The sequence below is a fragment of the Haladaptatus pallidirubidus genome (genome assembly GCF_020700235.1).
Taxonomy (GTDB): Archaea; Halobacteriota; Halobacteria; order Halobacteriales; family Haladaptataceae; genus Haladaptatus; species Haladaptatus pallidirubidus.
On record NZ_CP085301.1, the window covers coordinates 1,104,311 to 1,160,388 of the forward strand.

Below are 56,078 nucleotides of genomic sequence, written 5' to 3' on the forward strand. Positions count from 1 at the left end.
GCTCCGGGTTCGATGTAGCCGTATCCGGTTGCGGAGCGGGTTGGTTCAATACCGACAGTCACGACCCCCTCGGTTTCCACTGCAACCAACGCGGCGCGACGGGCGGTGGTTTCGAAGTCGCCCGCGATGTGGTGGTCGCTCGGCAGGCACAGCAAAACGCAGTCGCCGACCTGCTCGCGTATTCGGTGGGTGGCGTAGGCGAGGGCCGGACCGGTATCCTTCGGTTCGGGTTCGACCAATACACCGACTTCGGGAACGTGTTTACGCACGAGGTCTGCGTGTTCTTTTCCGGTGCAAACGAATATTTCGTCGGCGAAACCGGCGCGTTCGACGGTTTCGCATAGCAGAGAATCGTCTCCGAGAAGTGAAAGGAACTGCTTCGGACGGTCGCTTCTGCTCGCGGGATACAGTCGCGTTCCGGTTCCCCCGGCCATGATGAGGGCGACGAGCGGGCGAGTCATGTAGAAAAGCGACGATTGGTAGTCTCAAAAATCGGTCTATCTGGCTCTCACCTAATCGGCGGACAAAAACGGATGTGGCTCAGGCACCGCGTGCTTCCGTTTCGGAGGGAGCAGTTTCCTCGCGGGCCGCGGTTCGAGTTCCCTGTGCCATGAACATCATCGACACGCCGCTGACGAGCAGGTTCACTCCGAAGAGCAGTCCGACAGCCCACAGCGCGCTGGACGGGAATCCAGCCCAGATGATTCCAGCGATCACGAGCGCGAGAACGCCGCTCACGACGATCGCACTCCACCCTTTTTCACCACGAGCTTGGAATCCCATGACTATTTCGAGGACGCCTTCCGCGAGCAGGAACGCCACCACGAGGATGGTCAGCGTCGTCAATCCGAGAACTGGATTCGACAGCAGTGCGACACCGGCGATTGCGTAGACGACCGCGAGTAGGGCTTGAACGACGAATCGCTTCCATCCACCCGAGAAGGCGTGTGCCACGTGAACGAGCGCCCCGACGATCAGTAACGCTCCGAGCAGAATCGACAACGACACTCCCGCCACAAACGGCGAAAGGATGGCGAGGACGCCAATTACGGCGATGATTCCGCCGGCTATCATTGCAGTTCGCCAGGATTTCTTCGCGGTACTTGATACCATTTCAGCACCGCTCTCTACTTTTGTGCTCATTGTTATTTTCCCCGACTATTGGATATGCTAGCCAACGATATAAATAATGTTAGCCATTTGAAGAAAGTTCCCGAGATCGAACCGTTCTCGGGAGTTTTTTCCCCTGAGAGCAGCTCCATCTCTCGAAATACGAAACGCCCTTTATAGTAAATTATTTTATATGAATTATTACATAGATGTGTATTTTATAACAAATTGTTCGATCAAGTTTCCAGAATGCACTGTCGTCGCTCGATTTGCATCACGGTAGTAAAAATCATATTTCTGTTATTAGTTCCACGGTTACCACGTCTCGATTGTTCGCTCTCGTATATCCTCCACACACCCTTCACAGGCGGGATGTTCGGCATCGAAACATGCCGGACGACCTTCCTTGTCAAGTCGCGCCGCCCGACGTTCGGCGTATCGCCGACAGACGATTTTCGCCCGTCCGTGTTCGTCCTGTGGCAAGTCCGCGAGCGTAGTATCTCGGGCATTCCGGTAGGCTTCCCTCGCCTCCTCCATCTGCTGGTCTGCCGACTCCCGCGTTTCGGCATACTTCTTGCCCACTTCCCTGAGTTTGATACGAAGGAAGCGTTCGAGACGGTCGTCCATACCGCACGTTGGTGGTGAAGGAATGAAAGGTTTCCCCGACGCAGTTCGCACGGAATCATCAGCGTAAACCGGGAGAATCATATCAGAAGTGAGGTTCAGCGATCCGAATTCTGTTATGGCGATAACAGCCAGCCAACGGGCTTCAGCCTCGTTTTTCACTTCCGCTCTGCCCCCGCGTAACCTTTTATACTATCGCGAACCAACCACCGTATGTCTCCCATAGAAAACGAAGTGGAGACGGAACAACCATGACCGATGTGCGACAGCATGCGGAAGAAATACACGAACAGTTCTCCGACCATCTCGACGTGACCGTAGACGACGTAGCGTCGCGTCTCGACAGCCTCGTCAACGAGTACAAAGTGCCCATGGAAGAGGCACGACGAAGCGTTACCAGCCACTATTTGGACGAGGCCGGACTCGAACGCGACGACATCCGAACCGGCGGTACCAGCGATGTGCAAGTCGAAGACATCGAAACCGACGAGCAATGGGTGAACCTCACGGCCAAGGTCGTTGACCTCTGGGAACCGCGTAGCGATTCGGTCGGCCAAGTCGGTCTCCTCGGCGACGAGACGGGCACCATCAAGTTCACGAAGTGGGCCAAATCCGACCTGCCCGAACTCGAAGAGGGTACCGTCTACCGACTCGGCAACGTCGTCACGGACGAGTACCAGGGCCGATACTCGGTGAAACTCAACCGTACTACGACTGTCGAGGAACTCGACACCGACATCGAAGTCGGCGACAACGCGACCGAAATCCAAGGCGCGCTGGTGGACATCCAATCCGGCAGCGGCCTCATCAAGCGATGTCCGAAAGAGGACTGCACCCGCGTTCTCCAGAACGGGCGCTGTTCCGAACACGGCGAACAGGAAGGCGAGTTCGACCTCAGAATCAAGGGCGTCGTGGACGACGGAATGGACGTTCACGAGGTCATCTTCAACGAGGAAGCGACCGAGAACCTGACCGGTATCGAACTGGAAGAAGCCAAACAGATGGCGATGGACGCACTCGACACGACCGTCGTAGCCGACGAAATGCGAGAAAAAACGCTCGGTTACTACTACCGCGTATCTGGCCCGACCATGGGCCGATACGTGCTGGCGAACGATGTCGAGCAACTATCCGGGCCGGTGGATGCGGAAGCGGCGCTAATCAAAGCGAGGTCGATGTAACATGAGTGGAGCACCTACCAGAGAAGTCGCACGCAGGGCGTTCGCGGCGGAGTTCAACGACGCGAGTTACACGTTCAAAGAATCGGACGACGAGCGCGCGCCGGTCTACTTGCTCCTCCCCACGGGCGAACGAGCGAACCGCGTTTTCGTCGTCGGAACGCTGACCGAGAAAGAAGACGTCGGCGAAGACAGCGAATACTGGCGCGGCCGGGTCGTTGACCCGAACGGCGACACGTTCTTCGTCTACGCTGGACAGTACCAACCCGACGCCGCGGCAATGCTCCGCGAACTCGAAGCCCCGGAGTACGTCGCCATCGCCGGAAAACCGCGAACGTACGAGATGGACGACGGAACCGTAAACGTCTCGCTCCGACCGGAATCCATCACCGTGGTTGACGACGCGACGCGCGACCGTTGGGTGGTCGAAACCGCCGAGCGAACCCTCGAGCGTATTTCGACGTTCGACGACGAAGCGAATCGCTACGCTGCCATGGCGCGAGAGGAGTACGACCGACCGGTCGAATCATACCGAGAAAACGCCATTCGGGCGCTCGAAAGTCTCGATACGGGTGGAGGATCGAGCGATAGGGAAACCGAGATGAGCGACGGCGGAACGAGCGAGGAAGCGGACGGAGAAAGCGAAACGCCGGTTCAGTAGCAAGACGCCGTCTATCTTTCGAAAGTAGTCGGGCGAAGATTTTGTCGAACAGGGAACCGTCTACCGAGCAGTTTAGTGCTCGAAACCGCCAACCGCAGAACCTTACAGGAAAATATGCCAGACGAGCGGACATCACCGAGCAGTGGGTGGAAGGAGGTGTACGACGCGATGGAGACGGATACGTCCGCCGAAAGTCCGGCCAATCCATGTCCTACCTGTGGAAGCGAATCAAATCGCGTTTTTCAACGCGTGTTCGAGTGCGAGGAACACGGTGTGTGGGCACTCGACAGGGGAGGAAATCCTCACCCGGGACGGAGCACGATAGGGAGGAAACGATTCGAAGCCGATTAGTTGGTGATTGAGAGTGTGACACACTTCGTCTCGAAATACCTTTTACTGACTAACCAGTCAGTCAATGCACGGTGAATATCGGAAGTGAACAGTGAAACAGAAGACGAACTGATGCAGGCCACCTACAGCGCCCTCTGTAAGAACGGCTACGCATCGCTCCGAATGCAGGATATTGCGGACGAATCCTCGAAAAGTAAGGCGACGCTCCACTACTACTACGACAGTAAACACGAGTTACTAAGCGAATTTCTCGACTATCTGTACGAGTCCTTCGCCGAGCGTATCGAGGCGGACGAAGACGAGGCACCCGATGAACAGTTGTTCGAACTCATCGAACTACTATTCGAACGGGACGATTCGGACAGTCAGCGTGAGTTTCGAACGGCCATCCTCGAAGTCAAGGCGCAGGGGCCGTACGACGACACGTACCGCGAAAAGCTCGAAAAATTCGACCGACTGCTCCACGACAGCATTCAAGCAATCGTGGAGTCGGGACAGAAAGAGGGTGTCTTTCTGACGACAGCCAGCGCAGACGACATCGCGGATTTCGTCGTCACCGTCATCAACGGAGCACAAACCCGACACGTTTCGGTGAATCACGATGTCGGTCGAACCAAACGAATGCTCGTCCAGTACATCACCGAGCAACTGCTCGCCGATGGTGCGACGGAGGGGATCCCGGGATGAGTCTCCGCAATCGGTTGAGCGCGTTGTTCAAGTCGTCGGACGAACTCGACCTCACGTCGGGAGAAATAGGAAAGCCCCTGCTCTATCTTTCCTTTCCAATCGTCATCACGAATCTCTTCCAGACGGCGTACAATCTCGCGGACACCTTCTGGCTCGGTCAGTACAGCACGAGCGCACTCGCGGCGATTTCCTTCGCGTTTCCGATGGTGTTCTTGCTCATCGCGCTCGCGCTCGGGCTGTCGGTTGCCGGGAGCGTGTTGGTCGCGCAGAACGTCGGTGCAGGACAGGAGCGGAAGGCCGAATACGCGGCATCGCAGACGGTCACGTTTTCGATAGTAGCCTCGCTCGGCCTCGGGGCCATCGGATACGTATTCGTAGATGAGTTCCTCGATTTACTCGGAGCGAGCGAAGCGGTCGCTCCGCTTGCGACGTCGTACATGCAGGTGTTCTCGGCGGGATTAGTCGCCGTGTTCGGATTTGCGGTGTTCATCGCGCTGATGCGCGGTTACGGCGACACCGTGACGCCGATGCTCGTCATGTTCGGTTCCGTCGTGTTGAATATCGTCCTCGACCCGTTCCTCATCTTCGGCTTCGAAAGCAACCCGCTGTTCGGCTATCTCGGTCTTCGCGGCCTCGAAACGACGATGCTCGAACTCACGGCGTACACCGGTTCCGGTATCGAAGGAGCCGCGATAGCGACCGTCTTCTCGCGGTTTCTGGCACTCGCCGTCGGACTCGTCATCATGTTCCGCGGCAACCGAGGCGTTCGAATTCGACTCAGCCAGATGACGCCCGATTTCGGATACGCGAAGCGAATCGTGGACATTGGCATTCCGGCTTCCATCGAAGGAACCGGCCGCGCGCTGTCCGTCAACCTACTCCTGTTCATCATCGCGGCGTTTCCGGAGACGGTCGTCGCGGCGTACGGAATCGGGACGCGGGTGTTCTCTGTCATCTTCCTCCCGGCCATCGCGTTCTCGCAGGGCGTCGAAACGATGACGGGGCAGAACATCGGTGCCGGAAAAGTTGACCGCGCAAAACGGACGAACCACTTCGGCGCGAAGGTGATGTTGATAACGCTGACTGCTTTCGGAGTTGTCGTCCTCGTCGCGGCCGAACCTATCGTCTCCGTGTTTACGACCGACCAAGACGTAATCGAAGTCGGTGTGACATTCATGCGCTACACGGCGTTGACGTTCGGTTTCATCGGCGTCATGCGCTCGTACAGCGGCGGATTCCGCGGCGCGGGGAAAACGATGATTGCGGCCGTCATCTCGATTCTCATGCTCGGCGTGATTCGCTTTCCCGTCGCGTGGTTCGGCGCGGACATGGTCGGGTCGGAAGGTATCTGGATGGCGTTCGCCGTCTCGAACGTCGCCGGTGGAATCATCGCCTACCTTTGGTTCCACAGGGTGTCTTGGGACGACGTTGACGTCACTCGCGGTGGAGTTCCGGGCGAGGTAGCGGACAAAGAGGCGGATGTCGCCTCGAACGACTGAGACGAGTCGAACCTATTCCAGCGATTCGCCCAGCGCGTCTTCGACGCGCGCTTCGAGGAGGCCGGAATGGACGAGCGTTTCGGCGGTCGAGATATCCTCGTGAATCGGTCGGTCGTCGGTCAACGGCGGCACAACCTCGCGAACCGCGTCGTAGGCCGCGCCGGTTCCGACGCCGTGTGAGAGGTCGTCGTCGATAAATTCGCTCGCCTGCACGCCGCAGAGGAGCTCGATACCGACGACGGCGAGCGCGTTTTCGACGGCCCGGCGAGCATTGTACGCGCTCTGGGCGCTCATGCTGACGTGGTCTTCCTGATTGCCGCTGACGGGCGTGTTGTCCATCGAGGCGCGACCAATCGATCGATTTTCGTTCAGCAGCGCCGCGGCGGTGTACTGGGCAATCATGTATCCCGAACGCAGACCGCTGTGTTCGGTGAGGAACGGCGGAAGGTGTGATTCCTGTACGTTCGGGTTGAGCATGCGGTCAACGCGGCGCTCCGAGATGGCTGCGAGTTCCGTGACGGCGTTCGTCAGGTAATCCAGCGGAAGCGCGAGCGGGTCGCCGTGGAAGTTGCCGCCCGACAGAACCGCGGCGTCACCCGCACCGCTGGCACGGCTGTTCACCGCGTCGGCGGGGAAGATGAGCGGGTTGTCCGTCGCGCTGTTGAGTTCGATTTCGACCGCTTCGCGGAGGTGGGCGACCGCGTCCCGAACCGCACCGTGAACTTGCGGGAGACAACGAATCGAGTAGGCGTCTTGCACCCGGTCGCAGTTGCGGTGCGATTCGACGATTTCCGAATTGTGGGTGAGTCGCTTGACGTTCCGCGCGGTTTTCGCGTGCCCGTCGTGCGGGCGAATATCCACGATAGCGGGGTCTGCGGAGGCGGTGGTTCCCATCGTCACTTCGGTCGTCAGTGCTCCCGCAACGTCCGCCGCTCGAATCGCGCGCTCCGCGTCCCGAACCGCGAGGGCGGCGAGTCCGACCGAGAGTTGGGTTCCGTTGATGAGCGCCAAGCCCTCCTTGGCCGCGAGCGTCACCGGTTCGAGACCGACGGTTTCGAGGGCGTCCGCGCCGGACATCTCCGTTCCATCCGCGGTTGCGGTTCCCTCGCCCATCAGCACCAGCGCGAGGTGTGCGAGGGGGGCGAGGTCACCGCTCGCGCCGAGGCTTCCGCGTGATTTGACGACGGGGTGAACGCCCTCGTTCAGCATCGTCACAAGCTGGTCAATCACGAGTTCGCGGATGCCGGAGTAGCCCTTGACGAGCGCGTTGATTCGCCCGAGCATCATGGCGCGAACTTCCTCGCGGGTCAGTTCCCGGCCCGCGCCCGCGGCGTGGCTCCGGACGAGGTTGGATTGAAGCGTCTCAATGTCTTCCTGTGGAATTCGTTCGTCAACGAGTTCGCCGAATCCGGTGTTGACGCCGTACACCGCCTCGCCGCTTTCGACCACCTGTTCGACGCGCTTCCGGGCGGTTCGAACGCGCTCTCTGGCGTCCCCGGAGACGAAGACGGTCGCGTCGTCCCGCGCGACTTTTTCGACGTCTTCCGGCGTGAGCGATTCACCGTCTACTCGAATTTCGGTCATTTCGTCATCAGCTCCTTTGCGGAGTTCTTGGCTGTTGTAGCTGTCGTGGGTAACTGAACGCAGATACAGTGACCCCGAAAGCCCTCGCGTGCTATGCTCGCGTGAACCGGCCTGCGCGAGAAACCTCGCTCACGAGGTGGGTGAGCACTGGAGCGAACGCCCGTGAGTGAAGCGCGCAGTCGGTTGGGGAGGCGCGTGGGCTGTCGCGGGGCGGCGGTTTCATTGGAGTCGGCAACAATCCTCGATAAATCGAACGCGGAGTCAACGACAGACGAACCAACTCCAAATCCGATTCCACTCCCTCCAATCCGATTCTTACACACGATGTACCACCTCGCCGCCTTTCAGCACCGTCTCCACCGCGTTCACGCCGAAGTTGTACGGAACGTGGACGTAGCTGGGAGCATCGAGAACGGCGATATCGCCCGACGTTCCGGGCTGAAGCGTCCCCGACCCGTCCTCCATATCCAGCGCCATCCCGGCGTGTTTCGTTCCCGCGACCAACGCTTCCGCGGGCGTCATTCCCATTTCGACGCAGGACAAGGATGCGGCGAATCCCATGCTCTGTGAGTAGCAGTTGGGGTTGAAATCCGTGGCGACCGCGACGGGCGCACCGGCGTCGAGGAACGCACGAGCGTCGGCGAACTCGGCACCCAACCCGAAGGCGGTTCCCGGAAGCAACACCGGAACGACGCTCGACTCGACGACCGCCTCGACGTCCTCCTCCGTCGCATAGAGCAGGTGGTCGGCGCTCGTCGCTCCCAATTCCGCGGCGAGTTGCGTCCCGCCGATGTGCGCGAGTTCCTCGGCGTGAACTTTCGGCGTCATACCGTATTCTTTGCCTGCCCTTAGCACGCGCCGAGACTGTTCGACGGAGAAGACGCCTTCCTCGCAGAACACGTCGCAGAACTGCGCGATGCCCTGCTCTGCGACCGCCGGAATCTGTTCTTCGACGACCTCGTCAACGTAGTCGTCCGCGTCCCGATTCTCCGGGATGGCGTGCGCGCCCATGAACGTGGGAATCACGTCCACCGCGTGCCGGTCGTCGGCGCGGGCGATGACCTTCAGCATCCGGAGTTCGGTCTCGGTGTCGAGTCCGTAGCCCGATTTTATCTCCACGGTAGTCGTCCCGTGGGCGAGCATGGTGTCGAGCTGCGAGACCAGGTTCGACAGCAGTTCTTCGTCGCTCGCCTCGCGTACTGCGCGGACGGTTCGGAGAATTCCGCCGCCTTCAGAGAGAATTTCCTGATACGTCTTACCCCGCAGTTTCGCCTCGAACTCGTCCGAGCGGTCGCCCGCGAACAGGGCGTGGGTGTGCGAGTCGATGAAACCCGGAATCACGGCTTTCCCGCTGGCGTCAACCGAAAGCCTGGCATCCTCGGGCGGGTATTCACGGGTTACGGGGCCGGTCGCGCCGATTCTTGCGACTTTCCCATCGACCACGGCGACTGCGGCGTCTTCGTAAATGCCGAGCGAGCCATCTTCTTCGACGGTCACGATTTCCGCCGCGTCGTGAACGACTGCCGTGAGTTCGGAGTCGTTGCCGCCGTATTCCGAATCTCGGGTGCTCATTCGCCACCTCCGAGCGTGGAGAGGAAATGCGCGATTGCCCGCGCACCCGCCTTCGCCGTCAGTTCGTTCTCGTCCAGCGACGGCGCGCATTCGACGACTTCGAAGCCAGCGACTCGCGAGTCGCTGGCGACCAGTCGGAGCATCCGAAACAGTTCCCTGGTCGTGATTCCGCCCGGCGTGGGCGCGCTAACGCCGGGTGCAAACGCGGCGTCGAGAACGTCCAAATCGACGCTGACGTAGATGGTATCGACGTCCCTCATCGACTCCAGCGCGGTGTCGATGGCCGAAACGGAATCCTCGCCGACCTCCTCCGCGGTGACGATTTCGCCGCCTTCCTCGCGGACGAACGCGGCGTAGTCGGCGCTCGTCTCGAAATGACGAGCGCCGACGCAGGCGTAGACGTCGAGACCGTCGCCGAGTTCGGAGTCGAACAGTTGGCGATAGGGCGTTCCGCTGGTCGGAGAGTCCCGAATTTCGCGCACGTCGAGGTGTGCGTCGAAATTAATGACGCCGAGCGAGGATTCCTCGGTGAGCAGATGCACCGCGTTGGCGTAGGTGAGCGAGTTGTCGCCGCCGAGGAAGACGGGGAACGTGGATTCGTCGTGAATCGCGCTGGCCGCGGTGTGGGCGAGCGACTGGGCTTCTTCGACCCATTCGGCGTCTTCGAGATTGGCGACGTCGCCGAGGTCGCCGACCGACCGGATTGGCCCGGCGTCGAAGTGGTGGGTCTTGATTGCGGCGAGTTGCTCGCGGAGCGCCGACGGCCCCTCGCTTGCGCCCCTCCTGCCGATAACCGCGCCGTCGTAAGGTTCGCCGACGATGACGGCGTCAAACTCATCTACGGTGTCGAGGTCGGTTCGCTCGACCACGTCGCCGAACTGCTCGTCGTTCGGGTCGGCGGACGTACCCTCCCAGTCGAAGGCGTGAGTAAATTCGCTCATTCGCTATCACGCATCGGAATCGAGACGTTTGATTTTTCCGCTTGGTCGAGTGCAACGTCGTAGCCCGCGTCGGCGTGTCGAATCACACCCATGCCGGGGTCGGTCGTGAAAACGCGACGAGCTTTTTCAGCCGCGGGGTCGGAACCGTCCAGAACCACGTGGTTGTTGGTGTGAAGCGCGTTGCCGATACCGACGCCGCCGCCGTCGTGGACGGAGACGATGTCCGCACCCGCCGCGCAGTTGAGCAGGGCGTTGAGAATCGGCCAGTCCGCGACCGCGTCGGAGTCGTCGCGCATGGCTTCCGTTTCGCGGTTCGGGCTAGCAACTGACCCCGCATCGAGGTGGTCGCGAGTGACGACGATTGGAGCCTCGATTTCGCCGTCCGCGACGAGTTCGTTGATTCGGAGTGCGAATCGAGCGCGCTCTGTAAGGCCGCCATCGTCGGTGTCGTATCCAAGCCAGCAAACCCGCGACGGAAGTCCCTGAAACTCGACTTGATCCTGTGCGAGGTCAATCCAGCGGTGGAGTTGCTCTTTTTCCGGGAAGAGTTCGACTACCGCCTCGTCGGTTCGGTGGATGTCCTCCGGATTGCCCGAGAGCGCGGCCCAGCGGAACGGCCCCTTCCCTTGGCAGAAGAGTGGCCGGATGTACGCCGGAACGAATCCGGGGAAGTCGAAGGCGTTCTGCATTTCCCGGTGTTCTTTCACCTGCCCGCGGATGTTGTTGCCGTACTCGAAGGCGATTGCGCCCGCGTTCTGCATATCGAGAATCCCCCGAACGTGGCGTTCCATCGTGTCCAAACTCTCCGCGACGTATTTCTCGGGGGTTTCGTCGCGGAGTTCGTCGGCCTCGGAGACGGAGTATCCCGACGGATAGTAGCCTTCCAATTCGTCGTGCGCGCTCGTCTGGTCGGTGATAACGTCCGGAACGAACTCCCTGTCGAGCATGCCCTCCAGCATGTCGGCGGCGTTGATGTGGACGCCGACCGAGTACGGTTCGCCCGCTTTTGCGGCCTCTCTTGCGTTTTCGATAGCTTCGTCCAAATCGTCTGTTTTCTCCATGCAGTATCCGGTCTCAATGCGACGGTCGATTCGGGATTCGTCCACTTCCGCCGCGATACAGACGCCGTGGTTCATCGTCACGGAAAGCGGTTGTGCGCCGCCCATTCCGCCGAGTCCGCCTGTGACGACGATTTTGCCGCGCAGGTCGCCGGAAAAGTGTTCGTCCGCGAGCGCGGCCAACGTTTCGTACGTTCCTTGGATGATGCCCTGCGTACCGATGTACGCCCACGACCCGGCGGTCATCTGCCCGTACATGATGAGACCCTTCGCTTCGAGTTCGTGGAAATGCTCCCAATCGTCCCACTTGCCGACGAGGTTCGAGTTGGCGATGAGGACGCGAGGGGCACGTTCGTGCGTCGTGAATCTCCCGACGGGTTTGCCCGACTGAACCAGCAGGGTTTCGTCGTCGTCCAGCTCGCGCAGCTCTGCCAGAATCGCCTCGTAGGCGTCCCAACTACGGGCCGCCCGTCCGGTGCCGCCGTAAACCACGAGGTCTTCCGGTTTCTCGCCGACATCCGGGTCGAGGTTGTTGTTCAGCATGCGGAGGGCCGCCTCCTGTCGCCAACCCTTACATTCGATGTCGGTTCCGGTCGGTGCACCCTGATACTCGCGCCACTGAGCGCTCGGTTCTCCCACGCTGTGCGTCTCGGCTCGTTCGTTCGTTTCGGGTTGCTCGCTCATTGTATATCATACGCGCGCGAACCGCAAATACCTCAGTCCCTGCGTATGGAGGTTTCTTTAAATATCCCGAGCAGGAATCGGAAAACGATGCACGAGGTCGTACTTCGAATCGACGGAGACAGCGCGTGCGCCGAGGCGACCCGCGGAACCGAGACAACCATCGAACTGTGGTGTAACGACCACTGTGATCTCCTGCACGTTAGCGGGCGAGCAGGCGCAGAAACACTGGTACAGCTCGAAGAACTCGTCGGCGTGCAGGAGCTGTTGGTCGAAGATGACGAACGGTTGGCGATGACCGAGACATGTCTGAAAGACCGCGAGACGGACACCATCGAATCGTTTCTCACTCGGCACAGTTGCCTGCTGGTGCCACCCTTGCGATACGCAGACGGCGAGAAGTGGTGTCGGGTACTCGCGCTCGATTCGGGTAACTTGACCGAACTATACCGCGATTTAGTGGACGAATTTTCGGTAACAGTCGAGTCGAAGCGCGAGATTGCCGCGATTCCCGGCGACAGACCGCTTCTCACACCGGAAACGGCGATTTCCGACCTATCTTCTCGTCAGCAAGAAGCGCTCGTCACCGCGCACGAGATGGGTTACTATCGAATTCCGCGTGGGGCGACGACCGCCGAAATCGCCGACGAAATGGGCGTCGAGCGCCGAACGCTGGAAGAACACCTTCGACGGGCGGAGAACAAACTGGTCGATGGTATGGTTGCCTTCTACTGAAGTCACTCCGAGAGTGAAATACCTCTTCGTCGAAGCGGCGGTTGACCCTGCTGAAGAACTCGGAGCGGGCCGCCACGAACTCCGCGTGATCAGGGTTATCTATCCAGAATCGCACCTGGACACTAACACCGGAGTCGGTCATATCGACGATTCGAATAGACGGTTCGGGGTCGTTCGAGACCTCGTCGTGGTACTCGGCCTCCTCTAACAGAATTTCGCTCACCGCATCGACATCCGCTTCGTATCCGACGGTGAACTCGTGGCTGATTCGGAGTGTGTCGCCGGCAACCGGATTTTTCACCGCGTCGGTCGCGAGCACGGAGTTTGGCACCGTGATGAGTTCGTTGTCGAAGGTTCGAACGCGCGTCACGCGGAACGTGATATCCTCGATGACACCTTCGTTTCCCGTCCACTCGATCCAGTCGCCGATGTTGAACCGTGGATCGGTGACTATGAAAACGCCTGCAACGAGGTTCGATGCGATGTCGCGGGTTGCGAACCCGACCGCAATAGTCAACGCGGCCGCGAGCGTCGCGGACGCGCCGAAAACGTCGAGCCCGGCGAGGTCGAGCGCCAACAGTATCCCTGCAAACCAGATGGCCGCGCGAAAGACGCGCAGTATCGCTCCCCGAATGGTGAGATTGACGTTTCGAATCCGGAGCGCGCGCTCGGCCAACGGTTCCAGCACGAGTCGGCCGAAGACGTAGACGACGGCGAGCGAAGCGACGAAGACCGCCACATCCCCCGATGTACTCCGGGATTTTATCGAGCAGTTCCGCGTTGTCGAGCGACGCTCCGAATGACGACTGAAGCCGGGCGACGACACCTGCCTGCACGTCTATTGCCGATGAACGAAGCACACCTTAGAGTTGTGGCTCTCAACCGTCTGGCGAAACCTTAAGTAGTGGTACATCGCTAATATACACAACGATGGGCAACAAAAACAAAACTATCTCCTTCCGGGTCAACGAGGATGCCTTCGAAACCCTGCGGGAGATTGCGGAAAAGCGCGATATTTCGCTGTCGGCGGTGTTCCGCGATTACGTTGATATGCTGGTCGCCCACGGCGGAAAAGTGCAAGTGGTGCCCGAGAATCAGGTCGAAGAGACCGGCGACACTTCGTTCCCGCCGAAAGTCGAGGTACCGAAGAGTTTCGTTCGCGAGCACGAGCGCCTCGAACTGGAGGCCGACCACCTCCGCGACCAACTGCAAGAACACAAGCAGTACGTCCGCCATCTCAAGGCGAAAGTGGACGATGACGACGAAGAGGAAGTTATCCAGTTGGAGGAACTGGACGACGAACTGGAAAACGACGAGCCGTTCCGACTCGGCTGAGTCGGTCGAACCGCCTCGACAGCGACCAGTACAGTTCGATTAGCCCGACACGGTGTGAGTATCCGACGGAGTAGACTATCCCGACAACGAATGTTTTTTCCGGCGAGCGAGCGCCTCCGCCGAATCGTCGCCCTCCACGTTGGCGAGTTCCTCGACGGCTTCTAGCGTCCGCACCGAGTTGTCCAAAAAGGACAGTATGTCGCCCGAGTATGCGTACACCATGTAATCGTCGGACATTACGTCCACGATGGCGTCAGGGCCGAGACCACCTTCCCGTAGTTCGAGCAAGTAGCGCATGAACTTCCGTTCCGGACAGCCACAGTAGGGGTTGCTCTGGCAGTCGCAGTCGAGGAAGTCCTCGGCGAAATCGAGCACTCGGTCTCTTGTCGCTCCGTCCAGTTTTTGCATGCCGTCGCCCTGAAACAGGATGTCCAGCGTCGCACCCTTGAACGCCCCTTTCGGGATGTTCGTCTCCAACTGCGAGGAGATTTGGCGATGGTTTTTGACGTAGATTTTGTCCGTGATAGCCACGCGTAGTGGGTTTGTATTCGGTTCTGCCGGATAAGCGTGTCGTCAACGGGAACCGAGAGTCGAACTACGAACCGAGAGGTGGATTCTCGAACTCGGAACCACAGTCCGGACAGCGAACGACTAGTTCGTCACCTTCCTCAAGAGCGACGCGCAGTTCGTCGTGGTCGCAGTCGGGACAGCCTTTCGGAGCGCGCTCGGCACCGCAGTCCGGGCAGACGAGTGTCGGCTCGCCCGCGTCGGTTTCCAAGCGCGTCTCGTCGTGATCACAGTCGGGGCAGGTCAAGGGAAATCTCACGTCTTCGCTGTCGCGGGGTGCCCCGAGCGCAAGTATCATGAGTTCGCTCTCGGAGTCGTTCTTTCCCGACTGGAACTCGCTAGGCGCGAATCGGATGGTCTCGCCCGCTTCGACCGTGATTTCGCCGGTTTCGTGATTCGGGTCGTGAGGTACGTAGGTCTCGAACGTCGCCTTTCCCTCGATGACGACGAACACTTCTTCTTGATCGCCGTGCGCGTGGAGTCCGCCGGGGAGTGCTTCGCCGGGTGCGAGTCGGTAGTAGTTCAGTGCGAGGTCGGTCGTTCCCAGCGGTTCGGACAGTTTGTGGTGGTCGATGTCGGTTTCGTCGCTATCGGTTTTGTCGGGGTTGTCCACGTCGATTGCGACTTTCTTCATAGCAGTCGGTTCGGGAAGTACCGACAAATGCGTTTTCGAGGTTGAAGTGTCGATCCGAAACTGACGGCTGTTAGAGAACTTTGGATGCCGATTCTCCTACCGGGACTGCAACTGTCTGAATGTTGATTTCCTGTCGATACTGCAATTCCCGACTCCAAATGACCGCAACCGCATGCGGGCGAGTGCGCCGACCGCTGGCGCACTCGCCCTCGGCGTCCCCTGACCTCCCCGGTCGCTCTGGCAGTTCGCGCACTCCGCGCGAACTGCCCTCACCGCGCGGCCTCAATCCGGATATGAAAATTCGAGGAATCAATAGCGAGGTCAGAAACCATTGTAACCAAATAGTTTGCAAGAGTAGCGAGAACAATGGTAAGTCTCTTCGAGCGATGGTTTAGTCGCTTTTCCGACGACTAGGAAGACCCTTCGACAGTAAAAGGGTTTTTCGGCGGGCTATGGCAGATAGGGCTTCAAATTGTGCTCTACATCTTCCTGCTGACTCTCGCTGACTCGTTTGGAATTACATCATTCGACGGTTCGCAGACTGCAAATGCCGTCGTGATTTGGGTCGCGGTGTTTCTCGGCATCCTGCTCGGACGCGGGTGAACTATCTCCATTACACCCGAGAGCGGTTCAGGCAACTCGGACGGACGTTCACCTACCGAACCACGGCGATTGTCGGAGTTTACGGACTGTATATAGCTCTCCTCTCGATTCACCCGGTTCACGGGATTATGTTCGCGCTTGCTAACATAGTCACCAAAATCCTCCTCTTCCTCGGAAGTACCATATATAGAAAACTGTAGGCGCTGTTCGAAAATCGAAAGTCAGCGTTCGCGCGTGACGACGAACTCCGCGAAATCGCGGAGGTAGTCCAGCGCCTCGGAATCCGGCGCGTCAACCCGGTCGAGTGCGGCGAGGGCTGCATCGGATTGCTTGTAGGCCAGCTCGTTCGCCTCGTCCGCGCTGAGGTCGGTGACTTGCACGATTGAGGGACGACCGATTTCTTCGTCCTGCCCCGTCGGCTTTCCGAGGTCGTCCGGGTCTGCCGTCTCGTCCAACACGTCGTCACGAATCTGGAACGCGACGCCGACCCGTTCTGCGTACTCGCCGAAGGCATCGACGGTTTCGGGGTCGGAGTCCGCCGCCAACGCGCCGAGTTCGGCGGCGGCGCGGAACAAGGCTCCCGTTTTTCGACGCGCGAGTTCCATGTACTCCGACCGGTTCGAGGGCAAATCGACGAGTTCCGAGGCCTCGCCCATGCCGAGTTCTATCATCGACTCGGCGACGACTTCCATCGCGCGAGGCTGGGTGGAAAACAGTTCGAACGCCTCACCAAGCATTCCGTCGCTGGCGATGAGGGCCGGACCGTACCCGTATTCGGCCCACGCGCTCTTCGTTCCCCGACGCACGTCCGAGCGGTCGATGATGTCGTCCACGACGAGCGACGCGTCGTGGACGAGTTCGACGCCGACGCCAAAATCCACGGCGTCTTCGGCGTCGCCACCCGCCGCCTCGCAGACCAGCATCGCAACCGTCGGTCGAACGCGCTTTCCACCCGAAAGCGCCGTGTGTGCAAGTTGTTCCGACAGTTCGCGTGGCTCGACCCGCGCTACGACCTCCTCCAATCGGTCTTCGACGAGCGTCCTGCGGGCCATCAGGTACTCCATTCATCTGTGCTTCAGGACGGGGCACGCAAATACGTGACGGGTTCAGTTTGCTGTCATCACGGCGCGAACGGATAGAAACGTGGGTTCGCGTGACACGCGTTCGAAGGTTTCCGGAGCCTTCTCGCGGAACGCTTCCGTCGGCCGGCTTTCTTCGATGCGGTCGAGGTGAAAGCCCGCACCGAGCAGGGGATTCAGTATCGCCGAAAGCGGCCGCCGGTACGTCGGAACCTCGACCGGATCGCCGAAACTCGTCCAGACCTCGCTCACGATCTCCGTCTCGAAGTAGTTCTCCGGATCGAAATGGAGGAAATCCCCGATGGGGTGGCCGCACGAGAAGACGAGGGGGGCGTCAGCGCGGAGTACGCGAGCCAATTCCGAGAAAAGCGAGTCCCAGTCCGAAACGTAATCGAACGCCAACGAGCTGTAGACGAGGTCGAACCGGTTCGACTCGAAGGGGAGACCCTCGCCGAAGTCGCATCGCAGAAACTCCGCACCCGGTGCGTGCTCGCGTGCGTGAGAAAGCATCGACGGGCTCGCGTCGATACCGGTCACCGCCGCGTCTTCGTCAAGCAGATATTCGGTCGTGATTCCCGGCCCGCATCCGACGTCTAATACGTCCATTCCCGAAACATCCGGAAGCAATCCCTGCGTCGTCGGACGTTCGAGGTCGGCGTTAAACGGTTTCGTCGGCGCGCGCTCGGCGTAGTCGTCAGCCAACTGCTCGTAGGCCGAGAGGGCCAGCGGTCGCTTTCGTTCGTCGGTCACAATTCCTTGTCGGCAAGAACGGTGAAAAAGGTCGCTAATCGGAAGTCTCTAGCTGAACTGCTCGATAAGTTCCGGAACGACTTCGAACAGGTCGCCGACGACACCGTAATCGGCGATGTCGAAGATAGGCGCGTTCGGGTCGGTGTTGACCGCGATGATGGTTTCGGCACCTTTCATTCCGGCGACGTGCTGAACCGCGCCGGAGATACCGATTGCGAGGTACACCTGCGGCGTCACTTGTGCACCCGACTGACCGACCTGACGATTCTTCGGGAGCCAGCCGTTGTCCACGATTGGGCGGGAAGACGCGAGGGTCGCACCCGTTGCCTCCACAAGGTCTTCGATGAGCGGAAGATTCTCTTCCTCCTCGATACCGCGGCCGATGCTGACGATGAATTCAGCTTCGCTAATGTCCACGTCACCGCTGCCGACTTCCTCGAAGCCGGTGACAGTCGAGCGAACGTCGGACTCGTCGACTTCGAAGTCGAACGCGGAAATCTCGGCGTCGCCGACGCCTTCGGCTTCCGGCCATTCTGCGCCACGGGTGGTGACGGCGAACTGGTCGCCCTCGACTTCCACGGTCATCTCGACTTTCGAGCCGTACATTTCGCGGGTCGTCGTCAGCGTTTCGTCGTACTCGAAGCCGATAACGTCAGTGACGAGCGGCAGGTCGAGTCGATTTGCAACCGCGGGCGCGTAGTCCAGTCCGTTCACGCTGTTCGGCATGAGGACGAACGTCGGTGCGAGGTCGTTGTACAGCGCCTCGACGGCCTGCACGTACACGTCGTGGTTGAACTCTTCGCCGTTTTCGACGGTGTGAACCGCGTCCACGCCCTCACGGTTCAGGCTGTCCGCGAAGGAGTCCACGTTACCGCTGATAACCGCGAGGTGGAGTTCGCCACCCGCGTCGTCGGCCAGTTCGCGCCCGGCGGAGATGATTTCGAAGCTCTCGTCGCGGAGTTCGCCGCGGCGGTGTTCCGTAATGGCGAGAACGTCGCTCATTCTGCCACCCCCTTCTCGCGGAGCACTTCAGCCAGTTTTCCGGCAGTTTCTCCGGCGTCTCCCTCGAATATTTCCGCGTCGCTCTCGCTTTCTGGTTCGTACATGTCGGTCAGCGTCAGGTCGCTCTCTAAGGTGTCGGCGTTGAGACCGAGGTCGTCGAGCGTTTTAGGTGCGATTTCTTTCGATTGGGCCTGTCGAATACCGCGCAGACTGGCGTATCGGGGTTCGTTGATACCGGTCTGAATGGTGAGCACCGCGGGAAGTTCCACGTCGGTTAACTCCTCGACACCGCCTTCCAATTCTCGGCGGACGTGCGCGACACCTTCGTCGGCATCCATATCGAGGGCGTTCACGACTGCCGCCCACTCGAAGTCGATGGCGTCCGCGAGCGCGACACCGGTCGCACCGAATGCGTCGTCGCCTGCCTGCACGCCGGTCAGCACGACGTCGGGTTCTTCTTCCGCGACGACGGCGGAGAAAATCTGCGCCTTTGCCTCGATGTCGAGCAGGTCAACGTCCTCGAACGACTCGTCCCAGACGCGAATCGAGCGATCCGCGCCTTTGGCGAGCGCCATCCGAATCGTTTCCTCCGAGCGCTCGGGGCCGATGGTGACGGTGACGACTTCGTCGGCGATGCCCTCCTCGTTCATTTGGACGCCTTCTTCGACAGCGTAGTCGTCCCACTCGTTGAGGTCGTATTCGAGGTAGCGGTCGTCTACCTCCGTCCCTTCGACTTCGAAGTCATCCGCGAGTTCGGCGACTTCTTTTACGGTTACAAGGACCTTCATAATCAATTCCTTTCCGGGTAGCGGGTAAACGTTTTCGAAACGGCGGACAATGCACGAACAGTACTATTCGGTTTTCTTACTCGTTAGAATCGAATTTGCGGGAGTTACTCGCTGTCGAAGTCGGCGATATCCTCGTCCGGAAGCGTGATGAGGTTTTCACGGCCGATTCGAAGTTTATCTACGCGACCCTCGTTGTCCATCGACGAAAGGAGTTGTGACACTTTCGCGTTCGACCAGTTCGTCTCGGCGACGATTTTCGCCTGCTTCATCCGGCCACCGTTTCGTTTCAACAAGCGTTCGACGCGCTCCTCGTCGGACAGCAGTTCGACACTAGGTTCATTGTCCTCCGGTTCGGAACCGGGAGCGACTTCCCCAACCGAATCGCGCCCGGGTTCTGAAACCGTCGCAGGCGGGTCGTCCGCGGGAGAATCATCCGCCGGTTCGTTGTCGCGTCGTTGCATCAGAACGTACAGACCGACAACTCCGGAACTGACGACGAGTAAGAGCAGCACGATGTTCGTCGTGGAGAGAAACGGTTCCTCATTTCCGGTTCCAGTCTTCGAATAGGTCACGTCTATCTCACCGTTTTCGGGATTCAGCGACTTCGGTCCTTCCAACGTTATCGTTCCGTTGCTGTGTCCGTAGTTCGGCGAGTTCTGAATCCGATACCCGTTCGGCGAGTCGATGACGAGTCGCTGGTCGGCCGTGAGCGAACCGAGCCACGTCGATGAGCCGTCGTCCACCAAAAACGCGTCCCGCAAAACGATTTTGTCCCCTTCCACCTGTGCGAAGTTCGTCCAAACGAATGAGAGGGACAGCGTGTGAGTTGTATTTCCCGACGTATATTTCAGCTCAACGTCAAGTATTTTCATTTCGCGCCTCGTCTCCGACTCCATTTGGTCGGCAATTCGGATGAACAACTCCTGTGATGGGCCGACGTTTGCGCGACCATTTTCGAAATCATCACCGAGTTTTTCGAAGGCGGCAGTTTCGTTCTCCGTTTTGGTGACGAACTCCATCGAGACATTCCACCGAGCATCGCCATCCGGTTGTGGCGTAATTCGAATCGTGGTTCCGTTCGCGGTCGTCTCGTCGGCCGCTGATTGGCTTGCGACCGCACCATCGACACTGTCCGGTGTATCGAGGCTAGTCGGGGATGCCCGTCGCGTATCCGCCGCAGAAACAGCGGAACCCACGACGAGGATGGTAAGGAAGACCACGAGGAGGGCGGAATGTAACCGCATACCCTTGTGTGGTCAATCGGGCAAGAAAATACTTTCCATCCATGCGATAAAACATCAGCGGTCGATTTGAATGATTTTCGTCTATCTCAGACGTTCATACAACTGCACCGAAATTCCGTACGTATTTTAATGCGGAGATACGTACACCACTCACATGACCCGGGCGTTCCCCGTCGTATTAGCAGTATTCCTCGCCCTCACCGCTCCTACTGCTGCGTTCGAAACTGGGTCTGCAACCTCGATGCAAACCGAAGCGGACACGGATAGCGTAGTGACGCCGCCGGGAGTCAACAACACGACTGCACAGTTGAGTCTCGGAACTCCCGACCGCACCGGAACGGATGCACCATCAACCAGCCTCGGTGCGGCGTTGGAGATGAATAGAAACGAGGTAGAGACGCAGAGTCGGATATACGAACTCGACGAAAAGTTATCAAACACGAACAACGACCAGGAGAGACATTACGAACTGAGACAGTACAGATTCGAAATCGGATCGCGACTCTCGTCGTTGAAGTACACGGAACAGGAGATTCGAACGAAGTTCAACGACGGCGAAATATCCAGCGAGGAGTATCTCCGACGGCTCGCGGTGCTTCATGCCAAATCGGAAAACGTTGAACGGTCGATACAGTACATGGAAGCGCGCGGACAAGATGTTCCACAGTTCACGCCAAGGGCGTGGACACTCAAGGCGGAGCTCATTCCCTTAAAGGGGGCAATTCGGGAGTCCGCTATCAACCAGTACACCGGACAGACCGAATCGCGCACGATATACGTGGCGACGACGGACACCGGTGTCGTTCTATCGAGTATAAGCGGCAATCAGTACGTGAGAGAGGCGTACCTCTCCGAGAACAGGAACATTAACGGCACGAACCAATTGCTCGCTCAGGAAGCCCAAAACATTACCGAGACGCAGTATCCGTGGGCAAAAGAGAACAACAACGGAGAGATAAGCACTAACTCCAGATTTGGGACAGGCATATTCGTGACCACGCTCCCGCACGAGCAGGGAGTCGTCAAAGCCGTTCTCGACGGAAAGACGGAGAAGATATTCCGCGAAACGCAGTACGGCTATCTCACCGGCGACAGCCACATTCCCTACGGTGAGGTGGTTCAGAACAACACGACGGACCACCAACTCACTGTCAACCGAACGTATCCGGGTGGCCCGCTTCGAATAAACGTCACCGACGGAAACGGCAATGCGGTCGATAGCCGCATCACGATTGGCGACCGAGAAATCGGGAAAACCGGAAGCGACGGCGTCCTGTGGACTATCGCTCCGAGACGAACCTCTACCGTCTCCAGCACGCACGGGACGACGACTCTCAACGTCACCGTCACCCCGTACGGACTATCGCAGTCGAACCAATCGGAAGAGACACCACAATCGTTCGACGCACCCGAAAGTTGAAATAGCAAAGCGGGCCCATTCGGGGTCGTGTCGAACCGAGCCCTTTCACCCGTCGTCGCAACGGTTCTTTTGCTCCTCGTCACGCTCGTCCTCGCGGGAACGATCGGAGCAGTTACGGTACAATCAGCGTCGTTTTGAGAGCCGACATACGTCGTTATCGACGTTTCGGCTGACGCCACCACCGACCGTTTGACGTTCGTTCATCGGGCGGGAGATTCGCTCGCGGTCGAATCGCTCTCCGTCCACATACTCGTCGATGGGACGCCGCTGGAACAGCAACCGCCGATTCCGTTCTTTTCCGCACGCGGATTCCAACCCGGTCCGACCGGAGCGTTCAACAGCGCGACGAACGAGACATGGGATGCTGGCGAGACCGCGAGTCTCGGAGTTGCGGGGACGAACGCACCGCTTTTCGAAACTGGAGACAGAGTTGTCGTTCGAATCGTCGTAGATGGCACGGTCGTGACGGAAATAGAAACGACGGCGGAATAGAAGCGACGGTTAATTGGGAGCGACAGCCAGTTTGTCAACTATATTTTTCATTCCTCGGGCGCGCGCGCGACGGTCGTGATGGCGATATCGGGGTCGTACTGCGGCCCCATTTCGCGGTGGCGGATATCTTCGTAGCCCGCTTCGCGAAACATTCGATCGGCTTCTTCGCGGTCGTAAAAGAGCATAATCGAGTCCGCGACTTTCTGCATGACGCCGGTTCGAGGGTAGTTCGGGCCGACGATGAGTACTTGGCCGCCAGGTTTCGTCACCCGGCGAATATCTCGAAGTGTTTCGACCGGATCGGGCCAATACTCGATGGAACCCGACGACCAAACCACGTCGAAAGAGTCGTTTTTGAACGGCAGTCGTTCTGCATCGCCGCGATAGAAGTTTACGGGATCGTACTTGCCGATTTTCGTCCACGCCTTCTGGAGCTGATGGACGCTCTGGTCGAGGCCGTGGACGTTGTCCGTGTGTTCGAGCAGTCCCTCGGTTCCGAAGCCGGTTCCACAGCCGACGTCGAGGACGTGGTCATCTTCGTCGATGTCGAGCATCGACAGCGCTTCGGTTCGCATCTCCTCATTCCAGATGAACGGATTGACCGTGTCGTACACCTTCGAGAGATATTTGTAGAAGATTCGTGCGCGACGTTTGTTTTCGAGGATACCCATTAGGCGGCGCTTGGGACTGCGTAATGATGAATCCCCACCTTTTTCTGCGGTCGTGAGCTGAGAGGTGGCGCAAATTGCACTACCTCTCGGTCGAACTCCCTAAAAAAGGAGGATCAAAAGTCTCCTCACCCCCTCAGTCGCGTCTCCGACGCTCCTTCGGGGGTTCGTCGGCCTGTTCAGTCGTCACTTCGTTCCTCCTTTGCGGAGAGCGTGCTGGCCTCTAGCGGTTGATTGGCCTGCCAATTCGGACGGATTGTTTGGGTTGAAGATCCGCGGTTAACCGGCCTGCATATCGTTCACGACTCGTTTCACTCGTCGTTCGCTTGGTTCCGCAAGTAGTTTATAGCCGCTAGCGCAACCTTTCGCGTGATTACAGTATATGCCGAGGCCAGAGGTTCTCGAACGAATAACGGAGGCCGAAAAGGAGGCTGACGACATCGTCGCGGAAGCCAAAGAAGACCGCGAGGAGCGGATTTCTGAGGCACGGAAGACGGCTGAGGAAATCCGCGAAGAAGCCGAAAAAGAGGCCACAGAATTGGAAGAAAAACGCTTGGAAGAGGCGCGCGCGGAAATCGAAGCCGAGCGCGAGGAGCTGCTCGCGGCGGGCGAGCAGGAGCGCGAGGAACTCGAATCGAGCGCGCAAGGGAACGTAGAGGACACGATGGAGTTCGTCCTCGACCGGTTCAAGGAGGCGGTGCATGCTCAGACCTGAGCAAATGAGCAAGGTCTCGGTGACGGGGTCACGGGACGTTATGCCGGAGGTCATCGAGACGATTCACGAACTGAACCTCGTTCACCTGTCGAACTACGACGGTTCGTGGGAGGGGTTCGAACCCGGCAACCCAACCGAGGGCGCAGAAGAGGTGTCCGACAAACTCGTCACGATTCGTTCCATCGAGAGCATTCTCGATGTGCAGGACGAGGATGCGGGGCCACAGCGAATCGTCACCGACGACGCGCTGGACGACGAACTGGAAGAGATCCGAACGAAGGTCAACACGCTCGATGACAGGCAGGCCGAACTACAGAACGAACTTCGGGCCGTCGAAGACCGTATCGACTCGATGGAGCCGCTCGCGGAACTCGGCATCGACTTAGACCTGCTGTCGGGCTACGACAGCCTCCAAGTCGCGGTCGGTGAAGGGGACACGGAGGAAATCGAGCGCACGCTGCGCGACGCGGATGACATCCAGGAGTTCGAACTGTTCACCGGCGGCAGAACCGTCGCCATCTTCGCGTATCCCACGGACGATGCGGACGAGGACGCGCTTGACGACGCGCTCGTTGGCGTCGATTTCGCATCGCTCGACGTTCCAGACGCATCGGGCAGTCCGGAGGAGTACGTTTCGGAGCTTCGACACGAACGCCAGAAGCTCGAATCGAAACTCGACGGCGTCGAAAACGAACTGCACGACGTGAAACTCGACGCCGCCGGGTTCCTTCTCGCCGCGGAAGAGAAACTCAGCATCGAGGTGCAGAAGGCGGAGGCGCCGCTTCAGTTCGCGACGACGGAAAACGCCTTCATCGCCGAAGGATGGATTCCGACGGAGAAGTACAACAAGCTGGCGAGTGACCTCAATGCAACGGTCGGCGACCACGCCGAAGTGGACGAAATAGAACGCGCATCCTATGAGTCCCACGGAGACCATCACGCGCCTCTCGAAAAAGCGGAGGAAACCGGGATTGCGACGGACGGTGGTCACGCGGTCAGCAACGACAACCCGCCGGTCATCCAGAACAACCCCGGCTCGGTCAAACCGTTCGAGGTGCTGGTCGAAACCATCAACCGACCGAAATACTCCGAGTTCGACCCAACGGTCGCTCTGTTCCTCACGTTCCCGTTGTTCTTCGGGTTCATGATTGGCGACCTCGGATACGGACTGTTGTACCTCGCGATCGGCTACGCAATCTACGCGAAATTCGATAGCGCCGCCGTCAAGAGTCTCGGCGGCATCGCAATGTGGGCAGGTGGATTCACCGCGTTGTTCGGCGTCTTATACGGCGAAATATTCGGATTACACATTCTCGGAGATGTGGTGTTCGGTGACGCCGGGCCGCCGATTAAGAAGGGACTTCAGCCCGTGAACAGCTATTACGCAACCGGCTGGCTCGTACTGAGTCTGCTGGCGGGTATCGTTCACCTCACCATCGGTTGGACGTTCGATTTCATCGAGAACTTGAATCACGGGTTCAAGGATGCGATGACCGAGAGCGGTTCGTGGATTATAATGATGTTCGGTCTGTGGGCGTGGATTTTCGCTGGAGCAGGCGGAAGCGCACCCGACCTTCTCTACGGTTCCGGAAGCGTGTTCAACGGTAATCCGTTCTCGTTCGGATTCTCCGGTCTCCCATCGTTCGACTTGTTCACGATACCGGTACTCGGCTTCCCGTTCTCGTTGTGGCTCGGGGTGTTCTTCATTGGTCTCGTCCTCCTCGTCGTGGGCGAACCGATCGAGGCCGTCGAGTTCCTCAACGTGCTGGTGAACGTGCTCTCGTACACTCGTCTTGCGGCCGTGTTGCTCGCGAAGGCCGCGATGGCGTTCGTGGTCAACATGCTGTTCTTCGGCGTCTACGTGACCGGCCATGAAGGTCACGAAGCATGGCACTTCGGTATCGGTCACATGCCGCACGTCAATGAGATGTCGCACGGCCACGAAGTGACGAGTATCATGTTCCCCGGCCTCGTCCATTCCGGTATCGCGGGGGTCGTCGGAGGGCTGCTCGTCCTGGTACTCGGTCACTTGCTGGTGCTGGCGCTCGGTGTCACGAGCGCGGGTCTGCAGGCGGTGCGTCTCGAATACGTCGAGTTCTTCGGGAAGTTCTACGAAGGCGGCGGAGAGAAATACGAGCCGTTCGGCTACGAGCGGACGCACACGACGCAGGACTGACTCCAAAACCCGTTTTCCGTTTTTTCGCGACCAACTCGACCTCGATCATCCCTCGACACTGGTACTTGCTACCATGATTTAGCAGGTACAGCCCGCGATACGAGCGAATCCGACGGAACGCTTTGGGAAGTTTTAAGAATCCAGTGACTCGAACTACGACCTGTTAGGCCATAGAGCCACAAAGGACTAAACCAATGTTCGAATTCATACTCGCGTTCGTTGACGCAGCTGTACTGCTCGCACAGGACGGAACTGCCCAAGGTGGCAATGCACCGGCTATTCCAGCAGACGCCGCCTCCGCACTCGCAGTCGGTCTCGCCGCACTCGGCGCGGGATACGCAGAGCGCGGTATCGGTGCCGCCGCGGTCGGCGCCGTCACGGAAGACCAGGACCTGTTCGGTACGGGACTCATCCTGACAGTTTTGCCGGAGACGCTCGTCATTCTGGCGCTCGTCGTCGTGTTCGTCTAAACACACCCATTCCCTCTTATCAATGAGCCTGGAAACGGTAGTTGAGGATATTCGAAACGAGGCCCGCGAGCGTGCGGAACAGATTCGTGCGGACGGAGAAACCCGTGCGGACAAGATAATCGCCGAGGCGGAGTCGGATGCCGAGGAGATTCTCGCGGCGAAAGAGCGCGAAATCGAGAGCCAAATCGAGCGAGAGCGAGAGCAGAAGCTTTCCAGCGCGAAGCTCGAAGCCAAGCAGAAGCGGTTGGAAGCCCGCCGGGACGTACTGCAGGAAGTTCGTTCCGACGTGGAAGAAGAAATTGCAACCCTTGGCGGTGACGACCGCGAAGAACTGACGCGCACACTGCTTGACGCGGCAGCGGAGGAGTTCGAGTCCGGCAACACCGTCCGAATCTACGGACGGGCCGACGACGAGGAACTGCTCACCGACGTCGTTACGGACTACGACGGCTTCGAGTACGCGGGCGAATACGACTGCCTCGGCGGCATCGTCGCCGAGAGCGAGGCGTCCCGCGTTCGCGTGAACAACACGTTCGATTCGATACTCGAAGACGTGTGGGAGGATAACCTCCAAGCAATCAGTTCACGGTTGTTCGAGCAATGAGTACGGCAGACGGCACATCGAACTACGAGTACGTCAACGCCCGCGTGCGGGCACGACGAGCCGCGCTGTTCGACGACGAGGATTATCGAAAACTCCTTCGGATGGGTCCGGGCGAAATCGCCCGCTACATGGAGGAGACGGAGTACGAATCCGAAATCAACGCACTCGGAGCGCGCTACGACGGCGTCGACCTCGTCGAATACGCACTCAATCGCAACCTTGCCAAACACTTCGACGACATGCTGGATTGGTCCGGCGGGAAGCTGTACACGCTTATCGCGCGGTACCTGAGAAAGTTCGACGCGTGGAACGTCAAGACGGTACTGCGTGGTATCTATGCGGACGCCGACAGCCAGTCGGTTCGTGACGACCTGATTCACGCGGGTGAGTTCGAACGGTCGTTCCTCGACCGATTGGCCGACGCGGGAGCAATCGAGGACGTCGTCGAAATGCTTCACGGGACGATTTTCGGCGACCACCTCGAAGCTGCACACGGGGATTACGAGTCCACCGGACTGTTGATTCCGTTGGAAAACGCGGTTGACCGAGCGTACTACGAAGGGTTGATGGAAGGCGTTACGCAGACCGAAAACCGTGCAACCCAGTTGTACGTCGAGTTCCTGCAGGCGGAAATCGACTTCCGGAACATCCGAAACGCGCTCCGAATTAGCCGAAGCGGTGCAGATATCGACCCCTCGGAATACTTTATTTCGGGTGGGAGGCTGTTCAAGGCCGCGGAGCTGTCACAGCTCGCCGGGAACACGGACGAGCTAATCAGCCAAGTTAGAGAGAGCACGTACGGGAACGACTTGGACGAGGCACTCGACGAACTGGAGCGCGCCGACAGCCTCATCGGATTCGAGCACGCCCTCGACGCGGCACTGCTCGAATATTCCGAACATCTTTCGTACGTGTTCCCGCTGTCGGTGTGTCCGGTGCTTGCGTACATACTCGCAAAGCAGAAGGAAGTGGATAACATCCGTGCCATCGCACGCGGACGCGAAGCAGGACTGTCCGAAGACGAAATCGAAGACGAACTGGTGATGCTATGAGCCAGGAAATCGCCGTTATCGGAAGTCCGGACTTTACGACCGGATTCCGGCTCGCGGGAGTTCGGAAGTTCGCAAACGTTCCGGACGACGAAAAGGACGCGGAGTTAGACGACGCTGTTTCTCAGATACTGACCGACGACGACGTAGGTATCATCGTGATGCACGACGACGACCTTGCACACCTCTCTCGAAACGTCAGAAACGACGTCGAGACGAGCGTGGAACCCACCCTCGTGACGCTGGGTGGTGGCGCGGGAAGCGGCGGACTCCGCGACAAAATCAAGCGCGCAATCGGTATCGACCTTATGGACGAAGACGAACAAGGTGATAACGAATGAGCCAGGCAACAGACAGCGACGTCGTCCGTGAGGACGGCGTCATTCAGAGCGTGAGTGGTCCGGTCGTGACCGCCACGGACCTCGGTGCCCGGATGAACGACGTTGTGTACGTCGGTGAAGAAGGGCTCATGGGCGAGGTTATCGAAATCGAAGGCAACCAAACGACGATTCAGGTGTACGAAGAAACCTCGAACGTCGCTCCCGGGGAACCCGTCGAGAACACGGGCGAACCGCTCTCCGTGGATCTCGGGCCAGGAATGCTGTACTCCATCTACGACGGTGTTCAGCGCCCGCTGGACGTGCTCGAAGACAAGATGGGCGCGTTCCTCGACCGTGGTGTCGACGCACCCGGTATCGACCAAGAGAAAACCTGGGAATTCAACCCCGAAGTCGAAGTCGGTGACGAAGTCGAGCCCGGCGATGTCGTCGGAATCGTCCCCGAAACCGAGAGCATCGACCACAAGGTGATGGTGCCTCCGGATTACGAAGGTGGCGAGGTCGTCGATACGAAGGAAGGAAACTACGCCGTCACGGACACCATCGTCGAACTCGACAACGGCGAAGAAATCCAGATGCAACAGGAGTGGCCGGTTCGTGAACCGCGCCCATCCGTCGACAAACAGACGCCACGAACACCACTCGTGTCCGGTCAGCGTATCCTCGACGGCCTGTTCCCCATCGCAAAGGGCGGAACGGCCGCGATTCCGGGTCCGTTCGGCTCCGGAAAAACGGTGACCCAGCATTCGCTCGCGAAGTGGGCGGACGCGGACATCGTCGTCTACGTCGGCTGTGGTGAGCGCGGAAACGAGATGACGGAAGTTATCGAGGACTTCCCGGAACTCGAAGACCCACGAACCGGCAAACCTCTGATGTCGAGGACGTGCCTCATTGCGAACACGTCGAATATGCCCGTGGCCGCACGAGAGTCGTGCATTTACACGGGAGTCACCATCGCGGAGTACTACCGTGACATGGGATACGACGTCGCGCTGATGGCTGACTCCACCTCGCGGTGGGCGGAGGCGATGCGTGAGATTTCCTCGCGCCTCGAAGAGATGCCCGGCGAAGAGGGATACCCGGCGTACCTCGCTGCCCGTCTCGCCGAGTTCTACGAGCGCGCAGGGAAGTTCGAGAACATCAACGGCACGGAGGGTTCGGTGTCGGTTATCGGTGCAGTGTCGCCGCCCGGCGGCGACTTCTCCGAGCCGGTTACGCAGAACACCCTGCGTATCGTGAAAACGTTCTGGGCGCTGGACGCCGACCTCGCGGAACGTCGGCACTTCCCGTCGATCAACTGGAACGAGTCGTACTCGCTCTACAAGGACCAACTCGACCCGTGGTACGAACAGAACGTCGAGCCGGACTTCCCGGAAAAGCGCCAGTGGGCGGTCGACGTGCTGGACGAAGAGGACGAGCTCCAAGAAATCGTTCAACTCGTCGGGAAGGACGCGCTTCCGGAAGACCAGCAACTCACGCTCGAAGTCGCGCGCTACCTGCGTGAGGGATGGCTCCAGCAGAACGCGTTCCACGACGTGGACATGTTCTGCTCGCCAGAGAAGACGTACCGGATGCTCGAAGCGATCCAGACGTTCAACGAGGAAGCGTTCACCGCACTCGAAGCGGGCGTCCCCGTCGAGGAAATTACGGCTATCGACGCCGCACCGCGCCTGAACCGAATGGGAACGGCGGAGGAGTGGCAGGACTTCATCAGTGAAGTCGAAGCGGAAATCAGCGAACAGCTCAGGGAGAAATATTAATGAAAGAATACCAGACAATTACGGAAATCAGCGGTCCGCTGGTGTTCGCCGAGGTTGACGAGCCGATCGGATACGACGAAATCGTCGAGATCGAGACACCTGACGGCGACACGCTGCGCGGACAAGTGCTCGAATCGAGCGAAGGTCTCGTCTCGATTCAGGTGTTCGAGGGAACCGAAGGTATCGACCGCAAATCGTCGGTTCGGTTCCTCGGCGAGACGATGAAGATGCCCGTCACGGAGGAACTTCTCGGGCGCGTTCTCGACGGTTCCGGCAACCCGATCGACGGCGGTCCGGAAATCGTTCCGGACGAGCGACGTGACATCGTCGGTGCGGCTATCAACCCGTACGCCCGCGAGTACCCCGAAGAATTCATCCAGTCCGGCGTGTCCGCCATCGACGGCATGAACACGCTGGTTCGTGGGCAAAAACTGCCTATCTTTTCGGCGTCCGGTCTGCCGCATAACGAGCTCGCGCTCCAGATTGCGCGACAGGCGAGCGTGCCGGAAGAAGACGAGGGCGGCGACGGCGAAGGAAGCGAGTTCGCAGTGGTATTCGGCGCGATGGGAATCACCGCCGAAGAGGCGAACGAGTTCATGGAGGACTTCGAGCGAACCGGTGCGCTGGAGCGCTCCGTCGTCTTCATGAATCTCGCGGACGACCCCGCAGTCGAGCGGACGGTCACGCCGCGCCTCGCGCTCACCACGGCGGAGTACCTCGCGTTCGACAAGGATTACCACGTGCTGGTGATCCTGACGGACATGACCAACTACTGCGAGGCACTGCGAGAGATCGGTGCCGCGCGTGAAGAGGTGCCAGGCCGTCGTGGCTACCCCGGATACATGTACACCGACCTTGCGCAGTTGTACGAACGTGCAGGTCGTATCGAAGGCCGTGAGGGGTCTGTCACGCAGATTCCGATTCTCACGATGCCGGGCGACGACGACACGCACCCGATTCCCGACCTGACCGGCTACATCACCGAGGGTCAGATTTACATCGACCGTGACCTGAACTCGCAGGGTATTCAGCCGCCGATCAACCCGCTTCCGTCGCTGTCGCGCCTGATGGACGACGGTATCGGCGAGGGGCTGACCCGCGAAGACCACTCCGGTGTGTCCGACCAGATGTACGCCGCGTACGCACAAGGTGAAGACCTTCGTGACCTCGTGAACATTGTCGGTCGTGAAGCGCTGAGCGAACGTGACAACCAGTACCTCGACTTCGCCGACCGCTTCGAGAAGGAGTTCATCGACCAGGGCTTCGAGACGAACCGAACCATCGAAGAGACGCTGACCATCGGCTGGGATCTCCTGTCGATGCTTCCAAAAGAGGAACTCAACCGTATCGACGAAGAGTTCATCGAGAAGTACTATCCGGAAGAGCAGGCCGAAGAAGTCGCGGCTGACTGAATCGGTACTATTCTCCTCGGATTTTTGATCACAATGCATGAAGGGGCGACCATCGCTCACATATTCGAACGCCGCTCCGATCTCTGCTAGCTCGGCGCAACAAATCTCGACTGTAAAGTATTATCCCCTTCGAGTTTTTATGGTCAACCAAGATGGCTAAGGACGTCAAACCCACTCGGAAGAACCTCATGGCGATTGAGGATCGCATCGACCTCTCCGAGCGGGGCCACGACACGTTGGAAAAGAAGCGTGACGGCCTCATCATGGAGTTCATGGACATCCTCGACCAAGCGCAGGACGTGCGCTCCGGTCTGGACGAGGATTACCAGCGCGCACAGCAGACCATCAACATGGCTCGCGCGATGGAGGGTGACGTGGCGGTTCGTGGGGCCGCCGCTGCACTGCAGGAACACCCGGAGATTACGACCGAATCGAAAAATATCATGGGTGTCGTCGTCCCGCAAATCGAGTCCTCGAAAGTTAAGAAGTCGCTCGACGAGCGCGGGTACGGTGTCCTCGGCACGAGCGCCCGCATCGACGAAACTGCGGACGCTTACGAGGAACTGCTCGAAAGCATCATCCTCGCAGCCGAAGTCGAAACGGCGATGAAGAAGATGCTCACCGAAATCGAGACGACCAAACGCCGCGTTAACGCACTTGAGTTCAAACTGCTTCCCGAACTGCGCGAGGCGCAGGACTACATCGAGCAGAAACTCGAAGAGCAGGAACGCGAGGAAATCTTCCGAATGAAGAAAATCAAGGCAAAGAAAGAAGAGGAAGAGAAGGCCGAGAAAGAGGCCAGCGAGCCGGAACCTGTCGAGGGCGAAGTCGCCGTCACGAGCTAAACTCTGCGGATTTTTCGTTTTCTCTTTTAGCAGTAGCCGGGATTATAAATGACAAGATAAAACAGCGAACGGCGACGCTTCGCGTCTCGTGAGCGAGGACGCCCGCCGCCGCAAAAAGGGGGTTCTTAGATGTACGTGAACCACTCTTCGTGGTCGTCGATGCGCCGGTTGACTAGGTCGAAGAATTTCGACTGAATCTCTTCGGTCACGGGGCCGCGGCTTCCGTTGCCGATTTCGACGTTGTCAACTTGCCGAATGGGAGTGACTTCCGCCGCACTGCCGGTGAAGAACAGTTCGTCGGCGGTGTTGAGTTCGCCGCGACTGATGGTGGCGTCGTCGTTGACGGTGTAGCCCATCTCGCGCGCCACTGTGATGACACTGTCGCGGGTGATACCGTCGAGGATACTCTGAGAGAGACCGGGCGTGTAAATCTCGTCGTCGCGCACGAGGAAGATGTTCTCGCCGGGGCCTTCCGCGACGTTACCTTCCTTGTTCAAGACGATTGCTTCGACGAAGCCGTTCCGTCGGGCTTCCTCACCGGCGAGGAGGCTGTTAACGTACAGGCCGGTCGTCTTGGCGTTCGTCGGAATCTGGCTGGAGGAGTGTTTGCGCCACGAAGAAACCATCACCTTCACGCCATTTTCGAGGGCCTCGTCGCCGAGGTACGCGCCCCACGGCCACGCGGCGATGGTCACGTCGGTCGGGCAATCGCCGGGACTGACGCCGAGGCTGTCGTAGCCGTAGTAGGCGATAGGTCGGATGTAGCACGAATGAAGGTCTTGTCGGTCGATGAGTTCGAGGGTAGCCTCGGTGAGTTCTTCCGGTTCGTACTCGATTTCCATATCGTAGGGTTTACACGAGTCGTAGAGGCGCTGGAGGTGTTCTTCCCAGCGGAAGATTGCAGGGCCGTTTTCCGTGTCGTAGCACCGCACACCTTCAAAGACGCCGGTTCCGTAATGTAGTCCATGCGTGAGGACGTGGACTTTCGCGTCGTCCCAATCGACGAACTCGCCGTTCATCCAGATCGTATCCACATCCATCTCGTCAAAGCTCATACGGTCTCCCCAATGAAGGCCAAGGTAATCAGTTTTGGCGATTGTCCCCGGACGATTGGTCAGAATTACTCGGAAAGAAATAATCCGAAGAACAGGTTACGGCCCTCACATACGAACCTGCGATGCGTGGCGGACGCCCGTAGCATCACACTCACGACACGAAAACGGAATGGGCGCAAATCGGTTCGAAAAATCGGGACGGTAAAAATCGGTTCAGCGACCCGCAGGCCGCCCAGTAGCGCGACCAGTAGAGCGGCCCTTTAGCCACGAACCCACCGCACCACCGATGATGCCGGGGATTGCGGCGACGACGACGAATAGCACGCCGAAGGCGAACAGTCCCATGGCCGGAATCGGTCCGGCCATCAGTCCCGCGAAGGTTAGCAAGAGGAGCGCCACGATTGCCCCTGCGGCAGTCGCCACACCGCCGTTGAGCGCGCCGTCACCGAGTCTGCTCCCGGCGACGTAGCCGGCCACGACACCACCGATAATGCCGGTCAATCCCGCACCGACGATGGGGAGCGTCATGTCGGTAAACGGGATGGCGGCCCCGCTGAACAGGGCGACGATGATGGTTGCAACGATTCCGTACACGACTGCTCTGAGTTTGAAGTCCATACATGTAATATGGGTTTGAAGTATCATGAACATTTTTCATAATTGCGATACGTATTCGGTCATTACCGCAATCGAACACCAGAAATTTCGTTACAGCTATAACAGGTTGCGCTCCCGTCGGAACGGGATAAGACGACTCAACCCAGCGTCTCGATAATCTGTGCGCCTTCGAGATACGGAAAGTCGTGGCGCTCTGCGTATGCTCGTGCGTTGTCGGGTGAGAGCGCACCACCCGTTTGGTCGTCCAGCATTTCGCAGACGACGACGGCGGGGGGTAGTTCCGCGGCGTTCGCCAGCGCGACGCCGAGTTCGGTGTGGCCCTGTCGTTCGGAAAGCAATCCGGGAGCGGCCCGCAGGAGGTGAACGTGTCCAGGCGCGCGGAACTCGTCGGCGAAGTCGAGTTCGTCCGCCAGACTCGCCGCGTGTGCCAGCTCGGTGATCGTCAGCGCGCGGTCGTCGTCGGTGATTCCGGTGTACGTGTCACGGTGGTTCACCGTCAGCGAGAACGATGACCGGGAGTCGTAACCGAGTTCGTGCCCCTCGCTCGCGGGGTGGTCGATTATCTCGTCCATGTACGCGAGGCCGAACGCTTGCGCGACGTCGTGGGAAAGTGCGACGCAAATCAGGCCGCCTGCGTCGTTACGAAGTCGAGAAACGGCTTCCGGAGTGACTGCTTGCGCGGGGTAGATGAGGTCGGTTTCGCCCTCACGGTCTTCGGCGTCGTGGACGAGTAGGGGTGAACCTTTCTGAAACGCTTCGGTTGCTTTCGCAACCGTCGCGGAAGTCGTTTGACTCATGGTGCCTCCTCGACGTGAACTGTGACGTGGTCGTCGTCGTCCAGTCCGAGTTCGTCACGGAGTTTCGCGGGAGCGATGAGTTCGACTTGGTCTTCGTCGTGGTGGGTTCGTTCGGGCGCGATGACGTGAGCTTGTTCGTAGGAGTCACCGTCCGCCGTTTCCACGGTGGCAGGATAGCAAACAGCAGGACCGTACGTTCGGTCGCCATCTTCCCAGCCGTCGATCGGAATCGGTTCGAGCGCTTCCATCGCGGAGCGGGCGCGGACGCTTTCGGCGGTCAATTCGATGTTCAGCGTCCCGGGGAACGGTTCGTACCCCAATCGCTCCGTGAACTGTGCCATATAGCCCGGCAGCGAGATGTAGTGGCGACCCTCGCCCATTCCGCCCGTAACCGTACCCGAGAGGTCAACGCCAGAGAGGTTTTCGAAGATTCGTCGATAATCCTCGTATTCGCGTTTGAGTTCCCACGCGCCGTCGTCGGTGATGGCGATCCACTGACCGTTACTGACTATCTCGCGGGTGACGAGACCCGCATCATCGAGTCGTTGGAGGCGGCGTGACGCCGTCTGATTGGAGGCATCGAGGCGGTTTGCGAGATCGGCACACGACACTTTGACCTCGCTTTCGAGCGCCCCGTCGAGAGCGAGCAGTTTGAGCGCGGCGAGTTCGTCGTATCCGACCACGAGCGATGTCGCTGGCATACTCAGCAGTCAGTGCTTCGGTCGTTTAAGCATACCGGAAATGGTACGCGTAGCAGAAATGAGATAGAAGATAGCGTAATATCCGCAGCGGGATAGCACCTAACCCGCCATCACATCTAAATTTGCTGGTTTCGGTGGGGAGTGAACGTCCGCGACACCCTGTACACCATATTTTATCCATCGTAATTCGAAATTTGATTTTTTGAGAACTAGATTAATGTGTGTAGTGATAGTACATCATAGATGTATGATGGAGAATAACACACAACGTTGCGACGGCGTCCGGAAACAACGAGGAACAAGCCGTGACAGTGCAGAGAAATCCGATACGATCGACTCACGATGTACAGACCTGACGCGGCGTGTATTCGTCGGCGGACTCTCCGTCGTGGGACTCGGCGCCGGTTTGTCCAGATTTTCAAAGCAAGCGGAAGCCGCGGGCGAACCGGTTCATTTCCAGTACTTTCACGAGACCTGGCCGACCATCACGAACAACCTCCCGAAAGTCGCCGACCGAGGCTACGACGCGATTTGGATACAGGCACCTCAAAAAAGCGGCCTGACGTGGGAAGATCAGAGCGGACGCAACGACCCGCCGCTCGGCTATCAACCGGTGGATTTCACGACGTTCGACAGCGAGTTCGGGACGGAAGCCGACTTACAAGCGCTCATCGACGAAGCGCACGACCAAGGGTTGGAGGTGTACGTCGATTGCGTGATGAACCACATGGCGGTCGGCTACGACTACGATTTCCCGCGATTCTCCTACGACGATTTCCACCACGACGTTGGTTCTATCGACGACTGGAACGACGACCATCAGGTTGAACACGGCGAACTCCTCGGCCTCCCCGACCTTGCACAGTACGAATCATCAACTTCCGATTACGTCCGCGGAGAGTTGATGAACTACATGGAGAAAGTCGCCTCCTTCGGCGCGGACGGCTACCGATACGACGCGGTCAAACACGTCGAAGAAAAGTTCTGGCGCGACTACGCGAACCCCAAAGCCGACGAACTCGGCATGAAACGCGTCGGCGAAGTGTTCGACGGAAGCGTCGATTACGTCCAAGGCTACATCGACGCCGGAATGGACGTCTTCGACTATCCCCTGTACTACGTCCTCAAGGACGTGTTTTCCGGCGGCGACGTGAGGCGACTTCAAGGCGCAGGTGTCGTGGCCCAAGACCCGTGGCACGCACGTCCATTCGTTCAGAATCACGACGAAGGTGCGCCGTCCCAGTACCACCTCGCGCACGCCTTTGTCCTCACCACTGAGGGTACCCCGATGATTTACAACCTCTACCCGAACGCCATCTTGGACGACGGTGAGGTCAACAACATGGTCTGGGTGAAGAAAAACCTCGCAGGGGGAGAAACTTACTGGCGGCACACAGACGGTGACCTCGGCGTCTACGAGCGATACAACAACCTTCTCGTCGGCATCAACAACGGCGGCAGTTCACGCACGCAGTCGGTGTACACCTCGTGGACGAATACGACGCTCAAAGATTACAGCGGGACGGGCGGCGACATCACGACCGACGGAAACGGGTGGGTCGATGTAACGGTACCTGCGGAGGATTGGGTGTTCTACGCGCCGTACTGAGTTAGATACAGTCAGTTAGTCTTTTTCCACTCACCATTCACCGAATCTCGCGCCCAAAACTCGCTGTTTTTCTTCAATTTCGGAACCCACGTATTGTCGGTCTTCGAGAGCAGCGCGACCCGCGAAGCGGGCACTTCCTTCAGTACGCCGTGTTTCGGCATGTGTTCCCGCACTTTCTCGGAGAACGCTACGACCTCCTCGTGGTCTAACATCGCATCGCGGTCGAGACGGCCGCGGGAGTGGCCGACGTGCATGTAGGCTTTGAGTTCCACGAAGTCCGGGTCGGCGCGCTCGTAAAACGCGGCGTACCAATCCGGATTTTCCACGTTCTCGCCGCCGACGAGCGTGGTTCGGAGGACGGTTCGAGTGTCGTCTTTTTCCGCGAGTACGTCCATCGTATCGATGAGGTTCTCCCACGCGTCGTCGTCCACCGCACGAACTACGCGGTCGAAAGTGGCTCGATCCGGTGCGTCCACGCTGACGTAGAGTTGCGTCGGGTCACACTCCGCCAACATCTCCGGGTTCGTTCCGTTGCTCACGAGGAACGTGGTGATGTCCCGGTCGTGGAACGCCTCGATGAGTTCCGGCAGGTAGGGATACAGCGTCGGTTCCCCGTCGAGACTGATTGCGACGTGGCGCGGTTCCATCGACTCCTCGAAGATTTCGCGGGGAACTTCGTCGTTGCCGCCGAATCCCGACAGGAGTTTTCGCTGGAGACGAATGCTCGCGTCGACGACTGCCTCGGGGTCGTCCCACTCCACGTCACCGAGTTCGTAGGAATGCCCGCGATGGTCGCGCCAGCAGAAGACGCAGCGCTCGTTGCATTTCACCACCGGCGTCATCTGGATACAGCGATGGGACTCGATTCCGTACCAGATGTTTTTGTAGCATTTTCCCTCGCCGCGCAGGGCGTTGGCCGTCCACCCGCAGGTTTGGGCGGCGGTGTGGTTCTCGCTGTGGTAGTTCGGGTTGTCTACCTGTTTCGGCCCGTCGGACTCGCTCATTGGGGCGGCCTAAGCGTCGTGGCGTCAAAAGATGTAGGGGTCTGGGAGTGAACCGTCACCGCAATCCGGGACGAAACGCTTCGAGAACAGAATCACGGTTCGGAACCTCCGAGAGGTTCACTTCGTACACCATCGGCCACGGCAAGCTACGTGCGACTCGCAGGGTGTTACCCTCGACGCTGACATCACGGACTCGCCGCCACGGTACGGCACTGTCAGCGACTATTCCATCCGTGCCGACGAGAAAGCTATCGTCGAGTATCGTAAGTGTGACCGTTCTGTCGTCGAACACCGAGTACCCAATCGTCATCCCGATGAATGTACCGATGATTTGGCCGACGAACGTTCCGTCGGAAAGGCCCCCACTGAGTGCGAGGTGAACCAAACCAATCCCAACGACACTGGGAACAAGCGTGAGTGGGATGTAATACCGGCGTAACTTGGTGGCACTGACTGCGGCGTGAATCGTCTGTGTTCGGTGCTGAATCTTCGCGCTCCGCCGGGAACCACAAGCAGTCCCGACGATGGCAACGAGCGCGAAGATAACTGAATACATAACGATTTCATCCGAGGGAGTGTACTCAGCGAGAACCGTTGCTCCGAAAATACCGACAAAAGGGAGAATGCCAGCGAGCGTGAGCAACCAGTGGAAGCGGGAAACGACTGTCCAATCGAGTCGGTCTGGAACCTGTTCAGCGGCTATCCAGCCAAGCAGTGCGACGAGGAAGCCGATTCCGAAGACGTAGTGTAGTGGAGAAGAATACAACCACAGAAGCGAGAGAGAGAGATAGCAGTCCCGGTGACAATGCCGAGCGCGATGCTGAATGCCTGCAACCGAGGAGGGCGAGGGCGCATATCGAATCCTTGTTTTTCCAACAATATCAGTGATGCGCAAATAAGGGAAAATTCGAACGGCAGAAGTCCACGAGAAGCGTAAAAAATTCGTGAGCTAATTGGGTTCGAAGTGCTACCTTCACGCAACTCCTTTACCCATAGGCTACGCCCTTTCCGCCATGACTCTCGACCCCGACCAACTCGAAGCGCGATTGATGAGCCACGGCGTCTACGTTACGTCGCTCGATACCGACGGGGAACGAATCGAAATCGAGTACGAGTCGATTAAAGCGGGGAACACGGGCGCGGTTCCTCACAGGGAAGTCGGCCGCGTCATCAACGTGGTTCGCGACCTGACCGAGTCGCCGAGAGGCGTCCGCGGAGAAGTCACCGACCTCGACGGCGAACAGGTGGGGAACTGGCGGGCGAAAGCCGAGTGGCTTCGGGAACTCGAAAACGGCGAACTATCTGAAGTGGATTTTTCGGAGCGAGTAATCGAAACGATAACCGAGGGGCAGTAGAGGCGAAGAGTCGTAGACGAGGAAAGTTGATAGCGTAGCGGAACGATACTACGTACCGCGATTACGCAGGGGTTCAAATGGGGGGAGAGAAACTTCGATTAGAGGGAGTGTTGGGTACTGCACTCAGGAGCGTGCGGTCTGAACTGCGGATTGCGTTCGTCGTAGGGGTCGTCGGATTTCTCGCTACGTTTTACGCCCTCCGGTTGTTCATCTGGCCGGAACTGGAAGGGCAATTGCTCGGAACGAAAGCGGTGGTCGTCGCGGTTACGCCGTTCGATGTCGTTCTTTTGCAGGCGAAAATCGGGCTGTTTGCTGGTCTGCTGTTCGCCAGCGGCTGGATTCTGTACCGCTCTCGGGAACCGCTCAGGGGGCGCGGCGCGTCGTTTCCAGGACGGCGACGAACGCACTTTTTCGTCGGAGCACTGGCCATCGCCCTGTTCGCTGGCGGCGTCGTTTATGCCTACTACGTTTTCCTCCCGCTCCTGTTCGCGTTTCTCATCAGCAACGCGGTTACCGCGGGGTTCCAACCGACCTACTCCATCGTGGACTGGACGCAGTTCGTCTTTTTGCTGGTTCTCGTACTCGGCCTAACCGCCGAACTCCCGCTGATTATGGGCGGATTGGTGTACGCCGACATCGTCTCCCCCGACCTGTTTCGGGAGTACTGGCGACACGCCGTTTTCGCCATCGTCGTCATCAGTTCGATGGTGAACGGTTCGCCCGACCCGTTCTCGATGTCCCTCGTGGCGATTCCGATGACGGCCCTGTACTTCGTCGGACTGGGTACCGCGAAGGTCGTCAGACGAGCCAGCGGTAATTCACGGGGACGTCGTTCTCGGAGTGGCGTCCCTGCCGAAATCGATCTCCAAAATCTCGATGCAAAGGGGATTCGCGCCGCACCACCGGAGGCCTTCGCCACCCTCACGGAACACGAAGCGCTGGAAATAGCCGACAGAGCGCTCGATGCGGGCGACTCCGAAAAGGCCGCTGCGATTCTCGACCGATTCGAGGCGCGCGCCGAGTCCGACGGCCTCGTCGCGAATGATTCACAAAACGACCAAGAGGGAAAAAACGGAAGCAGCGGGGACGTATCGGGTACAGTCGAACGAACAGCAAGCAGAATGGCCGCGGCGTTCGCCGAGGAGGAGACGACTGAAGACGACATCGGCGGCTACTACTACGACCTTCGGTTCGTCGTCGGAAGCCTACGGAGCAAATCGTTCCGCATCATCGGCGTCTTCATGGCCGTGGTCGCGCTGGTGTTCACCTACCTCTATCAAGGCGGCATCGGCGAGATCAAGCGTGATTTCCTGATTCACCTTCCGGCGGGGACGCCCACGAGCGAAGTGAATATCGTCCTCTTGCACCCGGTCGAAGCGCTCGCGTTCGAAATGAAAGTCAGCCTCCTTGTCGGCGTCGTAGCGGTGCTTCCCCTCGTGCTGTACTACGCGTGGCCGGCCATCGAAACGCGGGAACTCGCTCGCGCCAACCGAAACGTGTTTTTCGTCTGGGCGGGCGTCCTCGCCCTCGGACTCCTCGCCGGAAGTTTCGTCGGATATCGGTTCGTCGCGCCGACCGTGGTTTCTTACCTGGTCGCCGACGCGCTGGGCGCGAACATGATAATCGCATACCGCACCGCCGCGTTCTTCTGGTTGGTCTTCGCCACGACGGTCGGCGTCGGCCTCTGGATTGAAGTTCCGGTGACGATGCTGTTGTTCCATCACTCCGGAGTCGTCCGGTATCGAACGATGCGAACCTACTGGCGACAGGTCGCCGTCGGCGTGCTGGTCGCGTCCTCGCTCCTTCCGGGTGGCGTGCTGTTAATGGTCGGCGTGGGATTCGCGATTATATTGGCCTATGGTGTCGGACTCAGCGTTCTCTGGGTCGATTCGCTCGGCGAGCGGTTGGTTCGGGCGACCACCTGAGCGTCGCCAAATTCAGAAACCCATTTACCGGCAGCCCCGGAACGGACGGGTATGTTCCTGACGTTCAGGGAGGAAGTCGAGGCCGTCCTCCGCGAGACGCTCTCGTCCCTCGACCTCCCGACCGACGACCTCGGAATCGAAACGCCCCCGGAGGGTGTAGACGCCGTCCTCGCATCCAGCGCGGCGTTCCGACTCGCCGGGGAGGTCGGTGCACCGCCACCGAAAATCGCGGCCGACATCGCGGAGGAAATCGACGCCAGCGAGTTCGACTACATCACAGAGACGACGCCGCAAGGCCCGTACGTCAACTTCCTGCCGAGCGAAGCGTACTACGACGAGACAGTCACCGCGGGGCAGGACGAAGAGTACGGTCGCCTCGAATCGACCGGCGAAAGCGTCGTGGTCGAACACACCAGTGCGAACCCGACCGGCCCGGTTCACGTCGGCCGCGCCCGCAACCCGATTACGGGCGACGCCGTCGCTCGAATTCTGGATTTCGCGGGTAACGACGTTGACCGCCACTACTACGTCAACGACGCGGGCCGTCAGATTGCCGTGTTTACGTGGGCCTACGAAACCTTCGACGAGGACGACCTGCCAAAACCGGAGCGCGAGCGCGCCGACTACGACCTCGTGCGCTACTACCGCAAAGGAAACAGCTACCTCGAAGAGGCCGACCCCGAAGGCGTGGAGGAGGCCGAAACCGAGATTCAGTCCATTTTGCAGGGACTCGAAGAGGGCGACGAATCGACCTACGAGCGCGTCAGCGAAGTGGTCGATACCGTCCTGTCGGGCATGCGCGTCACGCTAGATCGCCTTCCCGCGGAGTTCGACGAGTTCGTCAAGGAAACCCGGTTCATGTTCGACGGGAGCACAGACGACGTAGTTACGCGCCTCAAAGAGAGCGAACAGTCGGTGTACGAGGAGGACGCGTGGCAACTCGACCTCTCCGAGTTCGGTTTCGAAAAGAACCTCGTCTTCCTGCGCTCCGACGACACGAGCCTCTACACGACCCGCGATTTGGCCCACCACGAGTGGAAACTGGACAACTACGACCGCGCCGTGACGGTCGTCGGCGAAGACCACAAGTTGCAAGCCGAACAACTCGCGCAGGCGCTCGAAATTCTCGGCAACGACACCGAAAAACTGACCGCGTTCCACTACTCTTGGGTCAATCTCCCCGAAGGCGGGATGAGCACCCGCGAAGGAACCGGCATCGACATGGACGACCTGCTCGACGAGGCCGAAAAGCGCGCCCGTGAAGAAGTCGAAAAGCGCATGGACACCCGCATCCGCGACGACGACCTCACCGAGGCAGATATCGACCGCATCGCCCGACAGGTCGGTATCGGCGCGGTGCGCTACGACATCATCTCGAAACAACCGACGAAAACCATCACATTCGAATGGGAGCGCGCACTGAATTTCGAGGCTCAGAGCGCACCATACGTCCAGTACGTTCACGCGCGAACCTGTGGAATTATCGAGGAGGTAGGTGGGGAGGTTCCGACTGAAATCGACCCCTCATTGCTCGCCACCGAGGAAGAGCGGGAACTCATCGAAGTCATCGCTCGTTTCCCGCACGTCATCGAGGAGGCTGCAGACGACCTCGAACCGCACGCCGTCGCCACGTACACCCGCCAGTTCGCGGAGACGTTCAACACGTTCTATCGCGAATGCCCGGTTCTCACCGCGGACGACGACCTGCGCGGCGCCCGCCTCGCGCTCGTGGCGGCGTCGAAACATACCATCGCGAACGCACTGAACGTCATCGGCATCGAAGCGCCGGAGTCGATGTAGAGAAACCGGAGGCTCCCGAACAAATCACCGCCGACGAACAGTATCGCGCCCGCTCCGAACCCGAGCGTGAGCAGTACGAACAGCACTATCCACCAGAACGGAACCGAACCCTCTTCCGCCATTCCGTATCCGTAGACCACGGCAGGACACTTTGTTATTGTCCGCGTTATCGGAACAGAGAACCGATTCGGCCGAACAGACCATTCTTCTCGTCGTCCGCCTCCGAACCCGCTTCATCTTCGTCGTTTAGGTGCGGCCGAACAGGTTCGTCCTGAAACGGAACCGCGTCGATATCTTCCTCGTTTTCGGGTTCCGCTTCCACGATTCCGTCCGGTAAGTCGGGGGATTCCTCCGGAGTTTCGTCCGAAAAGTCAGCGTTTGAGTCGGCGTTCCCCGCAGTTGGAATAGACCCGTTCGCAGACGGTGCGGATTCGTTTGCAGTCGAATCGGAGTCTTCCGCCATCGAATCGGCATCGTCAGCCGATTGTTGACTCGATTTTTCAGGTTCTTCTGCGGAGTCGGAGAGAACGGTGCTGGACTCGTTTTCGTCCCGCACATCGGAATCAGGAATCGCCCCGTCTTCGGATTCCTCCGCTTCGAGCGGTGCCGAAAATTCGTCCTCGGGAGCCTCTTTTAGTTCGTCAAAGCTCTTCTCGAACTCCGGTTCGTCGTCGGGGTTCACCGGCGTCTCGGCGGTCGCAGAAGCGTCGTCGGGTACCGCTTCGACAGTCGGCTCGCCGTCGGCGGTTTGGTCGCCGGTTTTGATGACGCGTCTGTCGATGAGGTCATGAACCGGGTCGGTTCCGGGCGCGGAATCCCTGTCTGGGTCGGAATCGGCTTGCTCAGCGGTTGGTGGCGAACCGGACTGCTTGGACTCCGCGGGGTCGGGGTCGTTCCGTTCAGATTTAGCACGGTCGGATTTAGACTGCATCAAATCCCCGTCTTCGAACATCGATTCGGAGAATTTCGTCGGGTTAGGTTCGCCGGAGAGTTCCGGCGTGTCCGTCTCGCCGGTGAGGATGTCGGCGAGTTCGCGGTACGCAGTCGCGGCGGGGGAGTTCGGTGCGAACACGGCCAACGGTCGACCTGCGTCGATTCCCATCGGGACCGTCTCGTCGTCGGGAACCACGGTGAGAACGTCGGTATCGAGCGTTCCCTCCACGTCGTCCGCGTTCAAGATGTCGTTGCTCCGGTGGGTGAGAACCGCACCGCGAACGGTTCCTTCGACGCGGGCCGTGAGTTCCGCAGTTTTGGCGGTGTCGCGCACCGCGGCAACGTCCGGCGTGGTGACGAGGAGGACGCCGTCCGCGAGCGAGAGCGGAAGAATCGTATCGTAGCTGATGCCCGCGCCGGTGTCTAGCAGGACGTACTCGTACTCTTCGCGCAGTTGGGCGACGACACGCTGTAGCTTCGCCGTCTGCGACTGTGCGAAGGCATGAATGTCGGTGCTACTCGGAAGCACGTGGATGTCTCCCGGCGCTTCGTAAATCGAATCCTCGACCGTCGTCTCACCCGCGAGCACCTCGTGGAGCGTCGAATCCGTCGGCTCGAAATCGAGGTAGCCCTCGACGTTCGCCATCCCGAGGTCGGTGTCCACGACGATTACCTCGTGTTCCGCCGACGCGAGCATCGCGCCGAGATTGATTGCGGTCGTCGTCTTCCCCACACCTCCTTTCCCGCTCGCAACCGCGTATACTGTCCCGGTCATGTTTGTTACGTCAAACCGAACAACAACACGTATATAAACCTAGTCCGTTGGCGTGGCGAGAAATACAGGCGAAGACGATGGCAGACGGAAGCGTCTTCGATTAGCACTCACCGAAAACGTTCGCTTCGCGCGCCACCTCGTACCGTTCCGCTACGTCGTCCCAGTTCACGACGTTCCAGAAGTTATCGACGTACTCGCCCCGGCTGTTCTCGTACTGGAGGTAATACGCGTGTTCCCAGACGTCGAGGACGAGGAGTGGCGTCGAGCCTTGAACCCCGATGTCGTTGTGATTTTCGGCCTGAATAACAATTGGTTTGTCCGCGACGTGGTCGTAAACTAGCATCCCCCATCCGGAGCCTTCGACGTTCTTCGCCGCCGCGGAGAAATCCTGCTTAAAACCGTCGAATGAGCCGAAATGCTCATCGATAGCGTCGGCGAGTGTACCGTCGGGTTCCCCACCGCCGTCCGGCGACATGTTCTGCCAGAACACGGAGTGGTTGACGTGGCCCGACAAGTTGAACGACAGGTCGCGCTTAACCGACTTCACGTCGTCGAAGTTCCCCGACTGGCGCATCTCGGCTAGCGATTCGAGGGCCGCGTTCGCGCCATCGACGTACCCTTGGTGGTGTTTGTCATGGTGTAGTTCCATGATTCGCGCGTCGATACTCGGTTCTAGTGCGTCGTACTCGTACGGGAGCGGAGGGAGTTCGTATGTCATGGTCGTTGTTGCAGCTTCGTCGTTCGTGTCCGCGATAGCAGTGGGCGCGCCGATGCCGACGAGTCCAGCGGTGACTCCGGTCGCTTGAAGGAACGACCGGCGAGAGGCGGCAGGTAATGGCGTCGCTTTATTTTCGTCGTTCATATTCTGTACCACCGCCGAAAAATATCTGCTCGAACATTAAAATCTAATTGGCCGATTCGAAAATAAGTCGGGGAGCGGAGACGATGGTACGTCGAACGGTATCGACCGGTCGAGAGAAAAGAAATAGGGATACTCGGCCGTAAGGCGATGTATGAACGAACCGGGTGTCGACGTGTTGATGACTCAGACGACGGTTCAGCGTCGTATCGACTCGGGTGTAGTACTCGACTGGGGCGTCGCACATTACGAGAGCTTTCGGGATGGCCTGCTCGGCGAGCGAAACGACGCGCCGTTTCCGTGTTATTTTGGCATCGAAACCGAACGGGAGGGTGACGGTTTGTACACCTTCTGTTCCTCGATGACAGACAAAAACGCGCTTCTCGCGCTCGGGGACACCATCGTCGAATATCTTGACGTGTACGAAGATTACAGCGAGCGCGCGCCGTTAACGGTGTTTTTCGAACCGCCGGAGGAGTCGTTAGACGAGTCAGACTATCACGAATCGCTCTGGCACATCCTGCAATTTCTGCACGTCCACGACCCGAAGCCGTGGCCGGAGGGAATTCCGACCGACCCGGACAACGAGCGCTGGGAGTTCTGCTTTAGCGGCGAACCAATGTTTCCGACCTGTCGGGCACCGTTTTACGAGGACAGAAAAAGCCGATACTGCCCGGTCGGGTTAGAAATTACGTTCCAACCGCGTTCGGTGTTCGAGGGCGTAACTGCAGATACGAACGCCGGACAAACCGCCCGGGAAGTGATTCAGGAGCGACTCGAAGAGTACGACGGCGTCTGTCCGCATGCCAACCCCGGTGATTGGGGCGTCGAAGGCGACCGCGAATGGGCGTAGTATCTATTCTCGGAGGACGCGGAAAAAGCACCGGACGAATGTCCGATTCGAATCAGTCGTGAACACCCGAAAAGTATCCTCCTCACCGACGCATGAGCCTCGAACTGTCGACAGATGACGACCTCTCCGATGCCGTTCTGCTCGCCATCGACTTCCAGCAAGGATTTCGAGACCCAGTGTGGGGAGCCCGTAACAACCCCGATGCGGAGAGTCGGGCAAACGAACTGCTCGTCGCGTGGCGGGCATCCGGCCGCCCCGTCGTTCACGTCCGCCACGATTCGCAGGAGGAAGATTCACCACTCCGCGGGGACACCGACGGATTCGCGTTCCTTCCGGAGATGGAACCGAAAGCCGACGAGCAGACGTTCGAAAAACAGGTCAACAGCGCCTTCATCGGCACAAATCTCGAATCGTGGCTCCGCGAACGGGAATACGAAACCCTCGTCGTCGTCGGATTGACCACCGACCACTGCGTTTCGACGAGCACCAGAATGGCCGAAAATATCGGATTTCGGCCGATCGTTGTGTCGGACGCAACCGCGACGTTCAACCGCATCGCGCCGAACGGAAGCGAAATAGACGCCGAAACGAACCATCAGGTCGCACTCGCACACCTCCGAAACGAATTCGCCACGATTGCGGATACCGAGGAAATATTGAACGTAGTGGACTGAACTACCAGAGGAGTCAGAAACGGTAGAATAGGCTGAACCATCGGTAGCGACTCGCACGCAAGGTCAAAGGTTACTTACCAGTTGGGGCGGCTAGAAGGGAGTAATGAGCCAGCAGGAGGAAGGACAGTCCGATAGGAAACGATACGAGTTCCAGAAGGTCATCGAAGACCTAAAACAGTACGAGGGCTCTGGGACGCAGCTCGTTACCATCTACATTCCATCGGACAAGCAAATCAGCGACGTGGTCGCGCACGTCACGCAGGAGCACAGCGAAGCGAGCAACATCAAGTCAAAGCAGACGCGGACAAACGTTCAGGACGCGCTCACGTCCATCAAAGACCGACTGCGCTACTACGATACGTTTCCACCGGACAACGGTATCGTCATCTTCAGCGGGGCGATTAACTCTGGCGGCGGTCAAACCACCATGGTCACCAAAGCGTTGGAAGACCCGCCGGAACCGGTCGAATCGTTCCGATACCACTGTGACTCCGAATTCCTCACGGAACCGCTGGAGGAGATGCTCGGCGACAAAGGCCTGTACGGGCTGGTCGTCCTCGACCGACGCGAGGCCAACGTCGGGTGGCTGAAAGGTAAACGCGTCGAGCCCGTCAAATCCGCCTCGTCGCTCGTGCCGGGTAAACAGAGAAAAGGTGGGCAGTCCGCCCAGCGTTTCGCCCGTCTCCGGTTAGAAGCCATCGATAACTTCTATCAGGAGGTCGCGGGAATGGCGAACGACCTGTTCGTTCCGAAACGACACGAGATGGACGGCATCCTCGTCGGCGGTCCCTCGCCGACGAAAGACGAGTTCTTGGACGGCGGCTACCTACACCACGAACTGCAGGATATGGTTCTCGGGAAGTTCGACGTCTCCTACACCGACGAATCTGGCCTCTACGACATCGTAGACGCCGCGTCTGACACACTAGCCGACGCGGAGGTAATGAAGGACAAACAGGAGATGGAGACGTTCTTCAAGGAACTCCACGAAGGCAACCTCGCAACTTACGGATTCGAACCGACGCGGAAGAATCTCATGATGGGGTCGGTAGACCGCCTGCTTCTCTCCGAAGACCTGCGCAGAGACGTCGTCGTCTTCGACTGCGGCGAGAAGGAGGAGTACGAGTTCATCGATCGGCGGAAGAACACGCCAGAATACACCTGCGACGATGGGTCGGAAGCCGAACTGGTGGAGCGCGAGGACGCCATCGAGTATCTGATGACCCTCGCCGAACAGCGCGGCACGGAAACGAAATTTATCAGCACGGACTTCGAGAAAGGCGAACAACTACTGAACGCCTTCGGCGGCGTCGCTGGCATCCTTCGCTACTCGACCGGCGTGTAAGCCGGTTCGTCCTTCTGCCTTCGCATTCTATTTCCGTTTCGACTACTCGTCGTCCGATCGCCTTCTCTTCGGCATCGTGGAGTAGTTCATCGTCACGTCGATGTCCGGCCTATCACTCTGCATCGTAGAGAACGCGGTGCTGACTTCCATATCCGGACGGTTTTCCGGCATGGTCGAACCGGCGGTAACGCTTTGGGCCGCAGATTCTCCCTCGCCGCCGGAACCCAACTCGCTCTGTTCTATTTGCTCTTGGAGTTGATCGCGAGCCTCCCCAATTTTCTCCTGGAACTCCTCCGCGTTCTCCGTCAGTTCGGACTGGAGTTTGCCTTCGGTGACCTCCGACGCCATTTCGGCCTTGTCCTCGGTCGATTCGACGAGTCCCGAATCCTCGTCACCGTCGGAATCGTCACCGCCGAAAACGTCCGAGAGCTCCTTTCCCTCCTCCCACAAGCTTTGCATCTCCTCGGAGCTCCAGAACTCGCGGAAATCGATGGCTTTCATCAGCGCCTTGTAATCGATTGCTTTCCGAAATTCACCGCTTTCAACCGCCTCCGGCACGTTGGAGAGTTCGACGACGTCGGGCAGGTCCGAAACGTCTACCGTTTCCAGAAACGCTTCCGAATCGAACGAATCGAGCACGTCCTCTCCGTCGTCGAGAACCGACCAGAGGTCGTCTGCCGCGGCCGTCACCTCATCGAACGAATCCGCGGATTCGAAAACCGTTTCGAAACGTTCGACGGCGGTCTGCACTCGTTCCGTAAATTCCGCGAACGAGCTATCGTCGGTTTCGTCCGCGGCGGGCTGTTTGCTCTCGAACTCTGTCAGTGACTGTTCTAACTCGTCGGCGACTTCGTTGAGTTGTTCGTTGGACATCGTGATCACGCGATTTCAGGGAGTCTCGATGCGGGTTCCGGACGACCAGTTGCGTTCGAAATTGCGGATATGTATCCGGAGTCACACATGAGTCCGTCTACGGAGGGACGAGATAGACGAATATAAATTGATTGCTGGTCTTGAAGCCCATCTCGTCCCTGCCGAATTCCGGCGCAGCGTATCTTCGGGCAGATTTCCAAAATTCTCGTTCGGATATTTTGGAATAGAGAACGTCACGGAACGGCGCGGCTCGGTAGGTACGTGCGCAGTTCCTCTAGACCGATCGTAATATTAGATTCGCGCAGGTATTCAAAAATAGTTGATGTTAATGAGTGGCGAAGTCGTTGTCCCAGGAAATGAGCGAATGGGAATCGACGGGCGAGCGAATCGGCCGAGAAATCGGAGGGAAAATCGGTCGTGCACTCGGTGAGTGGATGGGGCAACAACTCATCCGCGAGGATGACGGGGACAGAAGCGTCTCCGAGCAGGATAGCGACGTACCGTCCGACGAGGCGAACACCGAAACCGTATCCGAAACGCCGAACAGTCGGAAAGAGCTAGAAGAGCTGTCGTACAGGGAACTCCAACAACTCGCGAAGGAGGTCGGCGTCAAAGCGAACACGAAGAAAGAGGAGATGGTCAAAAACGTCGCCGATGAGTTGGGTATCGATGCGACGGAGTGAGCGACCGATGGGGTCGCAAGCGCCTACCTAGTTATATACACGAGAAGGTTGACAGGGTGTACACGGATGAGGGGGGAGCAACGGCGGGATGAAGCGATTACAGAGCTATCGTTCTCGGGACCACACCGATTGCTGACGGACGGTGGTGAGACCGAAGAAGAATCAGCGTCCGCGGAGGAAGAAGACGACGAGGAATCCACCACGGAGGAGTCGGCAGAAACTGAAGAAGTTGAGGGAGAAGAGGAAGCGTCGGATGAGGAATCTGAAGGAGAAGCGGAACCCGAAGACGAGGAGAATGAGGCGGCAAGCGAAGAGGAAGCCGAAGACGGCGAGGAGGGAACGACGGTTCTCTACCTCGATTTGGAGGGGCTGTTTCTCAATCTTTTAGGTCTCGAAGTGGACTTAAACGAGGTCGAACTGGACATCTCCGCGATGTCCCGTCCCGGCGGACTACTCGGTAATCTGCTTTCGGGAGTCGCAGGACTACTGGACAAAGGACCGTTGACTCGCCTGAGCGATGCGATATCCGGTCTCGAACTTCCGTCGCTGCCCGAGTTCGAACTTCCGTCGGTATCAGACCTTCTGCCGAGTGTCGGGGATGGAGATGGAATATCCAATATGGTCTACGGAATGATAAACGAACTGCTGGATATGCTACTCGAAGCGCTCGGAGAGGACGAATCGGCGGACGAGGAGGCGAATAATTCATGAGCGAAAAGGAAAAAACGCAGGAGAACCTCTCGAAATTGACCAACCAGTTGGGACTCGGAGGCGATGGCGACGATGACGACGATTCCGAACTCCTCGATTCAGTTCCGACACCGTCGCCCGGAACGGACAAACTGGGCTCACTCGGGGAGAAATTGGGTCGTCGCCTCGGTGCCGTCATCGGAAAACGAATCGGAATAAAAGTCGGGAATCTGTTGTCCGAATCGAGCTCGGGTGGGGCAAACGGAGACGAAGGCGAGGAAGAGGAGTCGGAGGAAAGCGAAGAGGAAGAAGAGGAGTCGGAGGAAAGCGAAGAGGAAGAAGAGGAGTCGGAGGAAAGCGAAGAGGAAGAAGGTGAAGAGGAAGAAGGAGAAGAAGAAGGTCCGTCCCTCGACGAGATGTCCGATGAGGAACTCCAGTCGCTTGCGACTGACCTGCAAGAACAACTCAGACAGCGGTCAGAATCGAGCTGACGACGAATCAGTAGAAAGTGGAGTCGGTCGAGGGATTCGAGGATTGCGACCGGTCGCTACGCATTCTCCACCGCTCGTTTGGACTGACGCCGATAGACGAGCAGGTATGTGACCGGAAGCGTCGCCGCGAAGACGGCGACCCAGTAGAATATCTGCGTGAATGGGTGTCAGGTGGTGCGAGAAACGGCCCGGCAAACATCGCAGAAAAACTGCTGAGTGCGACTATGAAGGCGATACGATTTCCGCGCGTCGGAGGGTGTCGTCGCTCGTGTAAGTGACGATACCTGATGAGGTAGTACAGTCCAGCGGGCCAGAAGAGAACCGCCGTGACGCCCCAGAACGAGGGAAATGAGCTTCCACGGGCGATGGCGTCGGAGTAGACCCAGTAGCTCAAGGGAACCAACGTTACGACGAACGTGAGGAAGGCTACGACAAAAGGGAGAGAGGGGGAAAGCATGGGAGGAAATTTCAGTCGCCGGAGTAAGTAGTTTCTGTGTGCTCGAACCTGCCCGCGTCGCGGAGTACAGGTCAACTGCACAACCGAACCCACTTTATTGTCGGGGGCACTCACATCGCACATGAGCAGATTTGCGGAAGTAAACGACCAGTACGAACCGCACTCGGTAGAAGACCGGGTGTTCGACTACTGGGACGAGGTGAACGCCTACAAGAAAACCAAGGCGAACCGAGAGGGCGCGGAACGATTCTTCTTCGTGGACGGTCCGCCATACACCTCCGGCGCGGCACACATGGGAACGACGTGGAACAAATCGCTGAAAGACGCCTATATCCGCTACCTGCGGATGTCCGGCTACGACGTGACCGACCGGCCGGGCTACGACATGCACGGTCTGCCCATCGAGACGAAAGTGGAGGAACGGATGGGCTTCGAGAACAAGAAGGACATCGAGGAGTTCGGGATGGAGAACTTCATCGAAGAGTGCAAGGAGTTCGCCGACGACCAACTCGACGGCCTCCAGAACGACTTCAAATCCTTCGGGGTTTGGATGGACTGGGAAAATCCCTACAAGACGGTTACCCCCGAGTACATGGAAGCCGCGTGGTGGGGCTTTCAGCGCGCTCACGAACGCGGCCTTGTCGAGCAGGGCAAACGCTCCATCAGCCAGTGTCCGCGCTGTGAAACCGCCATCGCCAACAACGAAGTCGAGTACGAGGACGTGGACGACCCGTCCATCTACGTGAAGTTCCCGATCCGCGACCGCGAGGGAAGCCTCGTCATCTGGACAACGACGCCGTGGACGGTTCCGGCGAACACCTTCGTCGCCGTCGATTCGGAGGGTACCTACGCCGAAGTTCGAGCCACCAAAGACGGCGAGACGGAAACACTCTACGTCGGCGAACCCAAGGTCGAGGAAGTGCTGAAGGAAGGTCGCTACGACGATTACGAAGTCGTTTCCGAACTGCTGGGCGAAGAACTGCTCGGCTGGGAGTACGACCACCCGCTCGACGACGAAGTACCAGACCACCCGAGCGGTGAAGGAACGCTCCGAGTGTACGAAGCGGATTACGTCGAAGTCGATGGCGACGGTACCGGTCTCGTCCACTCCGCACCCGGTCACGGTGAGGAAGACTTCAACCGCGGAACGGAACTCGGTCTGGACGTGTTCTGCCCCGTCGGCGGCGACGGCGTCTACCGCGAAGCGGGCGGCAAATACGAGGGACAGTTCGTCAAGGAGGCAGACGAGAACATCATGTCCGACCTCGATTCGAACGACCACCTCCTCGCCTCCGGCACCGTAAACCACAGTTACGGGCACTGTTGGCGGTGCGACACGGGAATCCTGCAAATCGTCACTGACCAGTGGTTCATCACGGTGACGGACATCAAGGACGAACTCCTCGACAACATCGAGGACAGCGAGTGGCATCCGCAGGAGGCCCGCGACGAGCGATTCTACAACTTCGTGGAGAACTCGCCGGATTGGAACGTTTCGCGCCAGCGATACTGGGGCGTACCAATCCCAATCTGGACGCCGGAAGAGTGGGACGGAAACATGGCCGACGTGGTCGTCGTCGGCACCCGCGAGGAGTTGGCCGAAGCGGTTGACCAAGACGTGAACCCCGAGGAGGTAGACCTCCACCGACCGACGGTGGACGACCTAACCATCACGAAAGACGGTACGGCCTACACCCGCGTTCCGGACGTGTTCGACGTGTGGCTCGACTCCTCCGTCGCATCGTGGGGGACGCTCGACTACCCCGGTAGCGAGGAAGATTTCGAGGAACTGTGGCCTGCCGACCTCATCATGGAGGCCCACGACCAGACCCGCGGCTGGTTCTGGTCGCAACTCGGTATGGGCACCGCAGCGCTCGGTGAAGTGCCGTACGACGACGTGCTGATGCACGGTTGGGCGCTCGCGGAAGACGGACGCAAGATGTCGAAATCCATCGGCAACATCGTCGCGCCCGAGGAGGCAATCGAGCGCCACGGAGCCGACCCGATGCGTCTCTTCCTGCTCTCGCAGAACCCGCAGGGCGAGGATATGCGCTTCTCGTGGGACGAAATGCAGAACATGCAGCGGAGCCTCAACATCCTCTGGAACGTGTTCCGATTCCCACTGCCGTACATGCGGTTGGACGACTTCGATCCGGATTCGGTTGATGTCAAAGACATCGAAACCGAACTCGTAGACGAATGGGTGCTCTCGCGCCTTCAGACCGTGACCGCCGAGATGACCGAGCAGTGGGACGAGTACCGCCAAGACCGGGCGCTTCGCGCACTGCTCGACTTCGTCGTGGAGGACGTGTCGCGGTTCTACATTCAGGTCGTCCGCGAGCGAATGTGGGAGGAAGAGGACAGCGCGAGCAAGCAGGCCGCCTACGCGACGTTCTACCACGTTCTGAAAACGGTGGTCGCCCTGCTCTCGCCGTTCGCGCCCTTCGTCAGCGAGAAAATCTACCAGAACCTCACGGGCGACGAGGGCGAGGAGAGCGTCCACATGCTCGACTTGCCTGAGGTTGATGAGTTCTGGCACGACGAGGAGATGGAAGCAGATGTGGCGGTGCTTCGCGCCGTCGAGGAAGCAGGCGCGAACGCCCGCCAGCAGGCAGAGCGAAAACTTCGCTGGCCAGTTTCCCGAATCGTCGTAGACGCGGGGGACGATGCCGTCGTCCGTGCAGTCGAAAACCACGCAAGCCTGCTAGCAGACCGTCTGAACGCCCGCAATGTCGAGCTCGTCTCGCCTGACGAGGGGTGGGGCGAACTGGCCTACAGCGCCGAAGCGGACATGAGCGTGCTCGGTCCGGCCTTCGGCGGCGATGCGGGCAGAGTGATGAACGCGCTCAACGAGGCACGCGTCTCCGACGCAGACCTCTCGGAACTCGAATCGGCGGTCGAAGACGAACTCGGCGAGGCTGTCGAACTGGACGACGAGATGGTCGAGTTCGTCACCCGGACGCCGGACGACGTGAGCGGTACATCATTCGACGTGAACGGCGACCAACTCGGCGTCGTCTACGTCGATACGAAGCTCACGGACGACATCGAGAGCGAGGGGTATGCCCGCGAGGTCATCCGCCGCGTACAGGAGATGCGAAAGGAGATGGATCTCGACATCGAGGAGGAAATTCGCCTCGAACTCGACGTCCACGACGAACGAGTGGCCGACTTCGTGGAGGGCCACATGGAACTCGTGAAAGAGGAGGTTCGCGCCGAAAGCGTCGGCGAAGTCGAAGACGGTCACCGCAAGGAGTGGGATGTCGAAGGCGTGACGATGACGATTGCGATAGTGCCGCTGGCGGAAGCAGAAGTGTAGAATTGACCGCGAGTATCCCGTAAAAGCGTATTATTTTCCCGCGGCGCTGACTGAGATAGGATTGGAAAAGGAGCGATATTAAGTGAGAGGAATGCGTGAGACGGTATAGGTACACACCTATCGGTGGGATACAAAAGAAATCTCGTCGGCAGAAGATAGTCAGTCCGGATGAACCGCATACAGGGAGACCACAATGATAAACATCCAGACGCTTTCGAATCAACTCGGGATCGAAATTGCCGACCCGGCGACAAAAGGACGGTTCGAAATACACACGCCAACAGCCGTTTCGCCGACGCAAGTGGAGACAGCGGAACTCTCTTTTCCGGTCGAGAAGGCAGTCGAAGTTCGCACGTCTACGGTTACGCTACCCAAGAATAGAGGCTTATTCGTTCGAACTTCGGGTGGAGAGTTCGTATTTGAGAGTGCCGAAAAGGATAGGAAACACCTTCCGGACGACGAGTATATCCTCGAAATGGGTGGAGTGTCGGTCAAACTGTATATCTCCATTTCGAGTTCGATCACAGTTAGACGACGCTCAAATGGCATAAATCTCGGATTAGACGGGCAACGGAATGTCGTGATCGGCGCTCGATCACAGCATCAAACTGCACCCGGGACGATAACCGT

General features: G+C 58.8%; 56 protein-coding genes and 3 pseudogenes (2 of these 59 running past the window's edge). 33 read left to right on the forward strand and 26 right to left on the reverse strand.

Going from position 1 to position 56,078, the window contains the following annotated elements:
* The 3 genes from LIX15_RS06220 to LIX15_RS06230 all read right to left on the reverse strand — a co-directional run.
* Window positions 1-461: the 5' end (the start) of a mannose-1-phosphate guanylyltransferase gene (locus LIX15_RS06220; protein ID WP_227776626.1), read on the reverse strand. 529 nt of this gene lie to the left of the window's left edge; only the first 461 of its 990 coding nucleotides appear in the window; it begins with the start codon at window positions 459-461; the stop codon falls past the left edge of the window.
* A 79-nt stretch (window positions 462-540) separates the two neighbouring features.
* Window positions 541-1,143 (reverse strand): HdeD family acid-resistance protein, encoded by a 603-nt coding sequence (locus tag LIX15_RS06225; RefSeq protein ID WP_345410495.1) that lies wholly within the window; start codon window positions 1,141-1,143, stop codon window positions 541-543.
* A 282-nt stretch (window positions 1,144-1,425) separates the two neighbouring features.
* Window positions 1,426-1,737 carry a DUF7091 family protein gene (locus LIX15_RS06230; RefSeq protein WP_227776627.1) on the reverse strand — a complete coding sequence of 104 codons (312 nt, stop codon included), beginning with the start codon at window positions 1,735-1,737 and terminating at the stop codon, window positions 1,426-1,428.
* A gap of 248 nt (window positions 1,738-1,985) precedes the next feature.
* Here LIX15_RS06230 and LIX15_RS06235 point away from each other — a divergent pair, with 248 nt between their 5' ends.
* The 5 genes from LIX15_RS06235 to LIX15_RS06255 all read left to right on the forward strand — a co-directional run bounded on the left by LIX15_RS06235 (window position 1,986) and on the right by LIX15_RS06255 (window position 6,110).
* On the forward strand, window positions 1,986-2,915 hold the full coding sequence (locus LIX15_RS06235) for a replication factor A (protein ID WP_227776628.1): 930 nt from the start codon (window positions 1,986-1,988) through the stop codon (window positions 2,913-2,915).
* Between the two features lies 1 nt (window position 2,916).
* Window positions 2,917-3,573: an RPA family protein gene (locus tag LIX15_RS06240; protein ID WP_227776629.1), complete on the forward strand. Its 657-nt coding sequence runs from the start codon at window positions 2,917-2,919 to the stop codon at window positions 3,571-3,573.
* A gap of 114 nt (window positions 3,574-3,687) precedes the next feature.
* Window positions 3,688-3,924, forward strand: coding sequence for a hypothetical protein (locus LIX15_RS06245; protein ID WP_227776630.1), 237 nt, complete (start codon window positions 3,688-3,690; stop codon window positions 3,922-3,924).
* 84 nt (window positions 3,925-4,008) lie between these two features.
* A complete protein-coding gene (locus LIX15_RS06250; RefSeq protein ID WP_227776631.1) occupies window positions 4,009-4,611 on the forward strand; it encodes a TetR/AcrR family transcriptional regulator in 603 nt (200 codons plus the stop codon).
* Complete coding sequence (locus tag LIX15_RS06255) at window positions 4,608-6,110, forward strand: MATE family efflux transporter (protein ID WP_227776632.1); 1,503 nt, start codon at window positions 4,608-4,610, stop codon at window positions 6,108-6,110. Before LIX15_RS06250 ends, LIX15_RS06255 begins: the two co-directional genes overlap by 4 nt.
* Window positions 6,111-6,122: 12 nt before the next feature.
* Here LIX15_RS06255 and hutH read toward each other — a convergent pair whose 3' ends face one another.
* The 4 genes from hutH to hutU form a co-directional block, all read right to left on the reverse strand.
* Complete coding sequence (gene hutH / locus LIX15_RS06260; RefSeq protein ID WP_227776633.1) at window positions 6,123-7,694, reverse strand: histidine ammonia-lyase; 1,572 nt, start codon at window positions 7,692-7,694, stop codon at window positions 6,123-6,125.
* A 315-nt stretch (window positions 7,695-8,009) separates the two neighbouring features.
* On the reverse strand, window positions 8,010-9,266 hold the full coding sequence (hutI, locus tag LIX15_RS06265; protein ID WP_227776634.1) for an imidazolonepropionase: 1,257 nt from the start codon (window positions 9,264-9,266) through the stop codon (window positions 8,010-8,012).
* Window positions 9,263-10,207 (reverse strand): formimidoylglutamase, encoded by a 945-nt coding sequence (gene hutG, locus LIX15_RS06270; protein ID WP_227776635.1) that lies wholly within the window; start codon window positions 10,205-10,207, stop codon window positions 9,263-9,265. Before hutG ends, hutI begins: the two co-directional genes overlap by 4 nt.
* Window positions 10,204-11,949 (reverse strand): urocanate hydratase, encoded by a 1,746-nt coding sequence (gene hutU / locus LIX15_RS06275; protein ID WP_227776636.1) that lies wholly within the window; start codon window positions 11,947-11,949, stop codon window positions 10,204-10,206. Before hutU ends, hutG begins: the two co-directional genes overlap by 4 nt.
* Window positions 11,950-12,036: 87 nt before the next feature.
* Here hutU and LIX15_RS06280 point away from each other — a divergent pair, with 87 nt between their 5' ends.
* Window positions 12,037-12,681 carry a helix-turn-helix domain-containing protein gene (locus LIX15_RS06280; RefSeq protein ID WP_227776637.1) on the forward strand — a complete coding sequence of 215 codons (645 nt, stop codon included), beginning with the start codon at window positions 12,037-12,039 and terminating at the stop codon, window positions 12,679-12,681.
* Between the two features lie 34 nt (window positions 12,682-12,715).
* Here LIX15_RS06280 and LIX15_RS06285 read toward each other — a convergent pair.
* A pseudogene (locus LIX15_RS06285) lies at window positions 12,716-13,507 on the reverse strand (mechanosensitive ion channel family protein); the annotation flags it as partial.
* Between the two features lie 104 nt (window positions 13,508-13,611).
* Between LIX15_RS06285 and LIX15_RS06290 the strand changes: the two are divergent.
* Window positions 13,612-14,016: a DUF8146 domain-containing protein gene (locus LIX15_RS06290; protein ID WP_227776638.1), complete on the forward strand. Its 405-nt coding sequence runs from the start codon at window positions 13,612-13,614 to the stop codon at window positions 14,014-14,016.
* Window positions 14,017-14,091: 75 nt separating this feature from the next.
* Here LIX15_RS06290 and LIX15_RS06295 read toward each other — a convergent pair whose 3' ends face one another.
* Together LIX15_RS06295 and LIX15_RS06300 are read right to left on the reverse strand one after the other, a co-directional pair.
* Window positions 14,092-14,547: a DUF5814 domain-containing protein gene (locus LIX15_RS06295; protein WP_227776639.1), complete on the reverse strand. Its 456-nt coding sequence runs from the start codon at window positions 14,545-14,547 to the stop codon at window positions 14,092-14,094.
* A 64-nt stretch (window positions 14,548-14,611) separates the two neighbouring features.
* The gene (locus tag LIX15_RS06300; RefSeq protein ID WP_227776640.1) at window positions 14,612-15,217 is read right to left on the reverse strand and encodes a cupin domain-containing protein; all 606 of its coding nucleotides are present in this window, start codon (window positions 15,215-15,217) and stop codon (window positions 14,612-14,614) included.
* Window positions 15,218-15,652: 435 nt separating this feature from the next.
* On the opposite strand from LIX15_RS06300, the pseudogene LIX15_RS32715 reads away from it, so the two are divergent.
* Both LIX15_RS32715 and LIX15_RS33960 read left to right on the forward strand, forming a co-directional pair.
* Window positions 15,653-15,820, forward strand: a pseudogene (locus tag LIX15_RS32715) (DUF8100 family protein); the annotation flags it as partial.
* Window positions 15,817-16,020, forward strand: a complete 204-nt coding sequence (locus tag LIX15_RS33960) for a DUF8100 family protein (protein ID WP_486327106.1) — start codon at window positions 15,817-15,819, stop codon at window positions 16,018-16,020. The pseudogene LIX15_RS32715 and the gene LIX15_RS33960, both read left to right, overlap by 4 nt.
* 21 nt (window positions 16,021-16,041) lie before the next feature.
* Here LIX15_RS33960 and LIX15_RS06305 read toward each other — a convergent pair whose 3' ends face one another.
* From LIX15_RS06305 to LIX15_RS06325, 5 genes are all read right to left on the reverse strand, one after another.
* A complete protein-coding gene (locus tag LIX15_RS06305; RefSeq protein WP_227776641.1) occupies window positions 16,042-16,884 on the reverse strand; it encodes a polyprenyl synthetase family protein in 843 nt (280 codons plus the stop codon).
* A gap of 42 nt (window positions 16,885-16,926) precedes the next feature.
* Complete coding sequence (locus LIX15_RS06310) at window positions 16,927-17,649, reverse strand: class I SAM-dependent methyltransferase (protein WP_227776642.1); 723 nt, start codon at window positions 17,647-17,649, stop codon at window positions 16,927-16,929.
* A gap of 48 nt (window positions 17,650-17,697) precedes the next feature.
* On the reverse strand, window positions 17,698-18,651 hold the full coding sequence (locus LIX15_RS06315; RefSeq protein WP_227776643.1) for an electron transfer flavoprotein subunit alpha/FixB family protein: 954 nt from the start codon (window positions 18,649-18,651) through the stop codon (window positions 17,698-17,700).
* Entirely contained in the window at window positions 18,648-19,439 is a 792-nt protein-coding gene (locus tag LIX15_RS06320; RefSeq protein WP_227776644.1) for an electron transfer flavoprotein subunit beta/FixA family protein, read from the reverse strand. Before LIX15_RS06320 ends, LIX15_RS06315 begins: the two co-directional genes overlap by 4 nt.
* 104 nt (window positions 19,440-19,543) lie before the next feature.
* Window positions 19,544-20,683: a helix-turn-helix transcriptional regulator gene (locus LIX15_RS06325; protein ID WP_227776645.1), complete on the reverse strand. Its 1,140-nt coding sequence runs from the start codon at window positions 20,681-20,683 to the stop codon at window positions 19,544-19,546.
* Between the two features lie 154 nt (window positions 20,684-20,837).
* On the opposite strand from LIX15_RS06325, the gene LIX15_RS06330 reads away from it, so the two are divergent.
* Genes LIX15_RS06330 through LIX15_RS06340 form a run of 3 tightly spaced genes read left to right on the forward strand, consistent with a single transcriptional unit; the run spans window position 20,838 to window position 22,595 of the window.
* Window positions 20,838-22,103: a DUF7096 domain-containing protein gene (locus LIX15_RS06330; protein WP_227776646.1), complete on the forward strand. Its 1,266-nt coding sequence runs from the start codon at window positions 20,838-20,840 to the stop codon at window positions 22,101-22,103.
* A 27-nt stretch (window positions 22,104-22,130) separates the two neighbouring features.
* Window positions 22,131-22,241, forward strand: coding sequence for an archaellin/type IV pilin N-terminal domain-containing protein (locus LIX15_RS06335; protein WP_227776647.1), 111 nt, complete (start codon window positions 22,131-22,133; stop codon window positions 22,239-22,241).
* 51 nt (window positions 22,242-22,292) lie between these two features.
* Window positions 22,293-22,595: a hypothetical protein gene (locus tag LIX15_RS06340; RefSeq protein ID WP_227776648.1), complete on the forward strand. Its 303-nt coding sequence runs from the start codon at window positions 22,293-22,295 to the stop codon at window positions 22,593-22,595.
* Window positions 22,596-22,642: 47 nt separating this feature from the next.
* Here LIX15_RS06340 and LIX15_RS06345 read toward each other — a convergent pair whose 3' ends face one another.
* Window positions 22,643-23,266, reverse strand: a complete 624-nt coding sequence (locus LIX15_RS06345) for a methyltransferase domain-containing protein (RefSeq protein WP_227776649.1) — start codon at window positions 23,264-23,266, stop codon at window positions 22,643-22,645.
* A gap of 379 nt (window positions 23,267-23,645) precedes the next feature.
* Between LIX15_RS06345 and ahaH the strand changes: the two genes are divergently transcribed.
* From ahaH to LIX15_RS06390, 9 genes are all read left to right on the forward strand, one after another.
* Window positions 23,646-23,978, forward strand: coding sequence for an ATP synthase archaeal subunit H (gene ahaH, locus LIX15_RS06350; protein WP_227776650.1), 333 nt, complete (start codon window positions 23,646-23,648; stop codon window positions 23,976-23,978).
* Window positions 23,965-26,154, forward strand: a complete 2,190-nt coding sequence (locus LIX15_RS06355) for a V-type ATP synthase subunit I (protein ID WP_227776651.1) — start codon at window positions 23,965-23,967, stop codon at window positions 26,152-26,154. Before ahaH ends, LIX15_RS06355 begins: the two co-directional genes overlap by 14 nt.
* 194 nt (window positions 26,155-26,348) lie before the next feature.
* A complete protein-coding gene (locus LIX15_RS06360; RefSeq protein ID WP_227776652.1) occupies window positions 26,349-26,624 on the forward strand; it encodes an ATP synthase subunit C-like protein in 276 nt (91 codons plus the stop codon).
* A 22-nt stretch (window positions 26,625-26,646) separates the two neighbouring features.
* The gene (locus LIX15_RS06365) at window positions 26,647-27,228 is read left to right on the forward strand and encodes a V-type ATP synthase subunit E (protein ID WP_227776653.1); all 582 of its coding nucleotides are present in this window, start codon (window positions 26,647-26,649) and stop codon (window positions 27,226-27,228) included.
* Window positions 27,225-28,280: a V-type ATP synthase subunit C gene (locus LIX15_RS06370; RefSeq protein WP_227776654.1), complete on the forward strand. Its 1,056-nt coding sequence runs from the start codon at window positions 27,225-27,227 to the stop codon at window positions 28,278-28,280. The genes LIX15_RS06365 and LIX15_RS06370 overlap by 4 nt, the downstream gene beginning before the upstream one ends.
* On the forward strand, window positions 28,277-28,618 hold the full coding sequence (locus LIX15_RS06375) for a V-type ATP synthase subunit F (RefSeq protein ID WP_076430754.1): 342 nt from the start codon (window positions 28,277-28,279) through the stop codon (window positions 28,616-28,618). The genes LIX15_RS06370 and LIX15_RS06375 overlap by 4 nt, the downstream gene beginning before the upstream one ends.
* Window positions 28,615-30,375 carry an ATP synthase subunit A gene (locus LIX15_RS06380; protein ID WP_227776655.1) on the forward strand — a complete coding sequence of 587 codons (1,761 nt, stop codon included), beginning with the start codon at window positions 28,615-28,617 and terminating at the stop codon, window positions 30,373-30,375. The genes LIX15_RS06375 and LIX15_RS06380 overlap by 4 nt, the downstream gene beginning before the upstream one ends.
* Complete coding sequence (locus tag LIX15_RS06385) at window positions 30,375-31,787, forward strand: ATP synthase subunit B (RefSeq protein WP_227776656.1); 1,413 nt, start codon at window positions 30,375-30,377, stop codon at window positions 31,785-31,787. The genes LIX15_RS06380 and LIX15_RS06385 overlap by 1 nt, the downstream gene beginning before the upstream one ends.
* A 152-nt stretch (window positions 31,788-31,939) precedes the next feature.
* Complete coding sequence (locus LIX15_RS06390; RefSeq protein ID WP_227776657.1) at window positions 31,940-32,632, forward strand: V-type ATP synthase subunit D; 693 nt, start codon at window positions 31,940-31,942, stop codon at window positions 32,630-32,632.
* A 125-nt stretch (window positions 32,633-32,757) separates the two neighbouring features.
* Here the strand turns inward: LIX15_RS06390 and LIX15_RS06395 are convergent, their stop codons facing one another.
* The 4 genes from LIX15_RS06395 to LIX15_RS06410 form a co-directional block, all read right to left on the reverse strand.
* Window positions 32,758-33,687 carry a branched-chain amino acid transaminase gene (locus LIX15_RS06395; protein WP_227776658.1) on the reverse strand — a complete coding sequence of 310 codons (930 nt, stop codon included), beginning with the start codon at window positions 33,685-33,687 and terminating at the stop codon, window positions 32,758-32,760.
* Between the two features lie 213 nt (window positions 33,688-33,900).
* Entirely contained in the window at window positions 33,901-34,305 is a 405-nt protein-coding gene (locus LIX15_RS06400) for a DUF5518 domain-containing protein (protein WP_227776659.1), read from the reverse strand.
* 137 nt (window positions 34,306-34,442) lie between these two features.
* Entirely contained in the window at window positions 34,443-35,102 is a 660-nt protein-coding gene (ribB, locus tag LIX15_RS06405; RefSeq protein ID WP_227776660.1) for a 3,4-dihydroxy-2-butanone-4-phosphate synthase, read from the reverse strand.
* On the reverse strand, window positions 35,099-35,809 hold the full coding sequence (locus LIX15_RS06410; protein WP_345410715.1) for a DUF120 domain-containing protein: 711 nt from the start codon (window positions 35,807-35,809) through the stop codon (window positions 35,099-35,101). Before LIX15_RS06410 ends, ribB begins: the two co-directional genes overlap by 4 nt.
* A 241-nt stretch (window positions 35,810-36,050) precedes the next feature.
* On the opposite strand from LIX15_RS06410, the gene LIX15_RS06415 reads away from it, so the two are divergent.
* Window positions 36,051-37,412: an alpha-amylase domain-containing protein gene (locus LIX15_RS06415; protein ID WP_227776662.1), complete on the forward strand. Its 1,362-nt coding sequence runs from the start codon at window positions 36,051-36,053 to the stop codon at window positions 37,410-37,412.
* A gap of 11 nt (window positions 37,413-37,423) precedes the next feature.
* On the opposite strand, the gene twy1 is transcribed toward LIX15_RS06415, so the two are convergent.
* Window positions 37,424-38,416 carry a 4-demethylwyosine synthase TYW1 gene (gene twy1 / locus LIX15_RS06420; protein ID WP_227776663.1) on the reverse strand — a complete coding sequence of 331 codons (993 nt, stop codon included), beginning with the start codon at window positions 38,414-38,416 and terminating at the stop codon, window positions 37,424-37,426.
* Window positions 38,417-38,471: 55 nt separating this feature from the next.
* Window positions 38,472-39,182, reverse strand: coding sequence for a hypothetical protein (locus LIX15_RS06425; RefSeq protein ID WP_227776664.1), 711 nt, complete (start codon window positions 39,180-39,182; stop codon window positions 38,472-38,474).
* Window positions 39,183-39,429: 247 nt separating this feature from the next.
* On the opposite strand from LIX15_RS06425, the gene LIX15_RS06430 reads away from it, so the two are divergent.
* From LIX15_RS06430 to argS, 3 genes are all read left to right on the forward strand, one after another.
* A complete protein-coding gene (locus LIX15_RS06430; RefSeq protein WP_227776665.1) occupies window positions 39,430-39,771 on the forward strand; it encodes a DUF8159 domain-containing protein in 342 nt (113 codons plus the stop codon).
* A gap of 77 nt (window positions 39,772-39,848) precedes the next feature.
* On the forward strand, window positions 39,849-41,696 hold the full coding sequence (locus LIX15_RS06435) for a twin-arginine translocase subunit TatC (RefSeq protein ID WP_227776666.1): 1,848 nt from the start codon (window positions 39,849-39,851) through the stop codon (window positions 41,694-41,696).
* Window positions 41,697-41,747: 51 nt separating this feature from the next.
* Entirely contained in the window at window positions 41,748-43,496 is a 1,749-nt protein-coding gene (gene argS, locus LIX15_RS06440; protein WP_227776667.1) for an arginine--tRNA ligase, read from the forward strand.
* A 166-nt stretch (window positions 43,497-43,662) separates the two neighbouring features.
* Here argS and minD read toward each other — a convergent pair whose 3' ends face one another.
* Window positions 43,663-45,204, reverse strand: a complete 1,542-nt coding sequence (minD, locus tag LIX15_RS06445; protein ID WP_227776668.1) for a cell division ATPase MinD — start codon at window positions 45,202-45,204, stop codon at window positions 43,663-43,665.
* Between the two features lie 100 nt (window positions 45,205-45,304).
* Complete coding sequence (locus LIX15_RS06450; RefSeq protein WP_227776669.1) at window positions 45,305-46,066, reverse strand: Fe-Mn family superoxide dismutase; 762 nt, start codon at window positions 46,064-46,066, stop codon at window positions 45,305-45,307.
* A 151-nt stretch (window positions 46,067-46,217) separates the two neighbouring features.
* On the opposite strand from LIX15_RS06450, the pseudogene LIX15_RS06455 reads away from it, so the two are divergent.
* The 3 genes and pseudogenes from LIX15_RS06455 (at window position 46,218) to prf1 (ending at window position 48,935) form a co-directional block, all read left to right on the forward strand.
* Window positions 46,218-47,012, forward strand: a pseudogene (locus LIX15_RS06455) (YqcI/YcgG family protein).
* The gene (locus LIX15_RS06460; protein WP_227776670.1) at window positions 47,009-47,590 is read left to right on the forward strand and encodes a cysteine hydrolase family protein; all 582 of its coding nucleotides are present in this window, start codon (window positions 47,009-47,011) and stop codon (window positions 47,588-47,590) included. The pseudogene LIX15_RS06455 and the gene LIX15_RS06460 overlap by 4 nt, the downstream one beginning before the upstream one ends.
* Before the next feature lie 103 nt (window positions 47,591-47,693).
* Entirely contained in the window at window positions 47,694-48,935 is a 1,242-nt protein-coding gene (prf1, locus tag LIX15_RS06465) for a peptide chain release factor aRF-1 (protein WP_227776671.1), read from the forward strand.
* A 42-nt stretch (window positions 48,936-48,977) separates the two neighbouring features.
* Here prf1 and LIX15_RS06470 read toward each other — a convergent pair whose 3' ends face one another.
* Window positions 48,978-49,808: a hypothetical protein gene (locus tag LIX15_RS06470; protein ID WP_227776672.1), complete on the reverse strand. Its 831-nt coding sequence runs from the start codon at window positions 49,806-49,808 to the stop codon at window positions 48,978-48,980.
* 356 nt (window positions 49,809-50,164) lie between these two features.
* On the opposite strand from LIX15_RS06470, the gene LIX15_RS06475 reads away from it, so the two are divergent.
* From LIX15_RS06475 to LIX15_RS06485, 3 genes are all read left to right on the forward strand, one after another.
* Entirely contained in the window at window positions 50,165-50,491 is a 327-nt protein-coding gene (locus tag LIX15_RS06475; protein WP_227776673.1) for a hypothetical protein, read from the forward strand.
* A gap of 66 nt (window positions 50,492-50,557) precedes the next feature.
* Complete coding sequence (locus tag LIX15_RS06480) at window positions 50,558-51,202, forward strand: hypothetical protein (RefSeq protein WP_227776674.1); 645 nt, start codon at window positions 50,558-50,560, stop codon at window positions 51,200-51,202.
* The gene (locus tag LIX15_RS06485; RefSeq protein ID WP_227776675.1) at window positions 51,199-51,672 is read left to right on the forward strand and encodes a hypothetical protein; all 474 of its coding nucleotides are present in this window, start codon (window positions 51,199-51,201) and stop codon (window positions 51,670-51,672) included. Before LIX15_RS06480 ends, LIX15_RS06485 begins: the two co-directional genes overlap by 4 nt.
* Before the next feature lie 7 nt (window positions 51,673-51,679).
* On the opposite strand, the gene LIX15_RS06490 is transcribed toward LIX15_RS06485, so the two are convergent.
* Window positions 51,680-52,129 carry a hypothetical protein gene (locus tag LIX15_RS06490; protein ID WP_227776676.1) on the reverse strand — a complete coding sequence of 150 codons (450 nt, stop codon included), beginning with the start codon at window positions 52,127-52,129 and terminating at the stop codon, window positions 51,680-51,682.
* Window positions 52,130-52,250: 121 nt separating this feature from the next.
* Here LIX15_RS06490 and ileS point away from each other — a divergent pair, with 121 nt between their 5' ends.
* Together ileS and LIX15_RS06500 are read left to right on the forward strand one after the other, a co-directional pair.
* Window positions 52,251-55,448 (forward strand): isoleucine--tRNA ligase, encoded by a 3,198-nt coding sequence (gene ileS / locus LIX15_RS06495; protein WP_227776677.1) that lies wholly within the window; start codon window positions 52,251-52,253, stop codon window positions 55,446-55,448.
* 193 nt (window positions 55,449-55,641) lie between these two features.
* Window positions 55,642-56,078, forward strand: partial view of a hypothetical protein gene (locus LIX15_RS06500; RefSeq protein WP_227776678.1) — the 5' end (the start) only. 814 nt of this gene lie beyond the right edge of the window; 437 of the gene's 1,251 nt are visible here — the first part of the coding sequence; its start codon is at window positions 55,642-55,644; its stop codon lies beyond the right edge, outside the window.

Excerpts from the sequence above, each read along its gene's own strand:
- LIX15_RS06225 (WP_345410495.1), bottom strand. The coding sequence starts at position 1,143 with ATGAGCACAAAAGTAGAGAGCGGTGCTGAAATGGTATCAAGTACCGCG.
- LIX15_RS06230 (WP_227776627.1), bottom strand. The coding sequence starts at position 1,737 with ATGGACGACCGTCTCGAACGCTTCCTTCGTATCAAACTCAGGGAAGTG.
- LIX15_RS06235 (WP_227776628.1), top strand. The coding sequence starts at position 1,986 with ATGACCGATGTGCGACAGCATGCGGAAGAAATACACGAACAGTTCTCC.
- LIX15_RS06240 (WP_227776629.1), top strand. The coding sequence starts at position 2,917 with ATGAGTGGAGCACCTACCAGAGAAGTCGCACGCAGGGCGTTCGCGGCG.
- LIX15_RS06245 (WP_227776630.1), top strand. The coding sequence starts at position 3,688 with ATGCCAGACGAGCGGACATCACCGAGCAGTGGGTGGAAGGAGGTGTAC.
- LIX15_RS06255 (WP_227776632.1), top strand. The coding sequence starts at position 4,608 with ATGAGTCTCCGCAATCGGTTGAGCGCGTTGTTCAAGTCGTCGGACGAA.
- hutH (WP_227776633.1), bottom strand. The coding sequence starts at position 7,694 with ATGACCGAAATTCGAGTAGACGGTGAATCGCTCACGCCGGAAGACGTC.
- hutI (WP_227776634.1), bottom strand. The coding sequence starts at position 9,266 with ATGAGCACCCGAGATTCGGAATACGGCGGCAACGACTCCGAACTCACG.
- hutG (WP_227776635.1), bottom strand. The coding sequence starts at position 10,207 with ATGAGCGAATTTACTCACGCCTTCGACTGGGAGGGTACGTCCGCCGAC.
- hutU (WP_227776636.1), bottom strand. The coding sequence starts at position 11,949 with ATGAGCGAGCAACCCGAAACGAACGAACGAGCCGAGACGCACAGCGTG.
- LIX15_RS06280 (WP_227776637.1), top strand. The coding sequence starts at position 12,037 with ATGCACGAGGTCGTACTTCGAATCGACGGAGACAGCGCGTGCGCCGAG.
- LIX15_RS06290 (WP_227776638.1), top strand. The coding sequence starts at position 13,612 with ATGGGCAACAAAAACAAAACTATCTCCTTCCGGGTCAACGAGGATGCC.
- LIX15_RS06300 (WP_227776640.1), bottom strand. The coding sequence starts at position 15,217 with ATGAAGAAAGTCGCAATCGACGTGGACAACCCCGACAAAACCGATAGC.
- LIX15_RS06305 (WP_227776641.1), bottom strand. The coding sequence starts at position 16,884 with ATGGAGTACCTGATGGCCCGCAGGACGCTCGTCGAAGACCGATTGGAG.
- LIX15_RS06315 (WP_227776643.1), bottom strand. The coding sequence starts at position 18,651 with ATGAGCGACGTTCTCGCCATTACGGAACACCGCCGCGGCGAACTCCGC.
- LIX15_RS06320 (WP_227776644.1), bottom strand. The coding sequence starts at position 19,439 with ATGAAGGTCCTTGTAACCGTAAAAGAAGTCGCCGAACTCGCGGATGAC.
- LIX15_RS06325 (WP_227776645.1), bottom strand. The coding sequence starts at position 20,683 with ATGCGGTTACATTCCGCCCTCCTCGTGGTCTTCCTTACCATCCTCGTC.
- LIX15_RS06330 (WP_227776646.1), top strand. The coding sequence starts at position 20,838 with ATGACCCGGGCGTTCCCCGTCGTATTAGCAGTATTCCTCGCCCTCACC.
- LIX15_RS06345 (WP_227776649.1), bottom strand. The coding sequence starts at position 23,266 with ATGGGTATCCTCGAAAACAAACGTCGCGCACGAATCTTCTACAAATAT.
- ahaH (WP_227776650.1), top strand. The coding sequence starts at position 23,646 with ATGCCGAGGCCAGAGGTTCTCGAACGAATAACGGAGGCCGAAAAGGAG.
- LIX15_RS06355 (WP_227776651.1), top strand. The coding sequence starts at position 23,965 with ATGCTCAGACCTGAGCAAATGAGCAAGGTCTCGGTGACGGGGTCACGG.
- LIX15_RS06360 (WP_227776652.1), top strand. The coding sequence starts at position 26,349 with ATGTTCGAATTCATACTCGCGTTCGTTGACGCAGCTGTACTGCTCGCA.
- LIX15_RS06365 (WP_227776653.1), top strand. The coding sequence starts at position 26,647 with ATGAGCCTGGAAACGGTAGTTGAGGATATTCGAAACGAGGCCCGCGAG.
- LIX15_RS06370 (WP_227776654.1), top strand. The coding sequence starts at position 27,225 with ATGAGTACGGCAGACGGCACATCGAACTACGAGTACGTCAACGCCCGC.
- LIX15_RS06375 (WP_076430754.1), top strand. The coding sequence starts at position 28,277 with ATGAGCCAGGAAATCGCCGTTATCGGAAGTCCGGACTTTACGACCGGA.
- LIX15_RS06380 (WP_227776655.1), top strand. The coding sequence starts at position 28,615 with ATGAGCCAGGCAACAGACAGCGACGTCGTCCGTGAGGACGGCGTCATT.
- LIX15_RS06385 (WP_227776656.1), top strand. The coding sequence starts at position 30,375 with ATGAAAGAATACCAGACAATTACGGAAATCAGCGGTCCGCTGGTGTTC.
- LIX15_RS06390 (WP_227776657.1), top strand. The coding sequence starts at position 31,940 with ATGGCTAAGGACGTCAAACCCACTCGGAAGAACCTCATGGCGATTGAG.
- LIX15_RS06395 (WP_227776658.1), bottom strand. The coding sequence starts at position 33,687 with ATGAGCTTTGACGAGATGGATGTGGATACGATCTGGATGAACGGCGAG.
- LIX15_RS06400 (WP_227776659.1), bottom strand. The coding sequence starts at position 34,305 with ATGGACTTCAAACTCAGAGCAGTCGTGTACGGAATCGTTGCAACCATC.
- ribB (WP_227776660.1), bottom strand. The coding sequence starts at position 35,102 with ATGAGTCAAACGACTTCCGCGACGGTTGCGAAAGCAACCGAAGCGTTT.
- LIX15_RS06415 (WP_227776662.1), top strand. The coding sequence starts at position 36,051 with ATGATGGAGAATAACACACAACGTTGCGACGGCGTCCGGAAACAACGA.
- twy1 (WP_227776663.1), bottom strand. The coding sequence starts at position 38,416 with ATGAGCGAGTCCGACGGGCCGAAACAGGTAGACAACCCGAACTACCAC.
- LIX15_RS06430 (WP_227776665.1), top strand. The coding sequence starts at position 39,430 with ATGACTCTCGACCCCGACCAACTCGAAGCGCGATTGATGAGCCACGGC.
- LIX15_RS06435 (WP_227776666.1), top strand. The coding sequence starts at position 39,849 with ATGGGGGGAGAGAAACTTCGATTAGAGGGAGTGTTGGGTACTGCACTC.
- argS (WP_227776667.1), top strand. The coding sequence starts at position 41,748 with ATGTTCCTGACGTTCAGGGAGGAAGTCGAGGCCGTCCTCCGCGAGACG.
- minD (WP_227776668.1), bottom strand. The coding sequence starts at position 45,204 with ATGACCGGGACAGTATACGCGGTTGCGAGCGGGAAAGGAGGTGTGGGG.
- LIX15_RS06450 (WP_227776669.1), bottom strand. The coding sequence starts at position 46,066 with ATGAACGACGAAAATAAAGCGACGCCATTACCTGCCGCCTCTCGCCGG.
- LIX15_RS06460 (WP_227776670.1), top strand. The coding sequence starts at position 47,009 with ATGAGCCTCGAACTGTCGACAGATGACGACCTCTCCGATGCCGTTCTG.
- prf1 (WP_227776671.1), top strand. The coding sequence starts at position 47,694 with ATGAGCCAGCAGGAGGAAGGACAGTCCGATAGGAAACGATACGAGTTC.
- LIX15_RS06470 (WP_227776672.1), bottom strand. The coding sequence starts at position 49,808 with ATGTCCAACGAACAACTCAACGAAGTCGCCGACGAGTTAGAACAGTCA.
- LIX15_RS06475 (WP_227776673.1), top strand. The coding sequence starts at position 50,165 with ATGAGCGAATGGGAATCGACGGGCGAGCGAATCGGCCGAGAAATCGGA.
- LIX15_RS06480 (WP_227776674.1), top strand. The coding sequence starts at position 50,558 with ATGAGGGGGGAGCAACGGCGGGATGAAGCGATTACAGAGCTATCGTTC.
- LIX15_RS06485 (WP_227776675.1), top strand. The coding sequence starts at position 51,199 with ATGAGCGAAAAGGAAAAAACGCAGGAGAACCTCTCGAAATTGACCAAC.
- LIX15_RS06490 (WP_227776676.1), bottom strand. The coding sequence starts at position 52,129 with ATGCTTTCCCCCTCTCTCCCTTTTGTCGTAGCCTTCCTCACGTTCGTC.
- ileS (WP_227776677.1), top strand. The coding sequence starts at position 52,251 with ATGAGCAGATTTGCGGAAGTAAACGACCAGTACGAACCGCACTCGGTA.